Source organism: Mesorhizobium sp. WSM4837, from assembly GCF_055811435.1.
In genome coordinates this window covers 54,599-111,803 of the sequence record NZ_JBVVQE010000014.1, presented here as the reverse complement: position 1 = coordinate 111,803, position 57,205 = coordinate 54,599, and the positions used below count along the sequence as shown (strand labels likewise).

General features: G+C 62.3%; 51 protein-coding genes (2 of these 51 cut by a window edge). 18 read left to right on the top strand and 33 right to left on the bottom strand.

Annotation, left to right across the window (positions count from 1 at the left end):
* The 8 genes from AC0L3D_RS10955 to AC0L3D_RS10920 form a co-directional block, all read right to left on the bottom strand.
* Window positions 1-142, bottom strand: the 5' portion of a protein-coding gene (locus tag AC0L3D_RS10955; RefSeq protein WP_473644287.1) for an Hsp70 family protein. It extends 2,588 nt beyond the left edge of the window; 142 of the gene's 2,730 nt are visible here — the first part of the coding sequence; the start codon lies at window positions 140-142; its stop codon lies beyond the left edge, outside the window.
* Window positions 143-820: 678 nt separating this feature from the next.
* Complete coding sequence (locus AC0L3D_RS10950; protein ID WP_473644285.1) at window positions 821-1,570, bottom strand: DUF6339 family protein; 750 nt, start codon at window positions 1,568-1,570, stop codon at window positions 821-823.
* Entirely contained in the window at window positions 1,567-2,403 is an 837-nt protein-coding gene (locus AC0L3D_RS10945; protein ID WP_473644283.1) for a hypothetical protein, read from the bottom strand. Before AC0L3D_RS10945 ends, AC0L3D_RS10950 begins: the two co-directional genes overlap by 4 nt.
* Window positions 2,393-3,922, bottom strand: a complete 1,530-nt coding sequence (locus AC0L3D_RS10940; protein ID WP_473644281.1) for a hypothetical protein — start codon at window positions 3,920-3,922, stop codon at window positions 2,393-2,395. Before AC0L3D_RS10940 ends, AC0L3D_RS10945 begins: the two co-directional genes overlap by 11 nt.
* Window positions 3,922-4,320 carry a hypothetical protein gene (locus AC0L3D_RS10935; protein WP_473644279.1) on the bottom strand — a complete coding sequence of 133 codons (399 nt, stop codon included), beginning with the start codon at window positions 4,318-4,320 and terminating at the stop codon, window positions 3,922-3,924. Before AC0L3D_RS10935 ends, AC0L3D_RS10940 begins: the two co-directional genes overlap by 1 nt.
* The gene (gene dcm, locus AC0L3D_RS10930; protein WP_473644277.1) at window positions 4,286-5,302 is read right to left on the bottom strand and encodes a DNA (cytosine-5-)-methyltransferase; all 1,017 of its coding nucleotides are present in this window, start codon (window positions 5,300-5,302) and stop codon (window positions 4,286-4,288) included. The genes AC0L3D_RS10935 and dcm overlap by 35 nt, the downstream gene beginning before the upstream one ends.
* Complete coding sequence (locus AC0L3D_RS10925; RefSeq protein ID WP_292215137.1) at window positions 5,299-5,529, bottom strand: hypothetical protein; 231 nt, start codon at window positions 5,527-5,529, stop codon at window positions 5,299-5,301. Before AC0L3D_RS10925 ends, dcm begins: the two co-directional genes overlap by 4 nt.
* 238 nt (window positions 5,530-5,767) lie before the next feature.
* Window positions 5,768-6,184 carry a very short patch repair endonuclease gene (locus AC0L3D_RS10920; protein ID WP_287303321.1) on the bottom strand — a complete coding sequence of 139 codons (417 nt, stop codon included), beginning with the start codon at window positions 6,182-6,184 and terminating at the stop codon, window positions 5,768-5,770.
* Window positions 6,185-6,592: 408 nt separating this feature from the next.
* Here AC0L3D_RS10920 and AC0L3D_RS10915 point away from each other — a divergent pair, with 408 nt between their 5' ends.
* Complete coding sequence (locus AC0L3D_RS10915; protein WP_287303302.1) at window positions 6,593-6,823, top strand: hypothetical protein; 231 nt, start codon at window positions 6,593-6,595, stop codon at window positions 6,821-6,823.
* 474 nt (window positions 6,824-7,297) lie between these two features.
* Here AC0L3D_RS10915 and AC0L3D_RS10910 read toward each other — a convergent pair whose 3' ends face one another.
* Window positions 7,298-8,761, bottom strand: coding sequence for a DNA sulfur modification protein DndB (locus AC0L3D_RS10910; protein ID WP_473644275.1), 1,464 nt, complete (start codon window positions 8,759-8,761; stop codon window positions 7,298-7,300).
* Window positions 8,762-9,290: 529 nt separating this feature from the next.
* Here AC0L3D_RS10910 and AC0L3D_RS10905 point away from each other — a divergent pair.
* Window positions 9,291-9,524 (top strand): hypothetical protein, encoded by a 234-nt coding sequence (locus AC0L3D_RS10905; protein WP_473644273.1) that lies wholly within the window; start codon window positions 9,291-9,293, stop codon window positions 9,522-9,524.
* A 79-nt stretch (window positions 9,525-9,603) separates the two neighbouring features.
* Here AC0L3D_RS10905 and AC0L3D_RS10900 read toward each other — a convergent pair whose 3' ends face one another.
* Window positions 9,604-9,894: a hypothetical protein gene (locus tag AC0L3D_RS10900; RefSeq protein ID WP_473644271.1), complete on the bottom strand. Its 291-nt coding sequence runs from the start codon at window positions 9,892-9,894 to the stop codon at window positions 9,604-9,606.
* Window positions 9,895-10,019: 125 nt separating this feature from the next.
* Window positions 10,020-10,523, bottom strand: coding sequence for a MarR family winged helix-turn-helix transcriptional regulator (locus AC0L3D_RS10895; protein ID WP_473644269.1), 504 nt, complete (start codon window positions 10,521-10,523; stop codon window positions 10,020-10,022).
* A gap of 130 nt (window positions 10,524-10,653) precedes the next feature.
* On the opposite strand from AC0L3D_RS10895, the gene AC0L3D_RS10890 reads away from it, so the two are divergent.
* Entirely contained in the window at window positions 10,654-11,142 is a 489-nt protein-coding gene (locus AC0L3D_RS10890) for a methyltransferase family protein (RefSeq protein WP_473644267.1), read from the top strand.
* A 30-nt stretch (window positions 11,143-11,172) separates the two neighbouring features.
* Here the strand turns inward: AC0L3D_RS10890 and AC0L3D_RS10885 are convergent, their stop codons facing one another.
* The 10 genes from AC0L3D_RS10885 to AC0L3D_RS10840 form a co-directional block, all read right to left on the bottom strand.
* A complete protein-coding gene (locus AC0L3D_RS10885) occupies window positions 11,173-12,999 on the bottom strand; it encodes an ABC transporter ATP-binding protein (RefSeq protein WP_473644265.1) in 1,827 nt (608 codons plus the stop codon).
* Window positions 12,996-13,940 (bottom strand): acetamidase/formamidase family protein, encoded by a 945-nt coding sequence (locus tag AC0L3D_RS10880; protein WP_473644263.1) that lies wholly within the window; start codon window positions 13,938-13,940, stop codon window positions 12,996-12,998. The genes AC0L3D_RS10885 and AC0L3D_RS10880 overlap by 4 nt, the downstream gene beginning before the upstream one ends.
* Window positions 13,930-15,525 (bottom strand): ABC transporter substrate-binding protein, encoded by a 1,596-nt coding sequence (locus AC0L3D_RS10875; protein WP_473644308.1) that lies wholly within the window; start codon window positions 15,523-15,525, stop codon window positions 13,930-13,932. The genes AC0L3D_RS10880 and AC0L3D_RS10875 overlap by 11 nt, the downstream gene beginning before the upstream one ends.
* Before the next feature lie 92 nt (window positions 15,526-15,617).
* Window positions 15,618-16,538, bottom strand: coding sequence for an ABC transporter permease (locus tag AC0L3D_RS10870; RefSeq protein WP_473644261.1), 921 nt, complete (start codon window positions 16,536-16,538; stop codon window positions 15,618-15,620).
* Window positions 16,535-17,443 (bottom strand): ABC transporter permease, encoded by a 909-nt coding sequence (locus AC0L3D_RS10865; protein WP_473644259.1) that lies wholly within the window; start codon window positions 17,441-17,443, stop codon window positions 16,535-16,537. Before AC0L3D_RS10865 ends, AC0L3D_RS10870 begins: the two co-directional genes overlap by 4 nt.
* A complete protein-coding gene (locus AC0L3D_RS10860) occupies window positions 17,421-18,023 on the bottom strand; it encodes an ANTAR domain-containing response regulator (protein WP_473644257.1) in 603 nt (200 codons plus the stop codon). The genes AC0L3D_RS10865 and AC0L3D_RS10860 overlap by 23 nt, the downstream gene beginning before the upstream one ends.
* Window positions 18,020-19,147 (bottom strand): transporter substrate-binding protein, encoded by a 1,128-nt coding sequence (locus tag AC0L3D_RS10855; protein WP_473644255.1) that lies wholly within the window; start codon window positions 19,145-19,147, stop codon window positions 18,020-18,022. The genes AC0L3D_RS10860 and AC0L3D_RS10855 overlap by 4 nt, the downstream gene beginning before the upstream one ends.
* Before the next feature lie 232 nt (window positions 19,148-19,379).
* Window positions 19,380-20,156 carry an ABC transporter substrate-binding protein gene (locus tag AC0L3D_RS10850; RefSeq protein ID WP_473644253.1) on the bottom strand — a complete coding sequence of 259 codons (777 nt, stop codon included), beginning with the start codon at window positions 20,154-20,156 and terminating at the stop codon, window positions 19,380-19,382.
* Window positions 20,157-20,272: 116 nt separating this feature from the next.
* Window positions 20,273-22,018, bottom strand: coding sequence for a hydantoinase B/oxoprolinase family protein (locus AC0L3D_RS10845; RefSeq protein WP_473644251.1), 1,746 nt, complete (start codon window positions 22,016-22,018; stop codon window positions 20,273-20,275).
* A 1-nt stretch (window position 22,019) separates the two neighbouring features.
* Complete coding sequence (locus AC0L3D_RS10840; RefSeq protein WP_473644249.1) at window positions 22,020-24,107, bottom strand: hydantoinase/oxoprolinase family protein; 2,088 nt, start codon at window positions 24,105-24,107, stop codon at window positions 22,020-22,022.
* A gap of 233 nt (window positions 24,108-24,340) precedes the next feature.
* On the opposite strand from AC0L3D_RS10840, the gene AC0L3D_RS10835 reads away from it, so the two are divergent.
* The 5 genes from AC0L3D_RS10835 to AC0L3D_RS10815 all read left to right on the top strand — a co-directional run bounded on the left by AC0L3D_RS10835 (window position 24,341) and on the right by AC0L3D_RS10815 (window position 30,733).
* Window positions 24,341-25,168 carry a ferredoxin--NADP reductase gene (locus AC0L3D_RS10835; RefSeq protein ID WP_128244738.1) on the top strand — a complete coding sequence of 276 codons (828 nt, stop codon included), beginning with the start codon at window positions 24,341-24,343 and terminating at the stop codon, window positions 25,166-25,168.
* A 275-nt stretch (window positions 25,169-25,443) separates the two neighbouring features.
* Window positions 25,444-26,508 (top strand): deoxyribose-phosphate aldolase, encoded by a 1,065-nt coding sequence (deoC, locus tag AC0L3D_RS10830; protein ID WP_473644247.1) that lies wholly within the window; start codon window positions 25,444-25,446, stop codon window positions 26,506-26,508.
* Window positions 26,509-26,524: 16 nt separating this feature from the next.
* On the top strand, window positions 26,525-28,897 hold the full coding sequence (locus tag AC0L3D_RS10825; RefSeq protein WP_473644245.1) for an aldehyde dehydrogenase family protein: 2,373 nt from the start codon (window positions 26,525-26,527) through the stop codon (window positions 28,895-28,897).
* 197 nt (window positions 28,898-29,094) lie between these two features.
* Window positions 29,095-29,826 carry an SDR family oxidoreductase gene (locus AC0L3D_RS10820; protein WP_473644243.1) on the top strand — a complete coding sequence of 244 codons (732 nt, stop codon included), beginning with the start codon at window positions 29,095-29,097 and terminating at the stop codon, window positions 29,824-29,826.
* 61 nt (window positions 29,827-29,887) lie between these two features.
* On the top strand, window positions 29,888-30,733 hold the full coding sequence (locus tag AC0L3D_RS10815) for a fumarylacetoacetate hydrolase family protein (RefSeq protein ID WP_473644241.1): 846 nt from the start codon (window positions 29,888-29,890) through the stop codon (window positions 30,731-30,733).
* A 46-nt stretch (window positions 30,734-30,779) separates the two neighbouring features.
* Here AC0L3D_RS10815 and AC0L3D_RS10810 read toward each other — a convergent pair whose 3' ends face one another.
* The 6 genes from AC0L3D_RS10810 to AC0L3D_RS10785 all read right to left on the bottom strand — a co-directional run bounded on the left by AC0L3D_RS10810 (window position 30,780) and on the right by AC0L3D_RS10785 (window position 37,138).
* The gene (locus tag AC0L3D_RS10810; RefSeq protein WP_473644239.1) at window positions 30,780-31,778 is read right to left on the bottom strand and encodes an ABC transporter ATP-binding protein; all 999 of its coding nucleotides are present in this window, start codon (window positions 31,776-31,778) and stop codon (window positions 30,780-30,782) included.
* A 64-nt stretch (window positions 31,779-31,842) separates the two neighbouring features.
* A complete protein-coding gene (locus tag AC0L3D_RS10805; protein WP_473644237.1) occupies window positions 31,843-32,904 on the bottom strand; it encodes a Gfo/Idh/MocA family protein in 1,062 nt (353 codons plus the stop codon).
* Entirely contained in the window at window positions 32,901-33,740 is an 840-nt protein-coding gene (locus AC0L3D_RS10800; protein ID WP_023801468.1) for a carbohydrate ABC transporter permease, read from the bottom strand. Before AC0L3D_RS10800 ends, AC0L3D_RS10805 begins: the two co-directional genes overlap by 4 nt.
* A gap of 8 nt (window positions 33,741-33,748) precedes the next feature.
* Window positions 33,749-34,672 carry a carbohydrate ABC transporter permease gene (locus AC0L3D_RS10795; RefSeq protein WP_473626742.1) on the bottom strand — a complete coding sequence of 308 codons (924 nt, stop codon included), beginning with the start codon at window positions 34,670-34,672 and terminating at the stop codon, window positions 33,749-33,751.
* A gap of 247 nt (window positions 34,673-34,919) precedes the next feature.
* Window positions 34,920-36,179, bottom strand: coding sequence for an ABC transporter substrate-binding protein (locus AC0L3D_RS10790; protein WP_473644235.1), 1,260 nt, complete (start codon window positions 36,177-36,179; stop codon window positions 34,920-34,922).
* Window positions 36,180-36,181: 2 nt separating this feature from the next.
* Window positions 36,182-37,138 (bottom strand): N-acetylmuramic acid 6-phosphate etherase, encoded by a 957-nt coding sequence (locus AC0L3D_RS10785; protein ID WP_473644233.1) that lies wholly within the window; start codon window positions 37,136-37,138, stop codon window positions 36,182-36,184.
* 198 nt (window positions 37,139-37,336) lie between these two features.
* On the opposite strand from AC0L3D_RS10785, the gene AC0L3D_RS10780 reads away from it, so the two are divergent.
* From AC0L3D_RS10780 to nagA, 4 genes are read left to right on the top strand one after another with little or no spacing between them, the layout of a single operon-like run.
* Complete coding sequence (locus AC0L3D_RS10780) at window positions 37,337-38,218, top strand: glucosamine kinase nucleotide-binding domain-containing protein (protein ID WP_023801464.1); 882 nt, start codon at window positions 37,337-37,339, stop codon at window positions 38,216-38,218.
* A complete protein-coding gene (locus AC0L3D_RS10775; protein WP_023801463.1) occupies window positions 38,215-38,997 on the top strand; it encodes a GntR family transcriptional regulator in 783 nt (260 codons plus the stop codon). The genes AC0L3D_RS10780 and AC0L3D_RS10775 overlap by 4 nt, the downstream gene beginning before the upstream one ends.
* On the top strand, window positions 38,994-40,025 hold the full coding sequence (locus AC0L3D_RS10770) for an SIS domain-containing protein (protein ID WP_023801462.1): 1,032 nt from the start codon (window positions 38,994-38,996) through the stop codon (window positions 40,023-40,025). Before AC0L3D_RS10775 ends, AC0L3D_RS10770 begins: the two co-directional genes overlap by 4 nt.
* Entirely contained in the window at window positions 40,022-41,200 is a 1,179-nt protein-coding gene (gene nagA / locus AC0L3D_RS10765; protein WP_473644231.1) for an N-acetylglucosamine-6-phosphate deacetylase, read from the top strand. Before AC0L3D_RS10770 ends, nagA begins: the two co-directional genes overlap by 4 nt.
* Window positions 41,201-41,241: 41 nt before the next feature.
* Here nagA and AC0L3D_RS10760 read toward each other — a convergent pair whose 3' ends face one another.
* From AC0L3D_RS10760 to AC0L3D_RS10745, 4 genes are all read right to left on the bottom strand, one after another.
* Window positions 41,242-42,621, bottom strand: a complete 1,380-nt coding sequence (locus tag AC0L3D_RS10760) for a malonyl-CoA decarboxylase (RefSeq protein WP_473644229.1) — start codon at window positions 42,619-42,621, stop codon at window positions 41,242-41,244.
* A gap of 226 nt (window positions 42,622-42,847) precedes the next feature.
* On the bottom strand, window positions 42,848-43,525 hold the full coding sequence (gene rpe / locus AC0L3D_RS10755) for a ribulose-phosphate 3-epimerase (protein WP_023801459.1): 678 nt from the start codon (window positions 43,523-43,525) through the stop codon (window positions 42,848-42,850).
* 129 nt (window positions 43,526-43,654) lie between these two features.
* Window positions 43,655-45,613 carry an EB domain-containing protein gene (locus tag AC0L3D_RS10750; protein WP_473644227.1) on the bottom strand — a complete coding sequence of 653 codons (1,959 nt, stop codon included), beginning with the start codon at window positions 45,611-45,613 and terminating at the stop codon, window positions 43,655-43,657.
* 147 nt (window positions 45,614-45,760) lie between these two features.
* Entirely contained in the window at window positions 45,761-49,381 is a 3,621-nt protein-coding gene (locus tag AC0L3D_RS10745) for a hypothetical protein (RefSeq protein ID WP_473644225.1), read from the bottom strand.
* Window positions 49,382-49,939: 558 nt separating this feature from the next.
* On the opposite strand from AC0L3D_RS10745, the gene dnaK reads away from it, so the two are divergent.
* The 6 genes from dnaK (at window position 49,940) to AC0L3D_RS10715 (ending at window position 55,886) form a co-directional block, all read left to right on the top strand.
* The gene (gene dnaK / locus AC0L3D_RS10740; protein ID WP_023801456.1) at window positions 49,940-51,856 is read left to right on the top strand and encodes a molecular chaperone DnaK; all 1,917 of its coding nucleotides are present in this window, start codon (window positions 49,940-49,942) and stop codon (window positions 51,854-51,856) included.
* 310 nt (window positions 51,857-52,166) lie between these two features.
* Window positions 52,167-53,297 (top strand): molecular chaperone DnaJ, encoded by a 1,131-nt coding sequence (gene dnaJ / locus AC0L3D_RS10735; RefSeq protein ID WP_023801455.1) that lies wholly within the window; start codon window positions 52,167-52,169, stop codon window positions 53,295-53,297.
* Between the two features lie 142 nt (window positions 53,298-53,439).
* Window positions 53,440-54,045, top strand: a complete 606-nt coding sequence (gene pmtA, locus AC0L3D_RS10730) for a phospholipid N-methyltransferase PmtA (RefSeq protein ID WP_027154687.1) — start codon at window positions 53,440-53,442, stop codon at window positions 54,043-54,045.
* A gap of 235 nt (window positions 54,046-54,280) precedes the next feature.
* Window positions 54,281-54,877, top strand: coding sequence for an NADPH-dependent FMN reductase (locus tag AC0L3D_RS10725; RefSeq protein WP_128174788.1), 597 nt, complete (start codon window positions 54,281-54,283; stop codon window positions 54,875-54,877).
* 20 nt (window positions 54,878-54,897) lie between these two features.
* Window positions 54,898-55,581, top strand: a complete 684-nt coding sequence (gene pyrF, locus AC0L3D_RS10720; RefSeq protein ID WP_091592414.1) for an orotidine-5'-phosphate decarboxylase — start codon at window positions 54,898-54,900, stop codon at window positions 55,579-55,581.
* A gap of 17 nt (window positions 55,582-55,598) precedes the next feature.
* Window positions 55,599-55,886, top strand: coding sequence for a DUF1330 domain-containing protein (locus tag AC0L3D_RS10715; RefSeq protein ID WP_473644222.1), 288 nt, complete (start codon window positions 55,599-55,601; stop codon window positions 55,884-55,886).
* 48 nt (window positions 55,887-55,934) lie between these two features.
* On the opposite strand, the gene AC0L3D_RS10710 is transcribed toward AC0L3D_RS10715, so the two are convergent.
* Entirely contained in the window at window positions 55,935-56,288 is a 354-nt protein-coding gene (locus AC0L3D_RS10710) for a cupin domain-containing protein (RefSeq protein ID WP_023801450.1), read from the bottom strand.
* A gap of 25 nt (window positions 56,289-56,313) precedes the next feature.
* Window positions 56,314-57,205, bottom strand: the 3' portion of a protein-coding gene (locus AC0L3D_RS10705) for an NAD(P)/FAD-dependent oxidoreductase (RefSeq protein ID WP_128169332.1). It continues 494 nt past the right edge of the window; the window shows 892 of its 1,386 coding nt (coding positions 495-1,386); its start codon lies beyond the right edge, outside the window; it ends in the stop codon at window positions 56,314-56,316.

Genomic DNA, 57,205 nt, shown 5'->3' with positions numbered 1-57,205 from the left:
CCGGCGAAGTACATTTGTCCCGTGCATCGCGGCCGACGTGTGCTTTCTTGCCCTCGTAAAACAGTGCTGTCGGAATAACCTGACTGTCGTCTATGCGCGCCAATTGTACAGAACTAATGAAGGGAAGTTTTTTTAATGACATTTGATCACTTTCGGTATGCATCAGGGACGACAAACCACAACCCGGACGCGCCCTCAAGGGGTGGTAGGAAATTGATGACAGCCGTACACAAAAGCGGATTTATGTTCGTTAAGTTCCCAGCTGCGGGACCGCAATCCCCACACCCGAAACAGGGTACCGTACTGGGGCTAGTGGGTGACGGTCCGCACAATGCTCGAGATGTCATTGCGACACACGTGACTTCAAATGAAAGGCTGAGAGAAGGCAATTTTCTGCCTTGAACAACGTACCGCGTCGCGAAATTCCGTTTTCATGGGCGTTGGCACCATGATCATGATGACGCCCGGTGCCGCTTCAACAACTTGGCAGTGCTGGCTGCCTCCGTGGGACGGGATTGCCGACAGACAATGCCTTTACGGGAACGTGCCGCGTCCAGTCATTTGTGTCGGGACGATGGTTAAGTTCAGCCTTCTGTGGCGGATTCAGTCCCAGTGATTTGTCGCAGGAAGGGCTAAGCGTTTGATTCTATTTAGGCTGAGAGATCCAGCCTTCTGTGACGTCCAACAAATTGTAATAATCAAGCGATTGAATTTTCCTGCTTAAAGGCAGTTTCGGTAGTGCTGTAACTCGTCTTTCTGGACAAATTTGTGCATGCGCCGTGTAAAATCTGTCTGACTAGGCAACAGTCGCGAACTCACCTCAGTATCCCGTAACGCCCAGGCGGGTCTCCAACACGGAATCAAAAATCTTGCGAATTTCCGGCTCTGGCATGACATCCAGCAAGCGAAATCCGCCGATTGAGTTAAGCTCCATCATGATGGCTCGGAACGTATTGCGCTCAAAGAGCGTCTTCTTCCCTGCCGCTGACTTAACCAGTCCGCGTAGGATCACCGAAAAAACATTCGTCGACTGAGCTATCGTAGGCCTCTCGATGATATTGGCTCTCACATCGGCACGGAACAAGAAGGCTTCCAGCGCCTCTTTCTGATCGATGCCAGAAACACGTGTGCATAGGTGCGACATCCACCATAACCGCGAAGCCGCATTATCTCGTTCAATCTGGCGATTGGTCCGTGCGAAAAAGTGGGTCTCGATATGCGAGACGGCTTTCTCATCATCACTGGGTATCGGCCAACGGGCCCGGAGATAGTCAAGCAAAACTGTATGCGTGAGATGGCACCACAGACGCTCGTCGCGAGCGTCATATGGCGTCAGCTCGGGAAGGTACGCGTGAACAGCGAGGCAATTCTCGACCTCGTAGAACTCCTCTCCTACGGGAAGCTTCAACATCTCTAGCGCCTCCACTCGCGGCGAAATGGGAAGCTCGTGATACTGCGTGGCGTCAAGGTCTAAAAACGAAAAATTCCCCGATCTATAAACTTCAACATTAGCTGCGATCGTCTTTCTCAATGTTGCAACGGTCGACTCTCGCAAAATACGCAACTTCATTGCCCTACTCCATGGAATACGTAGGCTTCGATCAGCTGAAATGGGCTTCTCATAAGCTTCTCGGTTATCAGGTAATCGTCATGATCTTCTATATTTACACCCTCATTGTGGCATTTCTGCCGCATTACCTTGGCCCAACGCGAATCATTGTCTTCCGAACCGGCCCTCAAAATAGAGATACAGTGCATCACCGCCGCAAAGTATATAGAGTTCATTAAAACAGCACGATTTGCTTTGTTGTTTCGTGCTTTATCTATGAGTTCTTTCAACTCTAAGCTTACAAGAATCCGAACTTTATCGTCGGTGGTACGAACTTGCCATTCATGTCCGACGATAGAATCGTCACCAATCAGAACAAACACCGACGACAGGGGCCTGAATACGTCACGATCAATGTAGATTATCTGGGGGCGGTCCACTGCCAGTACGGAGCCAATCTCATACCTAAAGGGGCCCGGGCCAAATTCAGAATTTATCAACTTACTTTTATAGTCTGTTATAAGTTTAACCGACGCGATATACGGGAATATCTGCACCTCGCCACGCAATCTGCCAGCCGGAAAGGTGACCTTGAAACTCTCTTCTCCAGACGCGTGCACGTGACGAAAATATGTGTCCCGGCAGGCAAATACCGTCGTATATTGAGCTCTTCCGGCTTCCACCTCCTCGTGAAGCTCTTTGACGCTTAGGTGGAAGGTAACTTCTGCGATGACCTCTTGCCCGTCGGCCGATGGTTCAAACTCGACGGTTACCTGAATATCACCATCGACGTAGTCGTCTACGTCAGGCCTCAACACTGGGTATGGAAAGGCTCTTAGGCTATCAAACTGCATGAGCTTTGACCTTAATCGTGCCCTCGAACACCCTATCTAGCTCTACATCTACAGTAAGGCGTTGGTTCACGTTACACTGAATGTTCAGGTCGCCACCCAAAACAATACCGGCAGATGTGGACGTTATTTTCAAGGTCCGGTTTGTGTCTGCGCCCGAGTCTTCTAGTGTTACCTTCACCTGACCCGCAATTTCGGGAGTGAAAGAAATTCGTCTTCTCGCGGGAGACAAAATAACCGCGCGGACGTTTTGCAGGGCGAGCATGGAGACCGGATTCTTTGGAGCACTCCCGCCGCCTGCGCCGCCTTGGGTCGCGTCTCCGCCCGTTGACTCGTTTTTGCCCCCACCACCGCCTGAACCGCCACCGTCGCCGCCACTGTCGCCAGTGTCATCGCCATCACCGCCGGAGTCAGTATCACCAGCCTCCTGGGTAGCGTCGTCGTGAGTATCGGAACTGGTCGACTTTTTCTTCGGCAAAGGACGCGCCCGGATTTTCAACGCGCCTCTTGGATTTTCGTCACCATTCTTGTCCTTTGGCCCGCTACCCTCTTCATCATCGCCAAAAAATTCGGCGAGCTCATCGATTTCAGAGACCTCTGCAACGGGGTCTTGAGCGTGGCGCTGCAACATTTGCCGCACCCACTCCGCTAGTTCACGTAGCGCTACGCGACCGGCTCTCTGTTGTTGGGGCGTGGGAAGGCGATCCGGCTCAAAGTCGTTATGTGGCGGTGGCTCCATTGCTCGTAGCAACGCGTTCCCCTTGTCACTAAGACATTCCAAAACAGCGACAAACTCCTTGAACTCGCCGAAACGCCGCAAGCGAGTGAGCTCGGAGGTTATGAGCATTCCATTGCGCAAGACGGCCACGCGTTTTGGAAGCCCCTCCCCAACGAGGATGTGAAGCCGACAGTGGCCCAGCGAAGCATTTTGAGTCTCCTCGACCTTGCTCTCAGTGCTGGAAAGCGCTCTCAAAAAATGGCCACTGTTTTGAAATGTCTCCGGCTCTTCTTTCTGATCTTTGATTGCGTCTAGGGTGTCTTTGTCGGCGAAAAAACTTGGCAGGGTTCCTGCGCTAAGCGTTGGGCCTCCCTCGATCGTCAGCGTAAGCTGACCGCGACAGACTGCTCCGAAAAAGCTTTCGCCGATGCTTGCAGCAAGTATTTTTTCCCAGCCCTTGGTCGGCACAAAACCCAGGATGCTGAGAGTCGTTCCCGTATTCCCGGGACCGTCACCCTGACGATGTAGCCAGTCGGGCAACTCATCCAAGTTTCCAACCAAGGGCTGACAATTCTTTGTTATCCCCCAAAAACCAGTCCCGCGATGAGTAGCGCTCCCGCTACGATGCGACATGAGTATCGCTTTGCCCTGAACATAGTGATGCGTTGCACCACTCTCGTCACTCCACAGTGTGCTCAAGAAAATAGTCCGCAAGCCAGAGACCGTAAAAGGGGCGAACTTGCCGATGCCGAACGAGCCCGTGGCCGTGCCGGACTCCTTCTTTGATTGGCCTGTCGCCTTCATCAGGGCAAAATATGGGGAGCCCAACTCGCAGGGACCCTTAACACCAGAAGTGTTGCTGTCAGAAAATTGCAAGATTGAGATCTTCGACTTACCCAGAAGGTCAATTGCAGTGTCGAAAATTGCTTGGCCTTTTCGCCCTCAGCGTGAGATTCAGTGGCACACAACTTCACCGTGGACTGAAACTGGTCCAAGTCCGGAATGCTTGCTGTCGGAACTTCAATCAAACGAACACTTACGGCAACAGGTGAACCTATCGCAGCATCCAGCGCGTTCTGCGTTCCCTCTCGCCCTAACGAACGAAACGGCGACCCCGCGAAATGCTCCATTCCTGGCTCATTGAAGCCATCCCATTGCTGAGAATTGTCACGCGGAAATTCGAAGCCGATCTTCGCCACCATCTATCCTCCCAGTCGCCAATCGCTTGCGAACAAATTTAGCCAACTCTTCTGCAACCGGGACCGCTACCGCGTTGCCGACTTGAGTGTATCGCTTTGCCCACGGAACACTTTCCGGAAAGTGAAAATCTTTTGGAAAGCCCTGCAAAGCCAAGCATTCGTGTTCTGTCAGCTTCCTTAGACCTGACGGTCCGAACACAAAGGGCACGTTATGCCCACCCAATCCCATATTGGCAGTAAGAGTTGGGCACACGCCAGGTTCTTTTGTTCTAACAAGATACTTTCTAAGCTGATATATTTGCCGATCACCTTTCGCAGAATTGCTTATCATGTGGTAATAGCGATTGTCTTTCGGCAAATAGTACTGCTCAGCTACATCGTTGTCAAAGTCAACAAACTCTCTAAGGTCTTTTGCTTTCACCGACTTGGGTTTAGGAAATTCAAATCGCCCGCTAATAAAATGATCTGTTGAGAGCGCCACCATGAAGAGGCGCACACGTTGCTGAGGAAGGGTGGTAAACTTATATGCGTCAATCTCTTGAGCATTTTCATCCCTAAACCAGTAGCCAGCCTTCCTGATTTCGTTTTGAAGTCGCAAAAACCATGCACCACCGTCGCCGTAGCGGAAAAACGGCGCATTCTCCAAGACCAAGACGGGAGGCCTTTTGGACCCAAACTCTCGTAGCAATCTGATAATCTCAAAGAAGAGCTTGCCACGATCATCATCAAAACCGGAACGCGTCCCCGCTTGGGAGAAACTTTGACACGGGAATCCAGCATGAAGTACATCTACCGGCTCTAGGTCGTCGCCTGCGACGGACACCTCTCGGATGTCCTTCTGAATGATTCTGGGTGTAGAAACGTTGGCCCGATAAGTTTCGACTGCGTGCTGATTAAGTTCCAGTGCCCACTGGGTTTTTATCCCCTGACGCTCGAATCCTAGACAGAACCCTCCAATGCCGGAAAATAGTGCAGCAGCCTTCATCGAGGAAGCCTGAAGTCAGCCTCCCGGGTTGCGGTCATACTAGCCTTGAAGCGAAGTTCAACGTCATGCATTCTCTTGGATACAGCCTTAAAGATGGTCTTCACGTCCTCTTCTGAATAGGCGTAATTTGACCTATTTGAAAGATTTCCCAGGAGGTCCAGATCCTTTAAAACCTTCTTTGTTCTTGCTTCTGCCAAGCGGACGAAATTGTCCCGCGCACTCGCCATCTCGCTCTCCTGCCTGTAAGTTCGCTTTATCGGAAAGAGTTTGCGGCGTCAATGGGACGCGTAAATATTACGGATATACGCGTTGAAGCAGGCAGCCTGAACTCAAGGATACGTGACTGATATGCTCGCCCCCCGAGCATATCAGTCCCCGCTGAAACCGCTCGTCGTACTTGAGACGGCCTGCTGGGGGCATGCGCGACGAGGAATTGATTGCTGGCAAAGCTGCACGCCAATGCACTCAGTGATCCGACTCAAAATAGCAGCAGAGTTTTGCTTCTGCAGCAGGTAAGTTGCGAGTTTCACATTCCCAGATCTCAAACACCTGCCAGCCTGCCTCCTCCAGCTGTCGCTTGGCGCTCGCATCTCGCTGAACATTCCGAGCGAGCTTAGGCAGCCAATAGTCCTGACGCGAATTTGGGAGTTTAGCAAAGCGGCATCCTGCATGCTGGTGCCAAAAACAGCCGTGAACGAAGATCACCTTCCGGTGCTTCGGCAAGACAAGGTCAGGCGTGCCCGGTAGATCGCGACGATGAAGTCGGAAGCGAAAACCAAGGCGGTGCATGATCCGACGCACGGTCCACTCCGGAGTCGTGTTGGCCGATCGAATGCGGCTCATATTGTGGCTTCGCTGCCTTAGAGTGTGCCGATCGGCCACGGTCAAGCTACCCTTGCCCAAACGCGCAGGTCCGGTTGATGGCAATTTGTAATTAAAGTTTTCATGTTTGGGCGGGCTCAGCTAACATTCTGTGGACGGACCGGTAGATAGTCGCTTGCCTCGACCTTAAACGAATACCTGGCAACGAAAACCGGCTGATGTGCGAGAACGACGGTAATATGCACAGATGTTGGCGCCCAATCTCCCGGCGTATTGAACTCTGCCCAGGAAGCCCGTCGGGTGCGCCAAACTTGCGATCTGCCGATCCTCCTGTTTCCAGCGATATCTCGTAAAGCCGGACGTCGAATCCACACTCGCCCGCCCATATCGCGTTCGATCTCAGTTGTGCTCTGGAACCCAATCGGCCTCGAATGACTTGTTCTTGGCTACTCTCGAAGGGAGAAACCATTGTCCGTACCGAAGGAAATGGATGTCGTCCTCGAAAACCTGCCTTTGAGGATCGGCGCCTACGTACCCGACGACTTGCTGGAAGACTGGTTCGCGCCGGGAACGGGCATGAATCCGGTCAGCCCGGCGGCGCTTGCGGCCGCCAAGACTTACGGATGGCGCTTCGAATGCGAGTTCAAGCATTCCGAACGGATGGAGGGCGTGTTCTGGAAGCGGGTGCCGGCGATCTGATCTGCACAAATTTCCATCGGACCAGACTCCTTGGCGCTTCAGTGATCGAGTTTGCCGCGAGACGTGATCGCTGTCCTGATCGCCTCAGCCTATCGGCGTCTTTCCTGTTCCACCGCATTCGGGGCAGGTCCGGCCGTCGATCATGACGCAGCAAGATCGCAAACCCGATGCAGTTCCTCGCTGGACATTCCGGGCCCGGTGCTCCAGATGCAAAGCTTCTGTGCTCCACCCATGTTATAGCTCCGAATCTCGATCAGCTGAGAGCCGATAGGAGCCTGGAGCGCTGCTTCGACGGCGTTCATGAATAACTCTCGCACCATCATAGTTTTTGGACAGCGCTCGATAGTGCTCGCAACCAGGAAGTCGGCCACTCTCAATGGTGCAAGTTCCTGCAGACCTATCATCCGAGTTCCCTTTAGGTAACGCGAGGATGGATCTTGGAGGCCCTGATGCTGGGCCTCCAAGGCTAATGTCTTAAGCTGCCGCCAAAGCAACCCGAGCTTCGGCACTACGCCGAGGGGGTAATTCCAACCGCCAACGGATCATATCTCCTAGTATCGGATAGATGTCATTGTGCTTTGCACCAAAGCGCATAAATCCAAGCTGATGACTACCAAGATCACGGTTACCGCTTTCCTCCGATGGAAGATAAGCTTCCAGCCCGTCCAAACCATTGCGCATCCGTTCCTCTGGCGTGAGGGTGTAATATTGCCACATCGGATTAGAATGGCTGAAATCAACGTCAGTCAGCCGCGTTAGCAAAACGTCGGTTAGTTCATCGCCATCAGTTGGCTTGCGGTTGCTGAAGCTAAAATCAAACACGAGCTTCGCTAGAGCTTTCAAAACAACTGGCTGAGCGGCCACGGTCTTTTCGCGAGCGCGCTCCTCCCCAAATCCCGGAATTGCCTGTATAGCTGTCCAAAATCGGTACGCCAGGTCGGTCTTTCCTTCAACCATCGACGGATTAGCACCGCTAATATTTGTTCGGTTCAAGAAAAGTATAGCGTTAACACCGACGACATCTTTTCTAGGCAGCCCCCCTTCGTCGTCCTCCCAGGCTTTGACGTCATTTTCAATAACTTGAAGACCAAGGGCGTCAATAAGCCTTTCTTTTATAAACAAATTAACAGGATTTGAGTTATCGAATTGTAATGCTAGATTTGTATCAACTTTCTTTCCAAGCCGATTGAGGTCGTGAAAAAGCTGTCTCTCTTCGTCCGGCGTCAACCCGAGGTGAACCTCAATAAGAATTGTACAATATGTTCTCGCAACCTCGAAGCATTCTTCCCACACTTTCGCATCATCGGCATTGAGAGCCTCCCCATCCGAAAACCCAAGGAGGTTTCCTTTCTTGGGGTACTGGCGTGTGGCCCGTACCTGCTCAAGAAAATCAAACACGATCTGCATTGCTTTACGCCGATGCTGGCCATCGATTACCCAAAGAACATGCCTCTGTGCCAGAAAGACCTTGAACCCGGCTGTTTCCTCAGTTCGTTGATCGACCATTCGATCACCGCGAATATCCGCCCCGCGCGGATTACAATTGCGGATATTAACAACCAGCGGCTGTACGGCCATATAGGGCTGCTTACCCAATCGCCTCATCATCTCGAGGAGTGGAGCGCTCGACTCCTTTTTGAGAATTTCTCGGCGTTCAATTGCTGCCGAAACTAAGCCCTTGAGGATGTATATTGCCAGTTTATGGGCGTGCACCGGGTCCAGTTTGCGTTGCGCAACCGTATCGCCATCCCGCCCGGCATCATTCGCAACTTCTGACATCGCAAAAAATTCGTGCATTGGCATCTGCATCAAAAATGTTCGATTGCCGAGGTTGTGGCCGATGAACACCTTCATCGGTTTTTCAGAGGTATCCCCCGCTTCAAGTATGTCATCGAGTGTACCGAGAGGGGTAGGCAGGCCATTTTGCGACGGGATCATTGTTTGCTTCCTTGCTTCTGATACAAGCATAAATACACCGCTTTTCCGAAAAGACAATCTCCCTGGGAACTTTTTTTTTAGCCCTGGGGAAAATTATCTATGCCCCAGGGTTTTTTTGGTGGCAGTCAATCAGGAGCGGCTCCGATCGCTTAGATCAAGATTGGGCTGGGGTGGGTTGATCGGGCTACGATTCTGCTTCGGCTAGCCAGTCGTCGTCCCTCATGACCCCTCCGATACTTCGCCAAAGGCGGGGAACAGCATGGCGGGCGACCTGCTCGTCGTCATAGCTGACGAAGACACCCCTAGCTCGGCTGGATAGAGGGCAGCGCTCCGAAAGGCCAAGGTGGGAATCCTGTCGGGTGCGCCAAGCTTGCGATGTGCCGATCCTCCTATTTCAGCGATATCTTAAAGCCAGACCTCGAATCCAATCTTGCCCGCCCCTCACTGTCACCTTACACCTCAGCCATGCTCTGGAACCCAACCCACCTCGACGGCTTGTTGTGGGTAGATCTCTTGAAAGGAGACCCCATTGTCCGCACCTGAGGAAATGGATGTCGTCCTCGAAAAGCTGCCTTTGAGGATCGGCTGCTACATACCCGACGACTTGCTGGAAGACTGGTTCGCCCCGGGAACGGGCATGAACCCGGTCAGCAAGGAAGCGCTGGCCGCCGCTAAGGCTTACGGATGGCGCTTCGAATGCGAGTTCAAGCACTACCCCGAACGGATGGAGGGCGTGTTCTGGAAGTGGGTGCCGGCGATCTGATCCGCATAATTTTCATCGGCGCCTTGGCGCTTCGGTGATCGGATCGAAACGCGGAAACGTATTCGCAACCTTGATCGCCTTAGCCGCCGCCGATCGGCGTCGTCACCTTTCCGGTTCCGCCGCATTCGGGGCAGGTGCGGCCGTCGATCATGCCTGTCCCGGCGCAGCGGCGACAGAAATTCTCGCCGGTTCCAGGAATGCCAGCCGGGACTTCGTCGGGATTGGCTTGACCTTCGCCAAATTGCTCGGGCTTGCCCTGCAGCTGCTTTCGCAACCGGTCGACCGCGGCCTCGTCGACTTCAAGCGGCGCGCTGCTGTCATCGGGCAGGCCTTTCGAACGCCTCAGCTCCGCAGAGGTTCCGGTTGGCAATCGTTCGCCGGCGGGCCGGGCGGAAGTGGCAGCTGCCAAGCGCATCCAGGCTGAAACGGCACGCGGTCGGGAGCCGCTCAAGCTGGATTCCCTTCAATGGCGCTGCCGCAGCCTTCGCATCAGCGCTACGACAACTGCTCCGACCGCACTTTCACATCGTCGCTCAGCTGCCGCACGATAGCGGCGGTCTTGCGGATGTCGGCTTCGTCGAGAGCGACGCCCATGGTCGAGGCGATCGCCAGGAGCTGGGCGTTCAGCTCGCCGTAGCGCGCGGCGCCTTTGCGCGTCAGCTGCACAAGCTTCGAGCGCCGGTGTTTTGGATTGTCGATGAATTCGACGAGCCCCTCGGCCGCTAGCTCATCCGCCAGCCGCTGCATGCGCTGGCGGCTGGTGGGCCGCATCTGGGCGATCTGCGGCACAGTGAGCGGACCAAGCAGCGCCAGGCTTCGCATGAAGCCGAACGCACCGCCGCCCCAACTGGTGATGAGCCCGGTCTTCTGGCCGAGAGCCCGTATTCTGAAGAAGCACTGGGCCACTTCGAGCATCAGCTCGGTGATCGCCTCGGCCTTGCCGTCAGCGATGGGGTCCGCCTCGGTCCTCTGGTCATTCCCGTGTCGTGCCGACGCCATCGCTTCCTTCCTTTTGTCTTGCGAATTTCTGCGATTGACACCCTTGTTGTCAACATCTAGAGTGACACCTTAGTTGTCATTATAGGCAGCTGTGAGCTTCGTAGGCCTCCAGCATTTGCGGGAGCAAAACATGGCAATGGACCCGGCTGGGCAAACCGACAGCGGAACCGCAGGTGTCATCGCGAGACCGCCGCTGCTCTTTCTTGCTGCTCTGCTGATCGGCTTCGTCCTTGATCGCCTGCTACGCTTGCCGTTCCCCAGGTATGACCTGGTCACCTGGATCATCGGCGGCTCGCTGATCCTGGTCGGATTTGCGCTTTTCGCCGCGGGCATTCGCAACTTCACCCGCGCGACGACGCCGGTGCCGACGAATGAGCCGACGCGCGTGCTGGTGACGACCGGCATCCACGGCTGGACGCGCAATCCGATCTACCTTGGCATGTTCCTCATCTATGGCGGCATCGGCGTCGCCGCGCAGAATATCTGGATCCTTGTCTTCACGTTGCCGCTTGCGATCCTGATCCGCTACGGCGTGGTCGCCCGCGAGGAGGCCTATCTCGAGCGGCGGTTCGGCGATGCGTATCGCGGCTACAGGCAAACCGTGCGGCGCTGGCTCTGAGCGTCGCAAGAATGCCGACAGTTGCGCACGTCAGGAAACCGCAACGAGATGACCGTTGCCAAGATCCCTCAGGGCCAGTTTCGGCGGCTCTTCGCCGATTTTTCGGGTCGGGCTCGGGATCTCCTGATCGAGACGCGCGAAACGCGGCCGGCGTCTTGCCGGATCGGGCACCGGCACGGCTTCGATCAAGCGCTTGGTGTAGGGGTGGCGCGGGTGCGAAAAGACTTGGTCGCGGGTGCCCATTTCGACGATCTGGCCGAGATACATGACGGCGACACGATCGGAAATGTTCTCGACCACCGCCATGTCGTGCGAGATGAACAGATAGGCGATGCCGAATTCGCGCTGCAGTTCCTTCAGCAGGTCGAGCACGCGGGCCTGCACCGACACGTCGAGCGCCGAAACGCTTTCGTCGGCGATGATGAGCTTGGGCCTGAGCGCCAGCGCGCGCGCGATGCAGATGCGCTGGCGCTGGCCGCCCGAGAATTCGTGCGGATAAAACTCCATCTGGTCGGCCGAGAGGCCGACGCGTTCGAACAATGCCGCCACAAGCTGGCTGCGCTCTTCCTTCGAGGCGATGCCATGGATCAACAGCGGCTCGGCAACGAGGTCGCCGACGCGCATGCGCGGGTCGAGCGAGGCGTAGGGATCCTGGAAAATCATCTGCACGTCGCGGCGAACCGCCTTGCGCTGGTCACGGCCAAGGCCCGCCAGATTGCGCCCGCCGATGACGATATCGCCGTGGTAGGGCACAAGCCCGGCCAGCGCCTTGGCGGTGGTCGACTTGCCGCAGCCGGATTCGCCGACCAGCGCCAGCGTCTCGTGCGGCGCGATCGACAAGCTGACGCCTTCGACGGCGTGGACACGGCGGTTCACTTGGCCGAAGAAGCCACCGCGCAGGTCGAAATGGACATGCAGATCGTTGACCACCGCCACGCTTCCGGACATTTCCGCTTCGACGGATTTTTGTTCGGCGGATTTTTGGCGGCCGACGCCGGTACCAATGCGCGGCACGGCAGCGAGCAGCTCGCGCGTGTAGTCGGCTTGCGGGCGGGCAAAAATATCGGCGGCTGTTCCCTGCTCGACCATGCGGCCGTGCCGCATGATGACGACGCGATCGGCCATTTCGGCGACCACGCCCATGTCGTGGGTAATAAGGATGATGCTGGTACCGTGTTCGCGCTGCAGATCACGCAACAGTTCCAGCACCTCGCCTTGCACCGTGACATCGAGCGCCGTCGTCGGCTCGTCGGCGATCAGCACATCCGGTTTCAGCGCCAGCGCCATGGCGATCATCACGCGCTGGCGCATGCCGCCGGACAGTTCATGCGGAAACTGTTTTAGCCGGCTTTCGGCTTCCGGGATGCGGACGGCCTTCAGCGCCTCGACGGCGCGCTGGCGCGCCTCGGCGCGCGACAGGCCGGTATGGGCCTCGATGGACTCGACCAGCTGCCGGCCGATCGACAGCACCGGATTGAGCGAGGTCATCGGCTCCTGGAAGATCATCGCGATGCGGTCGCCGCGAATGTGGCGCATCCGACGCTCATCGAGGACTGCCAGATCGATGTCTCTCCGATCCATAAGCCGGATCGCGCCGGATTCTATCCGGGCGGCGGGCTGCGGCAGCAACTGCATGATCGCCAGCGCGGTCATCGATTTGCCGGAACCGGATTCACCGGCAATGCAAAGCGTCTCGCCGCGTGCAATCGAGAACGACAGGCCTGATACCACCGGCCGCTCGCCGTCTTCGCCGCGCACGCTGACGGTCAGGTCGGAGATCTCCAGCACCGGACCAGCCGTGACCGAAACGGCCGGAGCGGCAGCCCCGGCCCGCTTGCTGGTTGCGCCTTTGCTCATTCGAAGACGCAGCGCGGGAAATAGAACGACACCACCCAGTTCGGCATGTCGACGATCTCGCTGATCCGGAGATCGCCGCAGACCGAAACCAGCATGTAGGCCTCGACCGGATCCATTGCGTAGCGGCCGGCAAGCAGGTCGATCATCTGCGAGACCGCTTCCCTGGCGCCCGTCATCAGGTCCGGCCCGATGCCGGTCGTCACCTCATAGCCCTTGGCGTCGAGATGGCGCGTCACCGGACCCGGCGTGGTGAAGCGCGGTGTCTTCAACCGCGCATCCTTAATCAGGTCGAGCTTGAGCACGACATCCATCGGGCTTTCGATCGCCGTGCCGCACACTTCGCCGTCGCCCTGCGCGGCATGCGTGTCGCCAACCGAAAACAGCGCACCGGCCACCTCCACCGGCAGATAGAGCGTGGTGCCGGCCGCGAGATCGCGGATGTCGAGATTGCCACCGACGCGCCTTGGCGGTACCACCGAGTGGAGGCCCATTTCAGCCGGCGCGTTGCCGATGGTGCCGGCAAAGGGTTTTAGCGGCACCCGCGCATGCTTGCCGAACAGCGCCGGCTCGAGCGAGGCGGCGTCGTATTTCCAGATGTTCAGCGCCGGCTCCGGAAAATCGTCGGCGAGCAGGCCAAACCCCGGAATGTTCGCCGTCCAGCCGAAGCCGGACGGCTTGAACGCCTCAATTGTGATCTTCAGCGCGTCGCCCGGCTCGGCACCTTCTACATAGATAGGCCCGGTGACGGGGTTCACCTTGGCGAAGTCGAGCAAAGCGACGTCAGCAACGGTGCTGTCGGCCTGAAGCTGGCCACCCGACGAATCCAGGCACTGGAATTCGATGGTCGAACCGGGCGCCACCCGCTCAGTCGGGACAAAGGAATTGTCCCAGCCGAAATGATGATGGCGCCCGTGGATGGTGTAGTCGCAGTTATTGCACATCGGTCACATACACATTGTCGTAGTTGATCGGGATATGGACAGGGTCGACATAGAGATTGTCGGCGCCGCCCATCCGGGGCGATTTCATGGTGAAGCGCTGCTCGTTGAAGACCGGCACCCAGGGCGCGTCTTCCATGATCTTGCCGTAGATCGCGCTCCACATCCTGGCACGTTCGCCTGATTTGGCCGGATCGACGATCGAGTCGGCCTCCGCCGCCTTGGCGTCGAGATCCTTGTTGCAGTACCACGACCAGTTCCAGCCGCCAGGGACCGCGCCGGCGCAGCCGAGGATCGGCCCGTAGAAGTTCGACGGATCGGGGAAATCGGCGATCCAGGCCATGCCGCCGGACCAGATCATCGGCGCGCCGGCCTTGTCGCCGCCGGCGGCGATGACGTTGGCCTGCGCCAGCGACTGGATGCCGGCCTTGATACCGACCGCCGCCAGATCCTGCTGGATCGCCTGGGCGATGCGCGGGTTGGGATCGGTGTTCATGGCGAACAGCTGGGTTTCGAAACCATCGGGATGACCGGCCTCGGCAAGCAAAGCCTTGGCCTTGGCCACGTCATAGGGATAACCCTTGAATTCCTTGTCGTAGCCGGGCATCGACGGCGGCAGCGGCTGGTTGGCCGGCACCGCACGGTTGTTGATCAGCTGGACAATACGGTCCTTGTTGATCGCCATGTTGACCGCTTGCCGCACCTTCACATTGTCGAAGGGCGCCATGGTGGTGTTCATGGTGATGTAGCCGGTGTGCAATTGGCCGCCCTCGACGACGCGGGCCTTCTGCTCGGGATCGGCCATCACCTCCTGGAACTTGGCCGGCGGAATGCCGTCGCCGGGAATGTCGATCTCGCCTTTCTGCAGCCGCAGCAGCGCCACGATCGGCTCCTGGCCGATTTCGAAGCTGACCTTGTCGAGGTACGGCAGGCCCTTGTGCCAGTAATCCGGGTTGCGCTCGAAGACGACGCGCTGGCCGAGCGTCCATTCGGCGAACTTGAAAGCCCCGGTGCCGACCGGATGCTTGCCGAAATCCGCGCCGTATTTCTCGACCTCCTCCTTCGGCACGACATGCGAGAAGTTGATGGCCATGACATGCAGGAAGGTGGCGTCGGGCCGGGTCAGTTCGAACTTGATCGTGTAGGGGTCGACGACGGTGACGCCCGCCAGGCTTTCCGCCTTGCCTGCAGCGACATCCTCATGGCCCTTGATCGACCCGAAGAAGCCGGCGCCCGGGCTCTGCGTCTTCGGATTGGTGACGCGATCGAGCGAATATTTCACGTCGTCGGCAGTCATCTCGCGGCCATTGTGGAACTTCACCCCTTGGCGCAGCTTGAAGGTGAAGGTCTTGCCGTCGGGCGCGATCTCGTAGCTCTCGGCGAGGTCGGGCCGCAGATTGGTGGTGCCCGGCTCGTAGTCCATCAGCCCGTCGAACAGGCTCTTGATCATCGACCAGTTCTGCCAGTCATAGCCGATGGCCGGATCGAGCGTGGCGACGTCGTCCTTGTAGGTGATGGTGATCGCGCCGCCCGGCTTGGCGTTCGGGTCGACGGCATCTTCGGCGCGGGTGCTTGTCATGCCGAGCATCAGCGCGAGCGCCGATACCGCAACGGTGGAGGTCAAGAATTTCTTCATCTCATGTTCCCTTTCTCTGGTTGTTACCGGTCTTTTTTTGGTTTTCATCTGAGCTTGATGCGCGGATCGATAAACGGAGCGACGGTGTCGGCCAGGAGATTGCCGAGCACGATGGCGAAGGCCGAAACCAGGGTGACACCCATGATGATCGGAATGTCGACGCGCTGGATGGCCTGCCAGGCAAGCTGGCCGATGCCGGGCCAGCCGAACACGCTTTCGACCACCACGATGCCGCCCATGAAGATGCCGATGTCGATGCCGATCATGGCGATGACCGGCAGGATGGCGTTGGGCAGTGCATGGCGGAAAATGATGGCGCCGCGCGCAAGGCCCTTGGCGCGGGCGGTCCGCATATAGTCCTGGCGCAGCACGTCGATCATCGACGAGCGCATCATGCGGGCGTACCAGCCGGCGCCGAGGATCCCCATGGTCAGCGAGGGCAGCACCAGATGGCGCCAGGTGCCGTAGCCGCCGATCGGAAACCAGCCGAGCCGCACGGCGAATACATAGAGGAGCAGCAGGCCGACGACGAATTGCGGCGCCGAGACGCCGACGAAGGACGCGACCATCAGCGTCTGGTCGGTGGCGGTGCCGCGCCTGACGGCGGCAACAAGGCCCATCGTCAGTCCGATCGCCAGCTCGCAAAGGATGGCGCCGACCATCAGCAGCAGGCTTGCCGGCAGCCGCGAGACGATGAGTTCCGTGACCTCGGAACGCTGGATGTAGGAGCGTCCGAGATCGCCGCTGAGCAGGCTGGTCAGATAGTGCCAGTACTGGATGAAGAAGGGCTGATCGAGGCCGAGCTGTCGGCGGATGTTCTCGACCGTCTCGGGCGTGGCGCTGCGGCCGGCGATCTGCCGGACGGGATCGGCGGGCAGCAGGTAGAGCAGTGCAAAGGTGATCAATGAGACGCCGAGCAGGATGAGCACGGACTGGATAACGCGGCGGCCGAGATAGGCGATCATGCCCGGCCCCTTTGCGTCGGATCGAGGATGTCGCGCAGCGCATCGCCGATGAGGTTGAAGGCCAGCGCCAGCGCCAGGATCGCCGCACCAGGAAAGAAGACCAGCCAGGGCGCTGCCTGAAAATATGTCTGGTTCTCGAAAATGATGTTGCCCCAGGAGGCGGTCGGCGGCTGCACGCCGATGCCGAGATAGCTGAGCGTTGCTTCGAGCAGCACCGTGGTCGAGATGCCGAGCGTGCCCCAGACGATGATCGTCGGCAGCAGATGCGGCAGGATATGGCGAAACAGGATGCGTGGTGCGCTGGCCCCGATCGTACGCTCGGCGTCGATGAATTCGCGCTCGGCGAGCGAGCTTGTCTCGGTGTAGATGACCCGCGCGGTCTGCACCCAGTTCACCAGAGCGATCACCATGGCAACGATCCACAGGCTCGGCTGGAGCACCGCCGCCAGGCAGATGGCGAGCAGCAGCGCCGGAAAGGCCATCATCAGATCGGTGAAGCGCATCAGCGCGCTGCCGATCCAGCCGCGGAAATAGCCCGCGGTGACGCCGACCAGCGTGCCGATCAGAAGCGCCACGCCGTTGGCGACGATGCCGATGATCAGCGAGGTGCGTGCGCCGAAAAGGATGCGGGTCAGCAGATCGCGGCCGAGCAGATCCGTGCCCAGCCAGAAGCTGGCGTTCGGCGGCAAAGGCGCGCCTTCAAGCGTCAGCCCGTCAAACATCTGCTCGTTCGGATCGTAGCCCGTCAGCCACGGCGCCAGGATGGCGCCAGCCACGACGACGGCAACGATCACCAGGCCGATCAATGCCAGAGGACGCTTGACCAGGCGCCGCCAGACGCCGGCGCGTGGCTTGGCCGGCATGCGCCCGGTTGCCGGAAGATCAGGCGCGATGGGACTGGTCATCGCCGCCTTCTTCTTCCGTCATCGCCACGATCCGGCGCGCGGCCTCCTCGACGCTGATCTGCCAGCTCATCGCCAGCGACCGCAGCTGCGCATAGGCGCGGCCGTCCTCGGCACCTTTCGACAAGGCCTCCACCGCGCGCACGATGGTCTGGCGCTCCGCCACGCGCAGGCGAAGCGACGATATCTCGTTTGCCAAAAGCCTGCGCGCCTCGAAACTCTGCCGCGCGATCAACAGGGCGCTGTAGACGCCGGCATTGCCGACCGGCTTTAGCAACTGGGCGTCGGCCTTGTGCGACAACGCCCACTCGATGCGGCCCGGCGCTTCGGAGCCGATCAGCGCGACCAGCGGCATCGGCGCCTCACCCGGCGCCCATGGGAATTGTTCGTCGAAGCCGAGATCGGCATCGAAGAAGACGAAGTCCGCTACGAGCGCCTCGGCCGGCAGTTCCGGCCAGCAGCCGACCGTCTCGAGGCCGATGGCTGACAATTGCCGCGTTATCGCCTGCACCGTCGGATGCGGACGATGCAGGACAAAGGCCCTGGCCCCGCCGAGATTCGGGATGCGCGGGACCCTGCTCACGAGACCACCCTCAGGCGTGGGCGGCCGAACGTCTCGGTCCGGTCATAGCGGGACAGATAGGGATCGGGCGCGACACCATTGGTCAGCGTGACGGTCTTGAACGCGGTGCCCTCGATGCGCCCGATCTGCACCGGCAAGGTGGCGTGCTGGGTTTGCGGATCGATGGAGATGTCGCCGAGCGGGGTTCGAAACGAGGTTCCGGCAAAGGCCTGGGAAAGGTCGGGCCATTGTGCGCCGGGATTGCGGGCGAGGATTTCGGCAAGCGTCCGCACCGAGGCATAGGCCGCCGCCTCGAAGGACGAGGCAGGCATGACGGAGGGCGCCGAACCGCCCTGGCGATCCGCTGCCGAGATGTCGTGAAAGTACGGCCCGACGGAAAGGTGGCCATTGCCCGCCTCGTTGAGCGCCGGCAACTCGCATTCGGTGAGATTGCAGGACAGGATCGGACAGCGCTCCGGCCTGAAATGCGGGTCGCGTTCGGCGAGCTCGGCATAGGCAGTGATAAAGGCGTAGGACGACGAGCCGATCAGGTTGTTCAGGACGAAATCCGGCCGGGTCGCATGGATCTCGGCGATCAGCCTGGAGACATCGGCCTCGCCGAGCGGCAGATAACGTTCGCCCAAAACCTTGCCGCCGGCGTCGGCGATCAGGTCGCGGGCGACACGGTTGGTCTCCCAGCCCCAGATGTAGTTCGAGCCGAGCAGGAAACCGTTGGCGCCGAAGCGCGGCACGATATGGGCCAGCAGCGGAACGAGATGCTGGTTTGGGCAAGCGTGCATGTAGACGATATGCTCGTTTGCTTCGAAACCCTCATAGGGACAGGCATACCAAAGCGTGCCGCCGGCGCGCTCGAGGATCGGAATGACCTCCTTGCGGCTCCACGACGTGATGCAGCCAATGATGTGACGCGCACCGCTGTTGGCGAGAATGTCGGCGCAGCCCGTCGCGTAGCCATCGATGTTGCCTTGCGGGTCGCGCTCGACCGGAACGAATTCGATCGGGATGGCGGGATCGGCATTGATGTCGGCGATTGCCGTCATCGCACCGGAACGGCAGGATTCGGACAGCAGGCGGTAGTTGCCCGACCGCGAGTAAAGGATGCCGATTTCGATACGCCGTCCCAAGCAAATCCCCAAAATAACAATGCCCCGCAGCCGCCGCCGCGGAAGGCGAGGCATACGAGGCATTTTTGCCGCCCGGCGGTCGGAGCCGGTATTTTCTCCAATAGCGTATTCGGTACGGCGGGTCAGTCAAGCGGGAAAGTGAGGGCCGGCCCGACGATGCTGCTGTAGAAGGGGGAGCGCCGTTCGGGCATACTTCACCAATTGTCGACGTCGGCGCTCGGTGCGCCTCCGCCTACTCGCCGTAGACGTCGAAGGCAAAATACTTGTCGTTGATTTCCTTGTATTTGCCGTTGGCGCGCAGCGCGTCGATCGCCGCGTCGAGTTTTTGGGCCAGCGCCTTATTGCCCTTCTGCAGCGCGATGCCGACGCCTGGGCCGTGGATGGCCGGGTCTGGGGCCAAGGTGCCGAGCAGTTTGCAGCAGACGCCCTCGGGCTTCTCCAGCCATTCGGTCAGCAGGATAGAGCCGTCCATCACTGCGTCGAGGCGACCATTGACCATGTCGGTGCGGGCGTCGTCGCCGGTCGGATAGGGTCTTATGGTCGAGCCTGCGTATTTCTGCTCGGCGAAATTCTGGTGAATCGTGGCGCTCTGCACGCCAAGCGCCTTGCCTTTCAGGTCCTCGGGCGAGGTGCCGGTGACGGTCGAATCCTTCGGCACGGCGATGGCCGGCGGCGTCTGGTAGTATTTGTGGGTGAAGTCGACCTTCTCGGCGCGTTCCGGCGTGATGGTGATGTTGATGATGGCGTCGAACTTGCCGGCCTGCAGCGCCGGGATCGAGCCGTCGAAATCCTGCACGACGAACTCGCACTCGGTCTTCATCTCGGCGCACAGCGCCTTGCCGAGATCGATGTCGAAGCCGCCCAGCGTGCCGTCGGCATTGGCATAGTTGAAAGGCGGGTAGGCGCCCTCGGTGCCAAGCCTGAGTTTCTTGTCCTGGGCGGAGGCAGCGCCGGTGGCGAGCGCCAGGGCGACGGACGCGGCAGCCAAGAAACGACCGAAAAGGCGCATAATCCAGATCTCCGTTGATGGGCCTGAGTCACGGGGTTTTGTGGGCGCGGCGAAGACGGAAACGATATGCGCTGCGGCGATCACGGCGCGGCAAGGCCGATTGAAGGCTTCGGCGGTCAGCCGGCTGCTCGTGCCCGCTCGGTGGCGGCTCGGTCGATTGCCGACCCGTCCGCGGAAAGGGTGACGCCAAATTTCGCGCTGGCCTGTTCGGGCGTGTAATAGCCCAGGGCGACATCCCGCAGCACCAGTTCCGGATCGCGCTTCAGGGGATCGCCATAGCCGCCGCCGCCCGGCGTGCCGACGCGCACGCGATCGCCGGCCTTCAGCGCGATGTCCTGCTCCTTGGAGAGATGCGGCGGCACATGCTGCTGGCCGTCGCGAAAAACGGTCACCGTGTTGACCGCGCCGTCCTTGCCGCCGAGCGCGCCCTGCGGGCCAAAACGGCCATGGTCCATGACGAAGGAGGCGCGGGCGTCGCCGCGCAGGATCTCGACCTCATAGGCGAGGCCGAAACCGCCGCGATGCCTGCCGGCGCCGCCCGAGCCTTCGCGCAGGGCATAGTGGCGATAGAGCACCGGAAACGCCTGCTCCATAATCTCGACCGGCGGCGATTTGGAAATGCCGATGGTCGAGCAGCCATTGCTCAGGCCGTCATGACCGGCATTGCCGCCATAGCCGCCGCCGGAGATCTGGTACATGACGTAGTCGCGGCCGCGCGCCGGATCATTGCCGCCAAGTGCGAAATTGCCGCTGGACCCGGCCGGAGCCGCCGTCACCTTGTGTGGCAGCGCCTGCACCATCGCCGCGAACACCGCCTCGGCGATGCGCTGCGAGACCTCGGCGGCGCAGCCCGAGACCGGGCGCGGATATCTGGCGTCGAGGAAAGTGCCTTCCGGCCGCTTGACGATCAGTGGCTCGAAGGCGCCGGCGCTGATCGGCACGTCGGGGAAAATGTGGCGCATGGCGAGATAGACCGACGACAAGGTCGTCGCCAGCACGCTGTTCATCGGCCCGGCGCAAGGCTTTGACGAGCCGGAAAAATCGAAGCTGAGCGTGTCGCCTTGTTTCTCCACCGCCAGCGCAATCGTCAGCGGCTCGTTCACCACCCCGTCGGAATCGACGAAAGCCTGCGAGCGATAGATGCCGTCGGGAATGCCTGATATGTTGGCGCGCATCTGTTCGGCGGCGCGGCGGCGCAGTTCGGCGATCGCCTCGACGACTGTTTCATCTCCGTAACGATCCAGGATTCCATTGAGACGGTCCTGGCCGATCAGCAGTGCCGCCGCCTGCGCACGGATGTCGCCGATGCGCTGGTCGGCAACCCGGATGTTCGAGCAGATGATGGCGTAGATCTCGCGGTCGAGCACGCCCTGCTTGAACAGTTTCACCGGCGGCAGCCGCAGGCCTTCCTGTTCGACCGCCGTTGCCGAGGCGGAAAAACCGCCCGGCACCGAGCCGCCTATATCGGGCCAGTGGCCGGTGTTCGACAGCCAGCAGAAAATTTTTCCGTCCCTGTAGACCGGCATGGCGAAGCGCACATCCATCAGATGGGTGCCGCCGAGATAGGGGTCGTTGACGATGTAGATGTCGCCAGGTTCGGGCGGCAGGCAGCGTCCGTCGGCGATCATTTCGATCACCGTTTTGGTCGAATACTGCATGACGCCGACGAATACCGGCAGGCCCTGGCTGCCTTGTGCGATCAGCGATCCATCTACGGCCGAATAGATGCCGTCGGAGCGATCATTGGCCTCGGCGATAACGGGCGAAAACGCAGCGCGCGAAAAGGTCAGGTCCATCTCGTCGCAGACCTGCTGCAGCGCCGCCTGGATGACCGAAAGCGTAATGGCGTCGAGCTTTTCCATCTCAGGCCTCAATGCCGATGTCGATGATGATGTTGCCGTCGGCGTCCGAGCGCGCGCGGTCGCCGGGCTCGAGCACGGTGGTGGCGTCCATCTGTTCGAGGATCGCCGGCCCTTCGATGACGGCGTCGAGCGGCAGCTTTTCCCTGCTATAGACCGGCGTGTCGTGCCAGCGCCCGCCATACCAGACCGGCCGAATTTCGCGGCGCGCCTCATCGAGCGTTCTGGCGCGGCCAGCCGGGTCGATCAGCCGCGACAGATCGATCGCCGGCCGCACGCCGGTCACCGAAGTGTTGAGGTTGGCCAGATTGGCGCGGATTTCCGGCAGCTCGACCTTGAAGCGGGCGAAATAGGCTTTTTCGAACAGTTGCTGCAGGACGGCGCGCGTCACCGAAGACGACGGCAGCGGCACGTTGATGATGTGGGTCTGGCCGACGAACTGCATGTCGGCGGAATGGGTGACGCGGATCGTCTCCGGCTTTATCGCCTCCTTGCCGATCAGCTCTTCACCTTCGTTTCGGTGCCGTTCCAATATCGCGTGAAGCTGGGCTTCGTCGAGGCTGGCCACCGGCTGGTTGACGGTGTTGACGAAATCGTGCCTGAGATCGGCGACGACGCAGCCGAGCGCATTGGTGATGCCCGGCCGCGCCGGCACCAGCACTTTGGGCAGGCCGAGCTCGCGCGCCAGTGCTGTCGCATGCAGCGGCCCGGCGCCGCCAAAAGCGAACAGCGCGAAATCGCGCGGGTCGTGGCCGCGCGACACCGAAACCATGCGGATGGCGCCGGCCATCTTGATGTTGCCGAGCCGCAGCACCGCGCCCGCCGCCTCGACGCCGGACAGGCCGGTGGGGCGGCCGATCCTGTCTTCAAAAATGCCGGTGACGTGCTCTGATGTGACCGGATTTTCGACGGCAAGCAGCTTTTTCGGCGCCAGCCGGCCGAGCACCAGATTGGCATCGGTGATGGTCGGTTCAACGCCGCCGCGCCCGTAGCAGATCGGGCCGGGATTGGCGCCGGCGCTTTCCGGGCCGATCTGGATCAGGCCGGCCGCATCGACGCGAGCGATCGAGCCGCCGCCGGCGCCGACCGTGTGCACCGCCACCATCGGCACGTGGATCGGCATTGCATATTCGATCTCGATTTCGTTCGACACCGCCGGTTCGGCATTGCGGATCAGCGCCACGTCGGTCGAGGTGCCGCCCATGTCGTAGGTGACCAGGTTTTCGAAGCCGGCGCGTTTTCCCGTATAGGCGGCGGCGATGACGCCGGAGGCCGGGCCGGACATCACGGTCTTGGCCGATTCACGGGTGACAAAGCGGGCCGAGATCATGCCGCCATTGCCGTTCATGATCAGGAAGTCGCGGGCGTAGCCTTTCGACCCCAATTCCTTGCGCAGCCGCTCGACATAGCGTTCGAGGATCGGCTGCACCGAGGCGTTGACCGAGGCGGTGACGCCCCGCTCGAATTCGCGCGCTTCCGACAGCAGCGCATGGCCTGTCGTGATGTAGCTGTTCGGCCAAAGCGCGGCGGCGATCGCGGCGGCGCGCCGCTCATGCGCCGGATTGGCGTAGGAATGCAGGAAATGGACGACGAGGGATTCGCAGCCGGCCGCGATCAATTGTGAAACCGCCGCGCGCATCTCGGCTTCGTCGAGCGGAATGCGCACCGCGCCCGAGGCTTCGACGCGCTCCGACACTTCGAGCCGCAGGTTGCGCGGAATGATCGGGACGAAGCTGCCGGTCATGCCATAGGGCTGCGGCCGCGTCCGCCGGCCAAGCTCGATGACGTCGCGAAAGCCGCGCGTGGTGATCATGCCGGTTCTGGCCAGCCGGCGTTCGAGGACTGCGTTGGTGGTGGTGGTCGTGCCGTGCACGATGAGGTCGATGCCGCGGATGGGAAAACCGGTGGCGTCGAGCGCGGAAACGACGCCGAAGGCCTGGTTGTCGATGGTGGTCGGGGTCTTGGCGATATGCACCTTGCCACCGTGACGGCCGTCGATCAGAAGCAGGTCGGTAAAGGTTCCGCCGACATCGATGCCGGCGACGACGCTGCCCGAGGAATCCAGCGTCTGCGCCGAAAAATTCTCTTCCATTGTCGAAACCCGAAATGTCAGGACTACAGATATGTCTCAGTTTGGAAAGGTGTTTCAGCCTGGCGTCTTGACGCAAATATCATTTGTATACTAATAAATTCCGGACACAAGAGCTTACCGCTTGGCAGTGTGCAAACGGCACGCCGGAACCTGATCGGTTCGGGCGCGCAGGAGAAAGTTTGGCGTCAGCGCCCTCGGGTTGGCCAGAAGGTTAGGCCAGAAGGTTAGGTTTGATGAACACCACATCCGCGCTCAACACCGCCGGCGCCCGGCCGCTGCAGTTCCCGATTCCGGCCAATGTCTATGCCGAAACCGTCGTCTCGGTGAAGCACTATACCGACCGGCTGTTTTCGTTCCGCATCACCCGGCCGCAGTCGCTGCGCTTCCGCTCCGGCGAGTTCGTCATGATCGGCCTGCCCAATGCCGAAAAGCCGGTGTTCCGCGCCTATTCGATCGCCAGCCCCGCCTGGGACGACGAGCTGGAATTTTTTTCGATCAAGGTGCCGGACGGCCCGCTGACGTCTGAGCTGCAAAAAATCGAGATCGGCGACACCGTCATCATGCGGCAAAAATCGACCGGCACGCTGGTGGTCGACGCGTTGACCCCGGCCAAGCGCCTGTTCATGATCTCGACCGGCACCGGCATCGCGCCCTTCGCCAGCCTGCTGCGCGACCCCGACACTTTTGAGAAATTCGAGCAGGTCGTGCTGACCCACACCTGCCGCGACAATGCCGAACTGACCTACGGCCAGGAGCTGGTTGCAGAGCTGGAGAACGACCCGCTGATCGGCGAGCTGACCGGCGGCCGCGTCACGCTCTACAATTCGACGACGCGCGAAACCTCCGAGCGCATGGGCCGCATCACCGCGCTGATCGGCTCGGGACAATTCTACGCCGATCTCGGCATCGACAAGCTCGATCCGGAGACCGACCGCATCATGATCTGCGGCTCGATGCACATGCTCAGGGATGTCAAGGAACTGGCCGAAAGCCTTGGCTTCGAGGAAGGCTCGCTGCACCATCCGGCGAGCTTCGTCGTCGAGCGGGCGTTTGTCGGATAGGTTCTTTCCTTCTCCCCTTGTGGGAGAAGGTGGATTGGCGCGCAGCGCCAAGACGGTTGAGGGGTGCTGGACGGAGTGCGGCGGTGCCAAGCTGGAACACCCCTCATCCGGCCGCTTCGCGGCCACCTTCTCCCACAAGGGGAGAAGGGAGAGCGCCGCAGCGCTGTTCGGCTGATGTCACAGCAGGCTTTTTCCGTTATGACCGCCTGAAGGACTCGTGAAGCGCTGCTTCACGGGCTATCTTCGGCACAAGTCGTCGAACGAAAGGGCAGGAGATGAGCAGCACCAGCCGCGAAGCCGAGCTTAGTGCCGACAGATTGGGACCTTCGAAGATCATGCCGCTGCCGGCGCGCGCCGCCGCCAATGCGCCGGCGCCGCAAGCGCACGGCATTGCCCGCAACCCCGGCATGAAGCTCGATCTCGGCTTCATGGAATCGATGCGCAGCGTCAACCGCTCGGCGCTGGAACGGCGTGTCGCCAGCCTGACCAAGCGGCGCTCGATCAAGGCGGACAACCAGGCAGCCTGGCTGCTGCGTGCCGTCGCCTGCATGGACCTGACGACGCTGAACTCGAACGACACCGACGAGCGCGTGCGCCGGCTCTGCGCCAAGGCGATCAATCCGTTCCGCCGCGACATCGTCGAAGGCCTCGGCATTGCGGGTGAAAAGATCCGCCCGGCGGCGGTCTGCGTCTATCATCCCTTCGTCGCCACCGCCGTCGATGCGCTGCGCGGCAGCGGCATCCATGTCGCCGCCGTTTCCACCGCGTTCCCGCACGGCCTCACGCCGCTGTCGACGCGGCTGCAGGAGATCGAAGCGTCGGTCAGCGACGGCGCCGACGAGATCGACGTCGTCATTCCGCGCGGCCTGGTCTTTGCCGCGAAATGGCAGGAACTCTACAACGAAATCGTCTCGATGCGCGCCGCCTGCGGCGAGGCGCATCTGAAGGTCATTCTCGGCACCGGCGACCTCGCCACGCTGCGCAACGTCATGCTGGCGTCGATGGTGGCGATGATGGCCGGCGCCGATTTCATAAAGACGTCGACCGGCAAGGAAAGCGTCAACGCGACGCTGCCGGTCGGCCTTGCCATGGTGCGCGCCATCCGCGCCTATTTCGAGGAGACCGGCTATCTCATCGGCTTCAAGCCGGCCGGCGGCATTTCAACGGCAAAAGCGTCGCTAGACTGGCTGGTGCTGATGAAGGAAGAGCTTGGCCGGCGATGGCTGGAGCCAGACCTGTTCCGCTTCGGCGCGTCCAGCCTTCTGACCGACATCGAGCGCCAGCTCGAACACCATCTGACCGGTCACTATTCGGCCAATCATCGCCACGCAATGGCGTGACTATCTGGAGCGCTCCATGAACATTCTCGAACGCTATCATGCCATGGACTACGGCCCGGCGCCGGAGGCCCGCAACGAGGCCGATGCCTGGCTTGCCGCGCGTGATTTTTCCAAAGCGCTGTTCATCGGCGGCGAGTGGAAGGCGGCCGCCAGCGGCAAGACTTTTGATACCAGCGACCCGTCTTCGGGAAAATTGCTGGCCAAGGTGTCGGATGCCGGAGCTGCCGATATCGATGCGGCGGTTTCGGCCGCGACAAAAGCGCTGCCGAAATGGGCCGCAGCCACCGGCTACCAACGCGCCAAAGTGCTCTATGCCATCGGCCGCGCCATGCAGCGCCACCAGCGGCTGTTTGCGGTGCTGGAATCGATCGACAACGGCAAGCCGATCCGCGAAAGCCGCGACATCGATGTGCCGCTGGCCATCCGCCATTTCATCCACCATGCCGGCTGGGCGCAGGCGCTGGACAGGGATTTTCCGGATCAGAAGGGCGTCGGCGTCGTCGGCCAGATCATCCCGTGGAACTTTCCGCTGTTGATGCTGGCCTGGAAGATCGCGCCGGCACTGGCCGCCGGCTGCACGGTGGTGCTGAAGCCGGCCGAGTTCACGCCGCTTACCGCCATCCTGTTCGCCGAGATTTGTGAGCGCGCCGGCGTGCCGAAGGGCGTCGTCAACATCGTCCAGGGCGGGCCGGAGGCAGGCGCGGCAATCGTCAATCATCCCGGCGTCCAGAAGATCGCCTTCACCGGCTCGTCCGAGGTCGGCAAGATCATCCGCAAAGCCACTGCCGGGTCGGGGAAAAAACTATCGCTGGAACTTGGCGGCAAATCGGCCTTCGTCGTCTTCGAGGATGCCGACCTCGACAGCGCCGTCGAGGGACTGGTCGACGGCATCTGGTTCAACCAGGGCCAGGTCTGCTGTGCCGGCTCGCGCCTTTTGGTGCAGGAAGGCATCACTGAAGCCTTCATCGCCAAGGTCAAGACGCGGATGAGCCGGCTGCGCGTCGGCAGCCCGCTCGACAAGAACACCGATATCGGCCCGCTGGTCGACCTGACCCAGCTCGATCGCGTCAAGGGCCTGGTCGCCGAAGGCGCCAAGCAGGGCGCCGTCTGCTGGCAGCCGGACGTGGCGCTGCCGTCCTCCGGCTATTACCATTTGCCGACGCTGGCGACAGGCGTTTCGCCGGCCAACATCCTGGCGCAGGAAGAAGTATTCGGGCCGGTGCTGGCGACCATGACCTTCCGCAACACCGAGGAAGCGATCGAGCTGGCCAACAACACGCGCTACGGGCTGGCCGCCTCGGTGTGGAGCGACAACGTCAACCTTGCGCTGCACGTCGCGCCGCAATTGAAGGCCGGCGTCGTCTGGGTCAACGGCACCAACATGTTCGATGCCGCCTGCGGCTTTGGCGGTTATCGCGAGAGCGGCTTTGGCCGCGAAGGCGGGCGCGAGGGCATGCTCGAATATTTTTCGGCAAAGCTGCCGCTCGGCCCGGTCGTCAAGCCGGCAGCGGCTACGGCCCAATTGGTCGAGCGGTCGGAAAGCGACGCCATAGACCGCACGGCAAAGCTGTTCATCGGCGGCAAGCAGGTCAGGCCGGACGGCAATTATTCGTTTGCCGTCGCCACCGCCAAGGGCAAGCTTGCCGGTGAGGTCGGGCTTGGCAGCCGCAAGGATGTTCGCGATGCCGTCGCGGCTGCACGTGCCTGCAAGGCCTGGCCGGAGGCGACCGCCTACAACCGCAGCCAGGTGCTGTATTATCTGGCCGAGAACCTGTCCGGCCGTGTCGATGAATTTGGCGCGCGCCTCACGGAGCTTACCGGCGCCACCGCCAAGGCGGCTCGCGACGAGGTCGACCAATCGATCGAGCGGCTGTTCCTCTATGCCGGCCTGGCCGACAAGTTCGAGGGCCGCGTCCACCAGCCGCCGGCCCGCGCCGTCACTTTGGCGCTGCATGAGCCGGTCGGCGTCGTCGGCATGGTGGCGCCCGACAATGCGCCGCTGCTCGGCCTGATCTCGCTGGTGGCGCCGGCGCTGGCCATGGGCAACACCGTCGTGGCGGTGCCGTCGGAAAAATATCCGCTGCTGGCCACCGATCTCTACCAGGTCATCGAATATTCCGACGTTCCGGCCGGCGCCATCAACATCGTCACCGGCCGCAGCGCCGAGCTCGCCGGCGTGCTGGCCAGGCATGACGATGTCGACGGGCTCTGGCTGTTCGCCGATGCCGAGACCTGCGCCAGGGCCGAAGCCGACTCCGTCGGCAATCTCAAGCGCGTCTGGACCGGCAACGGCCGCAGCCTCGACTGGGCGTCGGCCGAGGCCGCCGGCGATGCCTTGCTGCGCCGCGCCGTCGAGGTCAAGAACGTCTGGGTGCCCTACGGCGACTGAGCGTGCATCGATTGCAATTGTCGACGTCGGCGCCGCCCCTCATTGCCCTGCGGGGCATTTCTCCCCGTATAGTGACGGGGACAAAGACGCTGCGTCGGCGCCGGGCTTGACGGGCTAAAAGATGTTCTTTACCGAGAAAAAACATTTGCCGCCCCTAGGCGAATAGCACCCGGGCGGCGACAGAGGGAGAAAAAAGCATGGCGGATCTGGCAGGCAAGATCGTTGTCGTCACGGCGGCGGCGCAAGGCATCGGCCGGGCGAGCGCGCTGGCTTTCGCCAGGGCAGGCGCTGTCGTCCACGCCACCGACATCAACGAGGTGCTGCTCGCCGAACTCGGCAAGACGGCAGATATCAAAACGCGCAAGCTCGACGTGCTGAACGACGAGGCGGTCGAGAACGCCTTCGCCGAGATCGGCGCTGTCGACGTGCTGTTCAACTGCGCCGGCTTCGTCCACTCCGGCTCGATCCTCGAGATGAGGGACGCCGATCTCGACTTTGCCTATGATCTCAACGTTCGCGCGATGATCCGCACCATCCGCGCCGTGCTGCCCGGCATGCTGGAGCGCGGCGACGGCTCGATCATCAACATGGCGTCGCTGGCCGGCTCGACCAAGGGCGTGCCCAACCGCTTCGTCTATGGGCTTACCAAGGCGGCCGTCATCGGCCTGACCAAATCGGTCGCCGCCGACTACGTCGGCAAGGGCATACGCTGCAACGCCATCTGCCCGGGCACGGTCGAAAGCCCGTCGCTGGAGGACCGCATGCATGCGCAGGGCGACTACGAGGCTGCCCGCGCCGCCTTCATCGCCCGCCAGCCAATGGGCCGCCTTGGCACGCCAGAGGAAATCGCCGATCTCGCCGTCTATCTGGCTGGAGCCACCTATACGTCGGGGCAGGCTTATAATATCGACGGTGGCTGGTCGATCTAAGAGGCCATTTGAAAACTCTGAGTTTGCAAACGGCCTCTGCGCCGCAATCAGGAGAAAAAGAATGAAACTGCTGCGCTATGGCGAAGCGGGGAGCGAACGCCCCGGCCTGCTCGATGCGGATGGAACGATCCGCGACCTTTCCGCCCATGTCACCGACATTGCCGGCAAGGCGCTCGACCCGGCATCGCTCGAAACATTGTCGAAGCTCGATCCGAAATCGCTGCCGGCGGTCTCCGGCAATCCCCGCATCGGCGCCTGCGTCGCCGGCACCGGCAAATTCATCTGCATCGGCCTGAACTATTCCGACCATGCCGCCGAGACCGGCGCCACCGTGCCGCCGGAGCCGATCATCTTCATGAAGGCAAGCTCGGCCATCGTCGGGCCTGACGACGACGTGCTGATCCCGCGCGGCTCGGTCAAGACCGACTGGGAAGTCGAGCTTGGCGTGGTCATCGGCAAAACCGCGAAATACGTCACCGAGGCCGAGGCGCTGAATTATGTCGCCGGCTACTGCGTCGCGCATGACGTGTCCGAGCGCGCCTTCCAGGCCGAGCGCCAGGGCCAGTGGACCAAGGGCAAGTCCTGCGACACCTTTGGGCCGATCGGCCCGTGGCTGGTGACCAAGGACGAGATCCAGGACCCGCAGAACATCCCGATGTGGCTGAAGGTCAACGGCAAGACGATGCAGAACGGCTCGACCAGGACCATGGTCTATGGCGTCGCCTACCTGGTTTCCTATCTCAGCCAGTTCATGTCGCTGCATCCGGGCGACATCATCTCGACCGGCACGCCGCCAGGCGTCGGGCTGGGCATGAAGCCGCCGGTGTTCCTGAAGCCCGGCGACGTCGTCGAGCTCGGCATCGAAGGGCTGGGCATGCAGAAGCAGACGTTCAAGGCGGACGAGTAGCGGCGCTCTGCCTTCTCCCCTTGTGGGAGAAGGAGAAAGGGGCGCGCTAGTTCAGCACCTTGCCATCCGCTCCAAACCGATAAGTCTTCGCCGGATCCGGCGTCGCGTAGAGCGTGGCGCCCGGTTCGGCGTTGTAGACGCCAAAAATGCGCACGGTGATCAGCCCGGCCTTTTCGCAGTCGAGATAGAGGTTGGTGTCGGCGCCGAGGTGCTCGGCATGGACGACGGTGCCTTTCCAGGCGCCGGATTTCGCATCGACGGTCAGGTGCTCGGGACGGACGCCGATGGTCTTGGCCGTCTCGCCAAGCCTGGCGCCGTCGACGAAATTCATCTTCGGCGAGCCGATGAAGCCGGCGACAAACTCATTCGCCGGCGCATTGTAGAGCTCCATCGGTCCGCCGATCTGCTCGATCTTGCCCGCATTGAGCACGACGATCTTGTCGGCCAGCGTCATCGCCTCGACCTGGTCGTGGGTGACATAGATCATCGTCGCCTTCAGCCGGCGATGCAGCTGCGCGATCTCCAGCCTAGTGTTGACGCGCAGTGCGGCATCGAGGTTGGACAAAGGCTCGTCGAACAGGAAAAGCTTGGGCTCACGCACCACGGCGCGGCCGATGGCGACGCGCTGGCGCTGGCCGCCGGACAGCTCGGCCGGACGCCTGGCGAGATAGGGCTCCAGCGACAGCATCGACGAGGCGATGCCGATGCGGCGGTCGATCTCGGCCGCCGGCGTGCCTGCCTGCTTGAGGCCGAGGCCCATATTGTTCTTCACCGTCAGATGCGGGTAGAGCGCATAGGTCTGGAACACCATGGCGATGCCGCGTTTGGCCGGTGGGGTTGCGGAGACGTCCGCGCCATCGATGACAACCCGCCCCGAGGTCGAATCCTCCAGCCCGGCGATGACCCTGAGCAGCGTCGATTTTCCGCAACCGGAAGGGCCGACGAAGACGACGAATTCGCCATCGGTCACTTCGAGGTTGATGCCCTTCAGCACCTCGACCGGCCCAAACGCCTTCTTCACATTCTCGATGTTCAGCGAGCCCACGGCGTTCCTCCGGATTGGAATATGGGCGCGCCGTAGAGCGCTATCCCTGACGAAAATTCCCGTCTCAAAGTCGCACCGCCTTCCCGCTGCGGACGCTTTCGTCGGCGGCAAGGCAGACGGCGAGCGACTTCACCGCGTCGTCCATGTGGCGGGAGAGGTCGAGATCCTCGCGGATCGCCTTGAGCAGAAAAGCCTGTTCGCGGTCGCAGAGATCCTGATGGCCGGGCTCGCCTTCCATCGACAGCAGCTCATCCGGCTTGGCGAATTTTCCGTCCGCGCCGGTCGCCGCGCTGTGCAGGCGGATGGTCGAGGTCCTGGTGTGGGTGTCGATGTCGTCGGATCTGACGCCCTCCTTCATGACGATCGACACGCAGCCATGGGGCGAGATCACGTCCTTCACGAAGAAGGCGGTTTCCGAGATCATCGGCCCCCAGCCGGCCTCGTACCAGCCGACCGAACCGTCGTCGAACAGCACCTGCAGGTGCCCGTAATTGTACATTTTTGGCGCAACCTCGTCGCTCAGCCGCAGCCCCATGCCGCGCACCTCGACCGGCCTGGCGTCGGTGATCTGCAGCATCACGTCGAGATAGTGCACGCCGCAATCGACGATCGGCGACGTCGTCTGCATCAACTGCTTGTGCGTCTGCCAGCTATGGCCGGAGGATTGCTGGTTGAGGTTCATGCGGAACACGTAAGGACCGCCGAGCTTGCGCGCCTCGGCGATCAGCCTGATCCAGGACGGGTGATGGCGCAGGATGTAGCCGATCACCAGTTTTCTGCCATTGGCCTTGGCTGCCGCAACGACGCGTTTGGCATCGGCCACCGTCGTCGCCAGCGGCTTTTCGACAAAGACATGGCAGCCGGCCTCGAACGCCTTGACCGCATAGTCGGCATGGCTGTCGGAATAGGTGGCGATGCAGGCGATATCGGGCCTTTCGTCGCGCAGCGCCTCGTCGAAGGAGCGCCTGATGCCATAGAAGGAAAGCCCGGCCGGCAGCGGCACGTCCGAACGGTTGACCAGCGCCGCAATCTGGAACCCCGGGTTGGTGTGATAGGCCAGCGCATGGCTGCGGCCCATGTTGCCGAGGCCGGCGACGACGACGCGAAGGGGTTTTTCTGAGCTCACTTGACCGCTCCCGAGGTGATGCCGCGGATCAGCTGCCGCGAGAAGATGACGTAGAGGATCAGCACCGGCATGATCGCCAGCGACAGTGCGGCCAGGATCGCGTTCCAGTTGGTGACGAACTGGCCGAGGAACAGCTGCGCGCCGAGCGTCACAGTCTTGGTTTCCTCCGACGGCGCTAGGATCAGCGGAAACCACAGATCGTTCCAGATCGGGATCATGGTGAAGACGGCGACAGTCGCCATCGACGGCCGCACCAACGGCAGCACCAGCCGGAAGAAGATGGTGTATTCGGACAGGCCGTCGATGCGTCCGGCATTCTTCAGATCGTCGGAGACCTGCTTCATGAATTCCGACAGGATGAAGACGGCGAGCGGCAGGCCTTGCGCCGTATAAACCAGGATCAGCGCCGTCAGCGTGTTGACCAGCCCGCTCGCCACCATCAATTGCAGGATGGCGACGGTGCCGAGGCGGATCGGGATCATGATGCCGAGGGCGAGATAAAGCCCCATCAGCGAATTGCCACGAAAACGGTATTCCGACAGCGCAAAGGCGGCCATCGCGCCAAACAGCAGCACGAAGAACAGCGAGGCGACGGTGACGACAAGGCTGTTCTGGAAATAGTGGATGAAATCGCCCTGGCCGATGACGGTGGTGTAGCCGATCAGGTCGAAGGTTTTCGGGGTCGGCGGCGTCAACGGCGCGCCGAAGATGCCGGCGCGGGATTTAAACGAATTCATGATGACGATGATCACCGGAAACAGCGCGATCACCGTATAGGTCAACAGCACCGCATGGGCGCCGATGGTGCGGGGCAGCGAGTGGGTTGCCGTGCTCATCTTACGCCTCAGAACTGATAGCGACGCAGGCGCGTCTGGACGAGGAACAGGTAGACGCAGACGCCGCCAAGGATGATCAGGAACATCATCGTGGCGATCGCCGCGCCCATGTTGGGATCGCCGACCTGCAGCTGGAAACCGAAGAAGGCCCGGTAGAGGAAGGTGCCGAGGATATCGGTCGAATAATTCGGGCCGGCCAGCGCGCCTTGCGCGGTGTAGATCAGGTCGAAGGCGTTGAAATTGCCGACGAAGGTGAGGATCGAGATGATGCCGATCGACGGCAGGATCAGCGGCAGCTTGATCTTCCAGAACTGCGACATGCCGGTGATGCCGTCGCATTCGGCGGCTTCGATCACCTCCTCTGGGATCGACAGCAACGCCGCATAGATCAGCATCATCGGGATGCCGACGAACTGCCACACCGAGATCAGGCTGAGCGTGGTCAGCGCATATTCTTCTTTGCCGAGCCACGGCGTGAACAGGCTTTTGAGGCCGACAAGATCCATCAGGTTCGGCGCCACGCCCCACAGCGGCGACAGGATCAGCTTCCAGGCGAAGCCGACGATGACGAAGGACAGGATCGTCGGCACGAAGATCGCCGTGCGGTAGAAGGCGGAGAATCTCAGCCGCGGGCTGGACAGCAGTGCGGCCAAAAGCACCCCGATCGGATTCTGCACGATCATATGGATGATGAAGAACCAGACATTGTTCCGGAGAGCGTTCCAGAAGCCCACGGACCAGTTAGGATCGCCGAACAGCGTGCGGAAGTTTGCCAGCCCCACGAAGATTTGGGACTGGTCTATGTTGCGGAACAGCGAGAGCCGTAGCGTGCCGGCCAGCGGCAGGATCATGATCGCGGAATAGACCAGCACCGCCGGCGCCAGGAAGACGACGATATGCCAGCGGAACGGTCGTTTCGGTGCTGCGGCCATGCGTTCGGTCCCCGCCGATCAGGTTCTTGCGATGCTTTCGACGGCAGCGCTGCCCCTCACCCTTACCCTCTCCCCGTGAAAGACAGGGAGAGGGGGGCGTCAGCGCCGGAGCTTCTCCCTTCTCCCCGTCACTATACGGGGAGAAGGTGCCGGCAGGCGGATGAGGGGCGGCGCCGTCGGTTGCAGTCGATGCTATCGAAAAAAGCAGAGCCGTCCACTTGCGACGGCCTTGCTTCTATCTGCGCTCTTACTTCGCCGGCTTATACCAGCTGTCGAGGCCGTCCTGCAGCTTCTTGGCGGCAGCTTCCGGCGTATCGGTGCCATTGATGACGTTAGCCGATTCAACCCATGTCTCGTTTTCGAGGTTCGGCGTACCGCGGCCCAGGATCTGGTAAGTCGAGCGGATCGTCGACTTGCACTTGTCGCGCCAGGAGACGAATTCCTGGGCCAGCGGGTCTTCCATCTTCACCGGCGTCTTGTTCAGGCTGAAGAAGCCCGGCAGCGCGTTGGCGTAGATGGTGGCGAAATCCGGCGAGGCGACCCAGGTCAGGAAGGTCTTGGCTGCATCCGCATTCTTCGACGCTGCATTGAGGCCCATGCCGATGTCGGTGTGGTCTGAGATGTAGCAGGTGTCGCCGGCCTTCTGCACCGGCGGCGGGAACGCGCCCATCTTGAACTGCGCCTGGGTGTTGAACAGGCCGATCTCCCACGAGCCGGCCGGGTAGATGGCGGCGCGGCCGAGGGTGAACAGGTTCTGGCTGTCCGGATAGGTCTGCGCCTCGAAGCCGTCGCCGAGATAGGGCTTCCATTTGGCGAGTTCGGCAAACGGCGCGACCCACTGCGGGTCGGTCAGTTTTTGCTCGCCCTTGATCAGCGCGGTGCGGCCTTCCTCGCCCTTCCAGTAGTTCGGGCCGATGTTCTGGTAGCCCATTGTCGCGGCTTCCCAGAGGTCCTTGGTGCCCATCGCCATCGGGATGTAGGTGCCGTCGGCCTTGATCTTGTCGAGCGCGGCGTAGAACTCCTCATTGGTCGTCGGCACCTTGATGCCGAGCTGGTCGAAGGCGTCCTTGTTGTAGATGAAGCCGTGGATGACGGAAGCCATCGGCACGCAGAAGCTCGACTTGCCGTCGTCGGTCTGCCAGGCGGCCTTGGCGACGTCGGAAAAATTCTCCATGCCAGGCAGCGTCGAGATATCGGCGAGATTGCCCTTCTTGAACAATTCCAGCGACTTGTCGAACGGGCGGCAGGTGATCAGGTCGCCGGCCGAGCCGGCGGCGAGCTTGGCGCCGAGTGCTGCATCATATTCGGTCGGCGCCGACGGCGCGAACACCACCTTGATGCCCGGGTTCTTGGCCTCAAAAGCCGGGATCAGCTTGTCCTTCCAGATGGCAAGGTCGTCGCCGCGCCAGCTTTCGATGTTGAGCGTTACGTCCTGGGCATAGGCCATCCCGGCCGAGCCGAGAATGCTGGTGCCGAGAAGCAGTGCCGTCAGTAGTTTGGTTGTCATGCTCAGTCTCCCTGTTGACCTTTTTCAGGTTCGGTTTTGAGAACAGAGGCTTTCCGCCCCATGCTCCCCTCGATCGCGGAAAGCGCCGGGCGCAGCTTCTGGCCGGTGCCTTCCAGTAACTTCTGCGCCGCATCGGCGCTGGCGGCGCCGGCGGCGAGCAGAATGGCGGTCTTGACGGCGCCGCCGCTGTTCTCGAGCAGGCGCGCCGCATCGTCCCTGTCGCGTCCGCTGATGGCGGCGACGATGCGGGCGGCGCGGTCGCGCAGCTTGATGTTGTCGGCCATGAGGTTGACCATGTAGCCGTCATGGACATGGCCAAGATGGATGGCGGCCAGCGTCGACAGCATGTTGAGCGCGATCTTCTGGGCGGTGCCGGCACCCATGCGCGTCGAGCCGGCGATCAGCTCCGGCGGCGTTTCGAGCAATATGGCGATGTCGGCCAGCCGAAGCAGCGGCGCATGCTTGTTGTTGGCGATGGCGATGGTCGCCGCCCCCCGGGTTCGGGCTTCCTCGATCGCCCTGACCGCATAGGGCGTCGAGCCGCTGGCCGAGACCGCGATCAGGCAGTCGCCCTCGCCGATGCCGGCAGCGGCAACCGCCGCCGAGGCTTCGTCGGTGTCGTCCTCCGGCCCGCCGGCCAGCGCCTTGAAGGCATCGTCGCCGCCGGCGATCAGGATGGCGATGCGGTCGCGCTGAATGCCGAAGGTGCCCGGCAGCTCCAGCGCATCGGCCAGCGCCATCAGGCCCGAGCTGCCGGCCGCTGCGTAAGCGAGCTTGCCGCCGCTGTTCAGCCGGCTGGCGATGATCTCGGCTGCTTTGGCAATGGCGGGAATGGCGCCGCGCACCGCCTTGGCAGCCTCGATCTGCGCGTTGGCCAAACAGGAAAGGATGGCGTCCGGAGCCTGGATGTCCAGCCCCTCGGCATTCTGGTGAAGCGCTTCGGTGCGCGTTTCGGCCATCCGCTTTCCTCCAATCCGCAAAACAATACCAAAAAAATACCACTTGTCCACACGCATTAGCGATTTCCCTGCCTCGGAACTGGCCTTTCGTCAAAATGCGTAAGTTTTTCAATAAAATACGCCTTAATCTTTTTGAAACGAAAATTAATCCTTGGCTATTGGTATTTTATTGGTATTATCTGCCGGAGGAGACATCGCGTGAAATTCGTGCTTGGCATCGATGGCGGCGGCACCAGCTGCAGGGCGGCCCTTGCAACAGCGGACGGCACTGTCGTCGGCCGCGCCAAGAGCGGTGCCGCCAACATCCGCACCGACCTCACCGGCGCCAGGGCCAACATCGTCGAGGCGGCAAGGCAGGCCTTTGTCGCCGCCGGGCAGGACCCCGAACTGATCCCGCAGACCCCGGCCATCCTCGGCCTCGCCGGCGCCAATGTCGGCACCTACAGGCAGCAGCTCGAAGCGATCCTGCCGTTCAGCCAAAACCGTGTCGAGACCGACGCCGAGATCGCGCTGGAAGGCGCGGTCGGCTCCGGTGACGGCGCCATGGCCATCCTCGGCACCGGCACCGCCTATATGGCGCGCAAAAACGGCAAGTCACGCGCCATCGGCGGCTGGGGATTCCAGGTCGGCGACCAGGGCAGCGGCGCCCGCATCGGCCGCGACCTGCTCGAGCAGACGCTGCTCGCCTATGACGGCATCCGCCAGGGATCGCCGCTGACGCAGGCCATGCTCGCCGTCTTCCGCGACAATCCTGAGGATTTGGTCGAGTTCACCACCAACGCAAAACCCGGCGATTTCGGCGGCTTCGCGCCAAAGGTCTTCGACCATGCCGAAAAGGGCGACATCGTCGCCAACTGGATCCTCGACAAGGCAATCGCCGATGTCGAGGCAGCACTTGGCGTGCTCGATCTCGGCGACGACGATCCGCTCTGCCTGCTTGGCGGGCTGGCGCCGCTCTATGCACCACGCCTGTCGGCGCGCTACCGGGCGCTGCTGAAGCCGCCGCTCGACGATGCGCTGGGCGGCGCAGTGCAGATGGCGGTGCGCGTTTTCTCGGGTGCGACGGAGGCGGCGCGATGAGCGAGGCCGCCGATCAGATCTTCGCCACGCTGAAGCAGTCGGCGCAAAGCGGCACGCCGCTCTATCTGCAGCTCAGGAAGAGCATCGAGGACGCGGTCAATCGCGGCCTGATCGGGCCGGGCGACGCGCTGCCGTCCGAGCGCGACATCGCCAGCAAGGCCGACATTTCGCGGGTCACCGTGCGCAAGGCGGTGCAGGATCTGGTCAAGGGCGGCATCCTTGTCCAGCGCCACGGCTCCGGCACCTTCGTCGCGCCGCGGATGGAGCGCGTCGAGCAGTCGCTGTCGCGGCTGACGTCTTTCACCGAGGACATGGCGCGGCGCGGCATGGCGGTGCGTTCGGCATGGCTCGACCGCGGCCTCTATGCGCCGTCGCCGGACGAGATGATGGTGCTCGGTCTGTCATCGAACGAACTGGTGGCGCGGGTGGCGCGCCTGCGCATCGCCAACGATACGCCGCTGGCGATCGAGCGCGCGGCACTGTCTGCCAGCGTGCTGCCCGACCCGGCGGCGATCGGTTCGTCGCTCTACGCGGCGCTTGAAACGACCGGCCATCGGCCGGTGCGGGCGGTGCAGCGCATCTCCGCCGCCAATCTCGGCGACGACGACGCGCGCCTGCTCGAAGTGCCGCCTGGCATTGCCGGCCTGCACATCGAGCGTATTTCCTATCTGGCGAGCGGCAAGGTGATCGAATTCACCCGCTCGATCTACAGGGGCGACGCCTATGATTTCGTCGCCGAGCTCCGGCTGAGCGGGCCGGGCGAAGAGGGCCGGCCATGAGCGCGACAATTACCCATATGCGGCGCGAGATCGAGGAGATCCCGGAGGCGACCGCGCGCCTGCTCGACGGCTCGGCAGCGGTGCTGACCGAGGCCGGGCGCGGCATTCGCGAGCGCGACCCAAACTTCGTCGTCACCGTGGCGCGCGGCTCCTCCGACCATGCCGCCACGTTCATGAAGTATGCGGTGGAACTGACCGCCGGCCTTGCCGTCGCGTCGGTCGGCCCGTCGATCGCTTCGATCTATGGCGCCAGGCTCAGGCTGGCCGGCTCGGCCTGCCTGGCGATCTCGCAGTCGGGCAAGAGCCCGGACATCGTCGCCATGGCGCAAGCCGCGAGAGCTGGCGGTTCGCTGACCGTCGCCATCACCAACACCGCCGATTCGCCGCTGGCGCGGGCCTGCGACTACGCGATCGACATCCTGGCCGGCCCGGAGCGCAGCGTCGCGGCGACGAAGACCTTCGTCAATTCAGCCGTCGCCGGCCTCGCCTTGATGGCGCATAGCACCGGCGACGACAAGTTGCTGGCAGCACTTGCCCGTTTGCCGGGACATTTCCGCAAGGCGATCGCCTGCGACTGGATGGCGCTGGCCAGCGCCCTTGAGACGCAGAAGTCTCTGTTCATCCTTGGTCGTGGTCCGTCCGCGGCGATCGCCAATGAGGCGGCGCTGAAATTCAAGGAAACCTGCGCCATGCATGCCGAGGCCTATAGCGCTGCCGAAGTCATGCATGGCCCGCTGGCGCTGGTCGGGCCTGATTTTCCGGTGCTGGCGCTCGCCGCCCGCGATGCTTCCGAGCCGTCGGTCGCAGCGGCCGCCGACAGCCTGGCGGGCAAGGGCGCGGCCGTCTTCGTGACTTCGGACAAGGCGACAAGCGCTCAGCACCTGCCGCATGTCGCCACCGGCCATCCGTTGACCGACCCGCTGGCGCTGATTGTGTCGTTCTATGGCTTCGTCGAGGCCTTTGCCCGCCATCGCGGTCTCGATCCGGACACGCCGCCCAATCTGCGCAAGGTGACGGAAACCATATGAGCGACCGTTTTGCCCTGACTGGCGCCCGGATTTTTGACGGCGACGACTGGCACGACGACGCTGCCCTTGTCGTGCGAGACGGTCTCGTCGAGGCCATCGTCGCCGCCGGAGCCGTTCCGTCCGGCGTCGAGCGTATCGAAACCGGCGGCGCCATGCTGGCACCGGGCTTCGTCGACCTGCAGGTCAATGGCGGCGGCGGCATCATGCTCAACGACCATCCCAATGTCGCTTCGATCGAAACCATCTGCCGGGCGCACGCGCCGTTCGGCACGACCGCGCTGCTGCCGACGCTGATCACCGACTCGCCTGAGATCACCGCGTCGGCGGTTGCCGCCGGGGCCGAGGCCGCACGGCAAAAGGTGCCGGGCTTTTTGGGCCTGCATCTCGAAGGCCCGCATCTATCGGTCGCCCGCAAGGGTGCGCATGACCCGGCACTGATCCGGCCGATGCTGGATGCCGACCAGGCGATGCTGATTGCGGCGCGGAAAACCCTGCCGGTGCTGCTGACGACTGTAGCGCCGGAATCCGTCGACCCGGCACGTGTTTCGGCGCTGGTCGAGGCCGGCCTCGTCGTCAGCCTCGGCCATTCCGACACCTCCTATGCCAAGGCGCGCGCGTTTGCCGACGCCGGCGCAACAATGGTCACCCATCTGTTCAACGCCATGAGCCAGATCGGCAACCGCGAGCCGGGTCTGGCGGGTGCCGCCATCGATACCGGCACATTGTTTGCCGGGATCATCGCCGACGGCATCCATGTCGATCCCGCCGCCATGGCCATCGCTTTGCGCGCCAAGCAGGGCCCGGCAAGGATTTTCCTGGTCACCGACGCGATGGCGACGATCGGCACCGACATGACCTCGTTCACACTGAACGGCCGCGCCGTCTACCGCAGGGACGGCAGCCTGCGGCTTGCCGACGGGACGCTGGCGGGCGCCGACCTCGACATGATCTCCGCCGTCCGCTTCGTCCACCGTGTCGTCGGACTGGACTTGTCGGAGGCGCTGCGCATGGCTTCGCTCTATCCGGCGCAGGCGATTGGCCAATCACACCGGCTCGGGCGCTTCGCCAACGGCACCGCCGCCGATATCGTTGCGCTGTCGGACGAATTGGGCGTCAAGGGCGTCTGGATAGAAGGCAAGAGGGTTTTCGAGGTCGGTGTCGCGAAGGGCGCCTAAGATATCAGCCGTTTGGCCCGCAGCCTGAAGCGGCTGGTTGCTCAACTGTCCCTCTTGTCCCCAATCACCTGGGCTGGCGCCGGAAGCCGCGGTGCAGACGGTCTCGTCGGTTTCGGCAGCAGGCGGCGCACGGCGGGCGCGGCCGCCACATCGTTCCTGGCGGCGAACAGCTCGTGGTTCTTCTCGATGTCGTCGAGCTTGTAGCGATAATTGACCATCAGGCCATGCGCCTGACGCAAGGCGCGGGGCGACAGATCGCCGAAAAGGTCGATGCGCTCCAGCCGCGCGCCATTGCCAAGATGGAAGCGGGCGACCGGGTCGATCACCTTGCCGGAGGCGGTGCGAGCTTCGAGGAAATACTGTGCCGCAAGCGGAAGCAGGACTTGGCCTGCGCGGTCGCGCACGGCAGCATCTGCATGCCAGCCCTCGTCGGCGACGAGATCCAGCGCCTCAGTGGCGGAGGGGATGGTTTCGGCCTGCTCGGCCAGCCAGCGGGCAAAGCCCGGCACTGGCGACAAGGTGACGAAATCGGTCAGGCCGGGAAGGTCGCGGCGCAGGTCCTCGACCACCTGCTTGATCAGAAAATTGCCGAAGGAGATGCCGCGCAGGCCCTCCTGGCAGTTGGAGATGGAATAGAACACCGCCGTCGTAGCCTGCCGCGGCGGCACCAGCGGCCGCTCGTCGGCGAGCAGCTCGGCGATCGTCGTCGGCATCGCCCGGGTGAGCGCGACTTCGACGAAGATCAGCGGCTCGTCGCCGAGCTGCGGATGAAAGAACGCATAGCAGAGCCGGTCGGCGGGCTCGATCCGGCGGCGCAGATCGTCCCAGGTGTGGATGGCATGCACCGCCTCGTAGCGGATGATTTTCTCCAGGATGTTGGCCGGCGTCGACCAGTCGATCCGCCGCAGCACCAGGAAGCCGCGGTTGAACCATGACGACAGCAGGTGCGTGAAGTCGGCATCGACGATGGCGAGATCGGGCAATGTGGGCAGCCGGGCAAGCAGATCCTCGCGCATGCGCACCAGCGTCTCGATGCCGCCGGGCGCCAGGTTCAGGCGGCGCAAAAGCTCCTGCCTGGCCGGCTCGGCGGCGTCGTGCAGGGCAAGTGCCGAACGATCGTCCGGCGCGGCGCGATAGGCATCCACCGCGGCGGCAAGCCTGGTGTGATCGGTGCCGAAACGATCGCGCAGTACATGCAGGAAAGCCAGCCTGCCATCGGCGCCGAGAGTTCGCCAGCGATCGAGTATTTCTCTTGCATAGGCGACGCCCGATGCCTCCCCCTGGCTGGAAAGCAGACGGACGCACAAACGTGCCAGGCTGTCGGCCGAAACCGGCTCGTCACCGCGCACGAGGTTCAGCATCATCCGGCCGCGGTCGGCGATGGTGTTCAGCAGGTCAGCGAAGAAGGGGCTGCGATTCATCGATCCGACCGTCGAAGGGGAGCCTGCGGGAGGGTCCGGAGAGGCATCAGGGTGAGACAGAGAATATGGATGGTAGTTTTGGATATGCCAATAAAATCGCCAAAAATGGACAAGGCCATTTTGGCTGGGGATCGCATGTCACGAGCGCAGGCGCACCGGCGTCGGCCAACGAATTCCTGACCGGCTGGGGAGAACAGCGCGTGCCGATGACGTCGCGCCGGCAGCGTCAGCCGGCCACCTGGTCGGCCGCTGTCCTGATCGCCTCGATGTTCGCCCGATAGGCTTCGACGCTGCCGCCCTTGAAAATAGCCGCACCGGCGACCAGCACGCTGGCGCCGGCGGCGGTGACCAGTGGCGCGGTTTCGGGCGAGACGCCGCCGTCGATCTCGATCCGGATCGGCCGATTGCCGATCAGCGCCTTCACCCGCTTCACCTTGTCGACGACCTCCGGGATGAAGGCCTGGCCGCCAAAACCCGGATTGACGGTCATGATCAGGATCAGATCGAGCCGATCGAGCACGTATTCGATCGCCGTTTCCGGCGTCGCCGGGTTTAGCGACACGCCGGCCTTCTTGCCCAAGTTCCTGATCGTCTGCAGCGAACGGTCGAGATGCGGCCCGGCCTCGGCATGCACCGTCATGCCGTCGCAGCCGGCTTCGGCGAACGCCTGCAGATAGGGATCGGCCGGCGCGATCATCAGATGGCAGTCGAAAAAGGTTTTGGTGCGGTTGCGGATCGCCTTGATCACCGGCGGGCCGAAGGTGATGTTGGGCACGAAATGCCCGTCCATGACGTCGAGATGGATCCAGTCGGCGCCGGCCGCCACCACCGCCTCGACCTCGTCGCCGAGCTTCGAAAAATCCGACGCCAGCACCGATGGCGCGATCAGGGTCTTTTGAGCCATGTTCGCTTCCCTTTCTCGAGCCCGCCTTCGCCGTAATCGTCTCAGCGCTGCTTGTCGACAGGAATCCGGTGCCCGCGAAAGGAGAGAGGCAGCATCGGCCACCTCTCTCCCTGTTCAAGCGTCGCGATTTCAGTTCACGGGATGCCGCGGCCTGGCCGGTCGTGGCGGCAACACCTTGCCGCTGCCTTGCTTCACTTTCTGCAGGTTGAGCTTCTTCACAGGGTGCTTGGGCACGCAGTGTCCACGCAGCAGTTTTTCGGTTGCCCGGCAGGCGGTGACGATCACCGGCTTCTTGACGCATGCATTGCCGACCAGATGATAGCCGCGCTTGCAATCGACAATGATGGAGGGCTTGTGCAAGCATCTCCCATCGATGCGCTGTTCGTCGCGCTTGCACCTGTCGGCGATCACTGCATTGCGCACGCATTTCAGGCCGACCTGATGGTGACCGGGCAGGCAGTGGATGCTGACCCCAACGCATTTGCCGTCGACACGCTTTTCGGTGCTGCGGCAGGCAGCCACGACCGGCCTGTCGACGCATTTGCCACGGATCAGCCTTTGGCTCGGCAGGCATGTGCGGCCGGCATCGATGACGACCGGCGGAAGTTGCGGTTTGCCGGGATTGGGTCGCGTATCGACCGCCAGACCATCGACATTCGGATCAAAATTGCGCTTGATGCAGGTAAAATCCTCCGTGCTGTTGTCGACGGTGGCGATCGAACCGTTCTGCTTGATCTCCTGCAGGGTGCACTGGATCGAGCGGGTTCTGACGATGCTGAGTTCGTGTGCGGCACTCGCCTTGAACACACCGCCATTGTTAAAGGCGGCTGTCGTGCCGGTGAAGAATGCGCCGTTCGAGCAACTGATGCGGTAGTGAAACGCACCCGGCGCATCGCGCTCGACCTCGAACGCCACCTGGCCTTTGCGCGGGCAGAGTTTTTTGAAGCCAGCGCTGTCCGAGACGGTGACCTCGCCTTGCCAGTCCGAATGCGCCGGCGGGTTTTCGGGGTTATCCTGAGGTGCGTCGGTGAAGCCGCCCCCACCCGCGCCGGTGCAATGGACGGTGATGTCCTTCCAGCCGTCGAAAGGTTCGAACGGGCCGTTGCCGATGATCTCGGTCTTGTACTGGAAATAGGCGGTGGCGCCGACGTCCTCCCATTTCTCATAGGTGGCGAAATAGCCATTCTTGGTCGCGTCGTATGACGCCCACGCCTGCTGCACCTCGGAGGTGATCGGCCCGTCGTTCTTCTGGCGCCAGATGCGCATCGACACCGGCCCGGCCTGGTTGGCCTGCGCCCGGCTCGTGACCTTCAACGACGGGCAGACCGTACCGGGCGTCGAGCCGGCCTGGTTCGACTGGTAGGTGGTCAGGAACAGCTTGACGTTTTCGACGTCGAATTTGCCGAAATCATTGGCGACGTCCTGAACCGGCGGCTTGATGACGGGGTCGCAGACGATTTGGACGTCGAACGAGCCATGCTCGGCATAGTGCGAGTCGTACAGCGGATGGGGCCAGCTGCCGCCCTGGGCCTCGCTGACCGCATTGTCCATGTCGAGCGCCGTGTCGGTGAGTGCCGAGAAGCTCGCATGAAAACTGTGCGTGAACGAGTAGGATTTTGTCGGCCCATCGGGCTGGAGGTGCTGGTTGCACCTGGCGATGATCTGGTCGCCGTAAGGCACGACGGCGATACCGCTATCTGAGGACAGCGGCATGATTGAGGGGTCGAAGGAGAAATTTTGCTGGTGATCGTAGTCGCGGCTGACAGGCGAGGCGCTCCAGATCTGAGGAAACGCGCCGCACTGGCCCGGTCCACAAACGCCGAGCGCCACGCCGACGTCCTGCACATAGCCTGGCCACCGTGTGTTGAGCTTCATGTGGCCCCAGAACTGGACGTTGCCGCTTTTCAGCGTGTCCCATTTTTGCTTGTCGCTCGAGCCGACATGGATTGTCGTGTTGGCGCTTTCGGTGTTGAACGACATTGACTTGATGTTCGCCTGCTTGGCGAAGGCCGGCGTGGTGGCGAGCGCAGCTGCGATCAGGGCAGCGGCCGCTGCCGTGTTGCGGAAAGCATGTTTGGCTGAAGACATTTTCTCTCTCCCTGAAATGTTGCTTCGGGGAGTTTGTCGCCGACTGCGGCGATAAGGTTCACGCAGCGGCTGAAACACGTCCGACGGACGAAAAAACCCCGCCGGATTGCTCGGGCGAGGTCTTGGTGCTGGGCTGAGCCCGGGACCCTACTGGAGAGCCCGCGGCCTGCGCCTCGGCTGCTGCAGGATGCTCGGGTTCAGCAGCAGGTTCGGATTAATCTGCAGCGTCGGCGCCCTGCGGATCGGAGTGCAGTCTGGGTACCGTCCGACTGTCCCGACCGGGCAGCGCCGCCTGATGATCGGCTGACACCGGCCGTTGATCAGCCCGGAGCCAGGCGCGCACTCCAGCTGTGCCCGGCGGCATGCGCCTCTGATCACCTCGGTCCCGCGCGGGCAGACACAGGCGCCACGTTTGTTGTGAACTTGGCCGCGGATGGTGCACTGTTCAACGGTCGGCTTCGTGACGATCGGCATGCAGGCCCTGCCCCTCAGTTCCGTCCGTCTCGGACAGACGCAATCGCCGCTCTTGGTGCGGATCTGGCCAGGCAGCAGCTTGCACAGGCGTGCCGGCGGCTCGTCGGTCGACACGCACCTGCGGTTATCCAGCTCGGTTCCGCGCGGGCAGACACAACGCCCGTCGGAGGTACGGGTCTGGCCCTTGAGCAGCACGCAGCGCTCCTTCGGCTTCGGTATGATGACCGTGCCGCCAGCCGACGAGCACTGGCCGTTGCGGAAAGTAGTGCCTTGCGGGCAGACGCAGCGGCCGGCGTCGTTCATGACGAGGCCCTGCGAGCACACCTTCTTCACCTGTTTCTTGATGGTGAAGGCATGGCAGGCATAGGCCTTGCCGCGATCGCCCTGCACATTGGCCGACTCGCGGGAGAGCATTTTGCCGGCACCTCGCACCGGCGTATCGGGCGACAGCACGCCGACACAGTTCTGGCCGCTGACGGTGCCCTGCAGATTGGCCAGGCGGCCGTCGTCGGGAATGATCACAGTCACTTGGTGAACGTGGCTTTCCCCGGCGCCGAGCGTCAGGTTGGCGATGCAGGATGCAGGCAAGGTCGCCGGTTCCGGCGCACAGCCGAAGGGCGGGTCGATCGAGGTGATCGCAACGCCTTCCAGCCGGCCAAGGCCTTCGACACCGATCGCATCACCAATGCGAACCGGACCGGAGAAGGCGTTTTTCCCATCATTCGCGATGGTGATCTCGAACGAGCAGGGCTGGCCGACCCGGCACTCGGCATCGCCGGTTTTCTCGACACGGATGGTCGAGGCGCCGCCGCCCTTGGCGCAGGCCCTGCTGATCAGATGGACGACGTCGTCTCCTGGCGCCGGGCCGTAGGAACCGCGTGCGCAGTTCTCGAACACGCCATTCGCCGCAAGCGCCACATCGAAGTGGCGGCTGGTACCGGGCGTCATGACGGCGCCGGGAATCTGGCACGACAACGCATTGGCCGGAACCGGTCCGCACGTCCATTCCGCGCCGTCGGGAGTGACGGCCTGGATCTGGACGGGCGCGCCGCCAGCCACCAGCGTGGCGGCATCGTTGACCCAAACCGGACCGGTAGGGGCACTGGTGCCGGTGCTGATGACGGTGATGCGGCAGGTGACGGGCGCAGCACCGGCCAGCGCACCGCTGCACAGTTTGGTGAGGCGCATGGCCGGCTTGCCGCTGTCGGAATGACGGATGCGTTGCCTGACGCATGCCCTGTTGTTGGTGAGGTCGTTCTCGCCGGGGATGGCTTTCACCTCGGCGCAGTTCTCGACCGTGTTTGGCCGGTAGCCGGCCGGCATCACCGCCTTGACGAAGATTGGCGTGGAAGCGCCCGGCGAGAGCATGATGCCGGCATTGTCGCAACGGAACTGGCCGGGGCCGTTCGGTCCGCATGTCCATGGCGGGATCGGGCCGAAGCTCGACGATGCCGGCACGCCACCCGGATAGGTGTCGGTAACCGTCAGCGGCCCGTCGTAGCGGACGTTGCCGTCGTTGATGATATCGATCACGAAGGTGCAGACACCATCTGCCGTGCAGACCGGGGTGCGGGCACGCTTCTTCAGGATCAGATCGACTTTCTTTTCCACCGGCGGCCGGCAGTCGCGGCCCCGGTCGCCACGCCGGCAGATCGGGATCGAGGCGCAGTCGCGGTCGTTGTCGAGGCAAGGAGGCACGCCACCGGGGGGCAGGAAGTCGGGCGGATAGAAAGGCGGCAGGTAACCGCCGCCCGGTATCTGCTCATTGTAGCCGGCACGGCCTTCGCAGGGATGCCAGACTTCGACGTCGCCGACATGCCCTTCTGCCTCAGGGCCTTCTACCTCGGGGTCTTCGAAATAGCCGTCAAAGTCGACGAACCACGCGCCGAAAGGCGGCACGTTGGCTGGCTTGACCAGCGCCGTCGGCGTGATCTGCACACCTCGCACGGCGAGCGGCCCGCCGCCGGCAAGCCGTTCGGCAAGCGCGGGGTTGTCGCGCAACTTGTCTGCGGTCTTGACCAGCGTCTCGGTGCAGATGCTCGCGTCGAGATTGCCGTCGGCGTCATAGCCATATTGCAGGTCGAGGCCGCCAGCCGACTGCCGGTTGTCTTGCGGGAAGCCGACCGCATAGTCCTGCGGCATTTCCACCCAGATTGATTCCGTCGCCGGATCGTCCGGGTTTTCGCGCCCATAGCGGAAGACCTCACCCGTGCCGGTATCGGCGAACTGGCTGTAGTCGTAGCGGTTTTCCACCGGGCCGCGCTGGGCCAGGTACATGAAGCCGCTGATGTCGAAAGCGATGTCGGTGACGGCGTGGCCGTTGTCGGCCTTGACCGTCAATTCCCAGCGCGGGTCGCCAGCAAAGCTGCCGTCGCGGGCAACGCCCACCGACCAGAGCTCGGCCTTTTCACCGACGGAATAATAGAGGCGGCCGCCGTGATAGGCGACGGACCAGACGCGACGCTCATCCTGCGTATAACCCCAGCTGTCGGGGTCCTCGCTGTCGAAGACAGCGCCCTCGATGTCCATCACCAGGCCATCGTCGGCAAGCGGGGCCAGCCCGTACGCCGGGCGCCCGGCAACGCCGTGGTCGAACCTGTCGAGCAGTACGCCGTTGGCGTCGATGCGGTGGATGAGACCGGTGTCGAGGTCGCTGGCGAAGAACTGGCGGCGGATAGTGTCGAAGGTGACGTCGCCGATGCCAGGGCCGCTGTTGGTGTCGAGGTCGGCGAATTTGCTGACCTGGCCGGTGATGCCGTCGATCTTCCAGATCGTGCCCGGTCCGCCACCGTTCTCGGTGCCGAACTGGCCGTCCATGAAGGTGGCGCCGGCAGCACCGCGACGCTGCCGCTCGGGACGACCGTCCGCATCTTCGTCCGACGTGACGATGCTGACGCCATGCAGCGAGGTGGCGCCGGCATAGAGGTTCGCAATGCCCGAGGGAGAACCGTCGCGTACGCCGTCGTCATAGGTGATGCCGAACACCTGGCCGATCTGCCCGGCCGTCACTTCGAAGGGCGGCGGCGTGAAGACGAGTTGGCCGGAGGCCCGCCCGCCCAGCCTTGAAACGTCAAAGACGCGCAAGGTTGCGCGCGTCGTGTCGATAAAGGTCTCGTCGACCGGGTCGACGCTGGGCGGCAGGCCCTCCTCAGGATCACGAATGACGGTACCGGAAAATCCGGTCACCGCCATCGAGCCTGGATAGATGATCTGCGTTTCCTGCGCCTGCACGGCACCGCCAAGCCACAGGATGGTGGCGAGCGCCAACGCCGGAAAGCCGCTGGCTGTTTGCATCGCACGGCGCAAACGGCCAGCACGAGAGCGTACGAACGCGCCGTGGTCGCAAGACATGGAATTCCCCCGCGGGCGACGGGAGAAACATCCGGTGTTTCCGCGCAAACCAGGGCAAGGCGCGACGTTCCGGCACGTTTTCCCTGATCGAATTTGTCTGCTTTCCTCGTGACCACGATATGCCCGCTCTTAAGCATGGTCAACGGAACCAGCGGAACGCCTGGCATAGCGACCCCACCCCGAAAGCGGTGGTCGCGCTGAGACTGGATTTCCAGTCATGGCCTTTCCTTTCCAGGGGCGCACCACGCAGCGCATCTGGGTGTCAGTCGCGAACCGACGCTGAAAGGTTCATGGGCCGGAGAACACTGGCCGGGCCGAGAAAAGGATGTGTTGGATGCCTTGCGCAGAATGCTTGCGCGCCGCGCAGCCTGTTCTTATATACGCGCCAAGCCGTTCGGCGCCGGAATGCCGGTTGCCGAAGCGGAATTTCTTGTGAACAGGGGCTTTCGTCGGAACGCCTGTACGGGTCCTGAGAGCCTGCTTAGCGGAGAGATTAGAAAAATGGCAAAAGTAATCGGTATCGATCTGGGGACCACCAACTCCTGCGTCGCCATCATGGACGGCAAGGAATCGAAGGTCATTGAGAATGCGGAAGGCGCGCGCACGACCCCTTCCATCGTCGCCATCAACAGCGACGGCGAGCGCCTCGTCGGCCAGCCGGCCAAGCGCCAGGCGGTCACCAACCCTGAAAACACCATCTTCGCGGTCAAGCGCCTGATCGGCCGCCGCTATGACGATCCGGTTACGGAAAAGGACAAGAAGCTTGTCCCCTACCAGATCGTCAAGGGCGACAATGGCGACGCCTGGGTCGAGGCCGGCGGCAAGAAGCAGTCGCCCAGCCAGATCTCGGCAATGATCCTGCAGAAGATGAAGGAAACGGCGGAAGCCTATCTCGGCGAGAAGGTCGAGAAGGCGGTCATCACCGTTCCGGCCTATTTCAACGACGCCCAGCGCCAGGCAACCAAGGATGCCGGCAAGATCGCCGGCCTGGAAGTGCTGCGCATCATCAACGAGCCGACCGCGGCCGCACTTGCCTACGGCCTCGACAAGAAGGAAGGCAAGACCATTGCCGTCTATGACCTTGGCGGCGGCACGTTCGACATTTCGGTGCTCGAAATCGGCGACGGCGTGTTCGAGGTGAAGTCGACCAATGGCGACACCTTCCTCGGCGGCGAGGATTTCGACATGCGTCTGGTCGAATATCTGGCGGCCGAGTTCAAGAAGGAACAGGGCATCGACCTGCGCAGCGACAAGCTCGCGCTTCAGCGCCTCAAGGAAGCGGCCGAAAAGGCCAAGATCGAGCTGTCGTCGACGACGCAGACCGAGATCAACCTGCCCTTCATCACCGCCGATGCCACCGGCCCCAAGCACCTGACGCTGAAGCTGACGCGGGCGAAGTTCGAGAGCCTGGTCGAGGATCTCGTCCAGCGCACGATCGAACCCTGCAAGGCGGCGCTCAAGGATGCCGGCCTGAAGGCCGGCGAAATCGACGAGGTCGTCCTGGTCGGCGGCATGACCCGCATGCCCAAGATCCAGGAGATCGTGAAGCAGTTCTTCGGCAAGGAGCCGCACAAGGGCGTCAATCCGGATGAGGTCGTCGCATTGGGCGCCGCCATCCAGGCCGGCGTGCTGCAGGGCGACGTCAAGGACGTGCTGTTGCTTGACGTGACGCCGCTGTCGCTCGGCATCGAGACGCTGGGTGGTGTGTTCACGCGGCTGATCGAGCGCAATACGACGATCCCGACCAAGAAGAGCCAGGTGTTCTCGACTGCCGAGGATTCACAATCGGCCGTGACCATCCGCGTCTTCCAGGGCGAGCGTGAAATGGCCGCCGACAACAAGGCGCTCGGCCAGTTCGACCTGGTCGGCATTCCGCCGGCGCCGCGTGGCGTGCCGCAGATCGAGGTCACTTTCGACATCGACGCCAACGGTATCGTCAACGTCTCGGCCAAGGACAAGGGCACCGGCAAGGAGCACCAGATCCGCATTCAGGCGTCTGGCGGCCTTTCGGACGCCGACATCGAGAAGATGGTGAAGGACGCCGAAGCCAATGCCGAGGCCGACAAGAAGCGGCGCGCGTTGGTCGAGGCTCGCAACCAGGCCGAGGCGCTGGTGCATTCCTCGGAGAAGTCGCTGAAGGAATATGGCGAGAAGGTTTCCGAGGCCGACCGCACGGCGATCGCCGATGCGATCGCGGCGCTGAAGACCGCTGCCGAAGGCGACGACGCGGCCGAGATCGAAGCCAAGACGCAGGCGCTCGCCGAAACCTCGATGAAGCTCGGCCAGGCCATGTACGAGGCTTCGCAGAAGGAAGCCGCGGAAGCTGACGCCAAGGCGGACGCGGCCAAGGACAGCGACGTGGTCGATGCCGACTTCGAGGAAATCAACGAGGACGACGACACGAAGAAGTCGGCCTAAGCGGCTGCCGGCAGGTTTAGGCGCATGACCCCGAAATCGGAATCGATTTCCGGAAAGGATCATGCGCAAAAATCAAAGTGCTATAACGTCCTTTGCGTGTCCAACAGGACGCGCGGCGCTGTAGTAAAGCCCGGCGTAAAGCCGGGCTTTTTTGCCACTCTGGCCGAAAAAGTGCGTGCCTGATCGAAAAAGTGCGGGCAAGCCCGTGTCAACACTGGCATCCCGGCTCCATCGCACCTAAATCGGAACAGCGTGCCGGCGAACGACGCAAAGTGCTTCAAGACGTTGAATATCCGGACTGCGGGAAAAGATGAAAGCTGATTTCTACGAAACGCTGGGCGTGCAAAAGGGGGCCGACGAGAAGGAGCTCAAGAGCGCTTTCCGCAAGCTGGCCATGCAGTTCCACCCCGATCGCAATCCCGGCGATCATGCCTGCGAGCACAAGTTCAAGGAAATCAACGAAGCCTACGAGACGTTGAAGGATCCTCAGAAGCGGGCGGCCTACGACCGTTTCGGCCACGCCGCCTTCGAACAGGGCGGCATGAACGGCGGCGCACACGGCTTCGGCGCCGGCGGTTTCGCCGACATCTTCGAGGATATTTTCGGCGACATGATGGGCGGGCGCCAGCGCCGCTCGTCAGGCGGACGCGAGCGCGGTGCAGACCTGCGCTACAATATGGAAATCACGCTGGAGGAGGCGTTTGCCGGCAAGACGGCGCAGATCCACGTGCCGGCCTCGATCTCCTGCATGGAATGCTCCGGCAGCGGCGCCAAGCCCGGCACCCAGCCCGTCACCTGCTCGATGTGCAACGGCCACGGCAAGGTGCGCGCCACGCAAGGCTTCTTCTCGATCGAGCGCACCTGCCCGCAATGCCAGGGACGTGGCCAGACCATCAAGGAGCCGTGCGCGAAATGCGCCGGCCAGGGCCGCGTCACCGAGGAGCGCTCGCTGTCGGTCAACATCCCGGCCGGCATTGAGGACGGCACCCGCATCCGCCTTGCCAATGAGGGCGAGGCCGGCCTGCGCGGCGGCCCGTCGGGCGATCTTTATATTTTCCTGGCGGTCAAGCCGCACGAATTCTTCCAGCGCGACGGCGCCGATCTCTACTGCAAGGTGCCGATCTCAATGACGACGGCTGCCCTTGGCGGTTCCTTCGAGGTGACGACGCTGGACGGCACCCAGACGAAGGTCAAGGTGCCGGAAGGCACCCAGAACGGCCGCCAGTTCCGCCTCAAGGGCAAGGGCATGCCGGTGCTGCGCCAGCACAATGTCGGCGATCTCTACATCCAGACCGCGGTCGAGACGCCGCAGAACCTATCCCGCCGCCAGCGCGAGCTGCTGGAGGAGTTCGAGCAGCTTTCCTCGAAGGATAATTCGCCGCAGTCGAGCGGCTTTTTCGCCCGCATGAAGGACTTTTTCGAGACCTTCAGCGAGCGCTAATGGCGACTCTCGCCAATCGGATGTAGAATACAACCGAGCGGAAGCTCCCCTAGCGTCATCAACACCTTATACCGGCGTCCGCCTTGCCTTGAAGCCGGTAGCTGCTAAGTAGCCACTCGGGGGACCGTTCAGGAGAACTTGCATGGCACATGGTCCCGGACTGCGAAAGACGCTGGCAGAGAAGTTCGACGACGAACTGAAGTTCTTCAAGGGCTGGATCGACAAGCCGAAGGCGGTCGGTTCGATCGTGCCGACCAGTTCCATCACGGCCCGCAAGATGGCCTCCGTCGTCAACCCGATGTCGGGCCTGCCGGTGCTCGAAGTCGGGCCCGGCACCGGTGTCATCACCCGAGCCATCCTCGCCCACGGCGTAAAGCCTGAAAATCTCTACGCAGTCGAATACTCCCCCGATTTCGTGCGCCATCTGCGCCAGCTCTATCCCGGCGTCAACGTCATCGAGGGCGATGCCTTCAATCTCGATGCGACGCTCGGCGACAAGAGCGGCCTGACCTTCGATTCGGTCATCTCCGGCGTGCCATTGCTCAATTTCCCGGTCGAACAGCGCGTCGCCTACGTCGAAAGCCTTCTCGACCGCATCCCGACAGGCCGCCCGGTCGTGCAGCTGACCTACGGCCCGCTGTCGCCGATCCCGCCCGGCCGCGGCGACTACACGGTCGAGCATTTCCATTTCGTCATCCGCAACATCCCACCTACGCAGCTTTGGATCTACCGGCGCGGGGCGCATTAGGGTGTGCCGATATTCAGGTGAGACCGGCCTGCAAATGGCAGCTTCCTGCGCTTCCGGTGCTCACGTACTTCAAGTACGCTCCGCTCCGGTTCTCGGAACCAACCATTTTCGGCTCGGCCTGACTTGAATCTCAACACACCCTTCACTCATGTGCCCCCAAGATCCCTTTTCGATTTTTGCGCCGGTGCGTTGATTTGACAGATCCCTGGCTGTACCTGTCCGGGAACAAGGGGCCATGGCAGTGATCGCGAAAATTCTCGTCTTCGCCGGTTCGAATCGCTCTGGCGCCTACAGCGGCAGGACCGCCGATGTGGCGCAGAAGGAACTCGCCCTGCACGGCGCCGAGGTGACCCGCATCTCGCTTGCCGACTATCCGCTGCCGATCCTCGACGAGGACCTGGAAAAGGAGAAAGGCATTCCCGAGAACGCCATCAAGCTTGCCCGGCAAATTGCGGCCCATGACGGGCTGCTGATCGCGACGCCCGAATATAACGGCTCGATCCCGCCGCTGCTCAAGAATACCATCGATTGGGTGAGCCGGGTGCGCACGGATGACGGGCGGTCGTTCAGGCCGTTCACCGGCAAGCCCGCTGGCCTTTGTTCGTCTTCCAAAGGACATTTCGCCGGGGTACGCTGCATCAACCATCTGCGCGCCGTGCTGGTGCGCTGCCAGATGGAGGTGGTGACGCCGGAGTGCTCTGTCCCGGAGGGCGGCAACGCCTTCGATGAGGACGGGAATTTCAGGGACGAGCGACTGCACAGATCGATGGAGCACCTATGCCGCACGCTGATCGAAACCTCGCGCCTGCTGTCGACGCGGATCGAGGCGTGATCCAGGAGCGCGCCAGCACCATGCAAGACAGGCTGATCGTCGGCCTCGACGTGCCGACGCTGAAGGACGCCGAGACGGTGGTGCGCGAGCTCGACGGGGTCGTCTCCTTCTACAAGATCGGCTATCAGCTCGCCTTCGCCGGCGGCCTCGACTTCGCCCGCGAGCTCGCCAGCGGCGGCACCAGGATCTTCCTCGACATGAAGCTGCTCGACATCGACAACACGGTAGCCAAGGGCGTCGAGGCCATTGCCAGGATGGGCATGACCATGCTGACGCTGCACGCCTATCCGAAGACGATGAAGGCAGCGGTCGCGGCCGCCAGGGGCAGCGATCTCTGCCTGCTTGGCGTCACCGTGCTGACCTCGATGGACGAGCAGGACGTGATCGACGCCGGTTATGAGCATGACCCGCATACGCTGGTGCTGAGGCGCTCCGAGCAGGCGCTGCATGCCGGCATGGGCGGCATCGTCTGCTCGGCCGAGGAAGCGGAAGCGGTGCGCCGAATCGTCGGCCCCAACATGGCCGTCGTCACGCCGGGGATACGGCCCAAGGGCAGCGACCATGGCGACCAGAAACGCGTCGTCACGCCGGCGCAGGCGATCCGCAACGGCTCCAGCCATCTCGTCGTCGGCCGGCCGATCGTCAGCGCCGCCGACAGGCGAGCGGTCGCGGAAGCAATTCTTGACGAAATGCGCTCGGCCTAACAATTCGGAGAACAAGCATGCCGAAGGGATACTGGATCGCCCGCGTCGATGTGCGCGATGCGGAAGGTTACAAGGGCTATGTTACTGCCGCCAAACCGGCTTTCGATCGTTTCGGCGCCGTTTTCCTGGCACGAGGCGGTGCGCATGAAAAAGCAGAAGGGCCGGGCCGCGACCGCAACGTGATCATCGAGTTTCCGTCATTGGCTGCGGCGCACGATTGCTATCACTCGCCCGAATACCAGCGCGCCGTCGCGATCCGGCAGAAGGTGGCCGACGGCGAGATCGTGCTGGTCGAAGGGGTCTAGTTTAGTTCAGCGGCCACTGCCGTACCGTCGCGAACGTGCCCGCGGCGTTCAGATCGAATGCAGGATGTAAAGCTTGCGCGTTTTCTCATGGATGGTCCATTCGCCCTCCCAGCCAAGCGGCAGGACGAGCAATTCGCCGGGTCCGACATCTTTGGCTGCGCCACCAGGACCGTGCAGCGTCACGCGGCCGGACACGATGTGGCAAATCTCGGAATTCGTGTCACGGCGCGCGGTGAACCGGCCTTGCGAACATTCCCAGACACCGACTTCGATCTTGCCATCCTCGGAAGTCCAAAGCGTGTTGGCTGCTTCCATCTGATCGCCTTCCAGCGAGGTGGGCTTCGGCTGGGGCTCACCGAGGTCGATATGCGCCAGGTGGGCGAAGGTCTTGAAGTCGATCATTGCTAAATTCCTGAAGTGATGCGGTTCAGTGCCCGGTGATGCGATCGGCCAGGGCGGCCAGCCGCGACGTGCGCGGCAGCCCCTTTGCTTCCCGCTCGTCGGCAATTCGATAGAGCTGATACATCGAATGGACGCCAAGCCAGCGCAGCGGCTCTGGCTCCCACTTGCGCACGGTTCGATTGACCCAGGGAAGCCGCGTCAACTCGGTGTCGTTGCCCAGCAGCAGATCGCGCAGAGTGCGCCCCGAGAGGTTCGAGGTGGAAACGCCGAGGCCGACATAACCGCCGGCCCAGCCTATTCCGGTCTGCCTGTCAAAGCCCACCGTCGTGCACCAGTCGCGCGGCACGCCCAGCGTTCCACACCACGCATGGTCGAGCTTGAGCCCCTTGGTCTGCGGCAGAAGCGTCGTCAGGATTTTATGCAGCTTGTCGATCGTCGCCTGCTGGGTGACGCCTCGAACGTCGGTCTTCGAGCCGAACCGATAGGGCACCCCGCGCCCGCCCATGGCAATGCGTCCTTCCCGGGTGCGCTGGGCGTAGCAGTAAGTGTGCGCGGCGTCGCCGAGCACCTCGTAGCCATCCCAGCCGATTTCGCTCCACAGCTTGTCGGAAAGCGGCTCGGTGACCACGATGGCGCTGTTGAGCGCCAACCACAGTCTTTCGTGGCCGGCGATTCCCGCGGTAAAACCCTCGGTCGCCCGCACGATCTTTTCGGCCCGCACCACGCCCCGGTTGGTTGCGACCTTGCCGCTCTCGATCGACAGCACGGTCGTCTGTTCGTAGATCGGGATGCCGAGCCGCTCCACTGCCCTGGCGAGCCCCTGCACCAGCTTTGCGGGCTGAATCCGCGCAACCTTCTTGATGACGAAGGCGCCGCGGGCGTTGTGTACCGCTATGCGCCGACGCATCTCGGCTGCA

What these genes read in the sequence shown, in the direction of transcription:
- AC0L3D_RS10950 (WP_473644285.1), bottom strand. Translation starts at nt 1,570, where the DNA reads ATGAAGTTGCGTATTTTGCGAGAGTCGACCGTTGCAACATTGAGAAAG.
- AC0L3D_RS10945 (WP_473644283.1), bottom strand. Translation starts at nt 2,403, where the DNA reads ATGCAGTTTGATAGCCTAAGAGCCTTTCCATACCCAGTGTTGAGGCCT.
- AC0L3D_RS10940 (WP_473644281.1), bottom strand. Translation starts at nt 3,922, where the DNA reads ATGAAGGCGACAGGCCAATCAAAGAAGGAGTCCGGCACGGCCACGGGC.
- AC0L3D_RS10935 (WP_473644279.1), bottom strand. Translation starts at nt 4,320, where the DNA reads ATGGTGGCGAAGATCGGCTTCGAATTTCCGCGTGACAATTCTCAGCAA.
- dcm (WP_473644277.1), bottom strand. Translation starts at nt 5,302, where the DNA reads ATGAAGGCTGCTGCACTATTTTCCGGCATTGGAGGGTTCTGTCTAGGA.
- AC0L3D_RS10925 (WP_292215137.1), bottom strand. Translation starts at nt 5,529, where the DNA reads ATGGCGAGTGCGCGGGACAATTTCGTCCGCTTGGCAGAAGCAAGAACA.
- AC0L3D_RS10910 (WP_473644275.1), bottom strand. Translation starts at nt 8,761, where the DNA reads ATGATCCCGTCGCAAAATGGCCTGCCTACCCCTCTCGGTACACTCGAT.
- AC0L3D_RS10895 (WP_473644269.1), bottom strand. Translation starts at nt 10,523, where the DNA reads ATGGCGTCGGCACGACACGGGAATGACCAGAGGACCGAGGCGGACCCC.
- AC0L3D_RS10890 (WP_473644267.1), top strand. Translation starts at nt 10,654, where the DNA reads ATGGCAATGGACCCGGCTGGGCAAACCGACAGCGGAACCGCAGGTGTC.
- AC0L3D_RS10885 (WP_473644265.1), bottom strand. Translation starts at nt 12,999, where the DNA reads ATGAGCAAAGGCGCAACCAGCAAGCGGGCCGGGGCTGCCGCTCCGGCC.
- AC0L3D_RS10880 (WP_473644263.1), bottom strand. Translation starts at nt 13,940, where the DNA reads ATGTGCAATAACTGCGACTACACCATCCACGGGCGCCATCATCATTTC.
- AC0L3D_RS10875 (WP_473644308.1), bottom strand. Translation starts at nt 15,525, where the DNA reads ATGCTCGGCATGACAAGCACCCGCGCCGAAGATGCCGTCGACCCGAAC.
- AC0L3D_RS10870 (WP_473644261.1), bottom strand. Translation starts at nt 16,538, where the DNA reads ATGATCGCCTATCTCGGCCGCCGCGTTATCCAGTCCGTGCTCATCCTG.
- AC0L3D_RS10865 (WP_473644259.1), bottom strand. Translation starts at nt 17,443, where the DNA reads ATGACCAGTCCCATCGCGCCTGATCTTCCGGCAACCGGGCGCATGCCG.
- AC0L3D_RS10850 (WP_473644253.1), bottom strand. Translation starts at nt 20,156, where the DNA reads ATGCGCCTTTTCGGTCGTTTCTTGGCTGCCGCGTCCGTCGCCCTGGCG.
- AC0L3D_RS10845 (WP_473644251.1), bottom strand. Translation starts at nt 22,018, where the DNA reads ATGGAAAAGCTCGACGCCATTACGCTTTCGGTCATCCAGGCGGCGCTG.
- AC0L3D_RS10840 (WP_473644249.1), bottom strand. Translation starts at nt 24,107, where the DNA reads ATGGAAGAGAATTTTTCGGCGCAGACGCTGGATTCCTCGGGCAGCGTC.
- AC0L3D_RS10835 (WP_128244738.1), top strand. Translation starts at nt 24,341, where the DNA reads ATGAACACCACATCCGCGCTCAACACCGCCGGCGCCCGGCCGCTGCAG.
- deoC (WP_473644247.1), top strand. Translation starts at nt 25,444, where the DNA reads ATGAGCAGCACCAGCCGCGAAGCCGAGCTTAGTGCCGACAGATTGGGA.
- AC0L3D_RS10825 (WP_473644245.1), top strand. Translation starts at nt 26,525, where the DNA reads ATGAACATTCTCGAACGCTATCATGCCATGGACTACGGCCCGGCGCCG.
- AC0L3D_RS10820 (WP_473644243.1), top strand. Translation starts at nt 29,095, where the DNA reads ATGGCGGATCTGGCAGGCAAGATCGTTGTCGTCACGGCGGCGGCGCAA.
- AC0L3D_RS10815 (WP_473644241.1), top strand. Translation starts at nt 29,888, where the DNA reads ATGAAACTGCTGCGCTATGGCGAAGCGGGGAGCGAACGCCCCGGCCTG.
- AC0L3D_RS10800 (WP_023801468.1), bottom strand. Translation starts at nt 33,740, where the DNA reads ATGAGCACGGCAACCCACTCGCTGCCCCGCACCATCGGCGCCCATGCG.
- AC0L3D_RS10795 (WP_473626742.1), bottom strand. Translation starts at nt 34,672, where the DNA reads ATGGCCGCAGCACCGAAACGACCGTTCCGCTGGCATATCGTCGTCTTC.
- AC0L3D_RS10790 (WP_473644235.1), bottom strand. Translation starts at nt 36,179, where the DNA reads ATGACAACCAAACTACTGACGGCACTGCTTCTCGGCACCAGCATTCTC.
- AC0L3D_RS10785 (WP_473644233.1), bottom strand. Translation starts at nt 37,138, where the DNA reads ATGGCCGAAACGCGCACCGAAGCGCTTCACCAGAATGCCGAGGGGCTG.
- AC0L3D_RS10775 (WP_023801463.1), top strand. Translation starts at nt 38,215, where the DNA reads ATGAGCGAGGCCGCCGATCAGATCTTCGCCACGCTGAAGCAGTCGGCG.
- AC0L3D_RS10770 (WP_023801462.1), top strand. Translation starts at nt 38,994, where the DNA reads ATGAGCGCGACAATTACCCATATGCGGCGCGAGATCGAGGAGATCCCG.
- nagA (WP_473644231.1), top strand. Translation starts at nt 40,022, where the DNA reads ATGAGCGACCGTTTTGCCCTGACTGGCGCCCGGATTTTTGACGGCGAC.
- AC0L3D_RS10760 (WP_473644229.1), bottom strand. Translation starts at nt 42,621, where the DNA reads ATGAATCGCAGCCCCTTCTTCGCTGACCTGCTGAACACCATCGCCGAC.
- rpe (WP_023801459.1), bottom strand. Translation starts at nt 43,525, where the DNA reads ATGGCTCAAAAGACCCTGATCGCGCCATCGGTGCTGGCGTCGGATTTT.
- AC0L3D_RS10750 (WP_473644227.1), bottom strand. Translation starts at nt 45,613, where the DNA reads ATGTCTTCAGCCAAACATGCTTTCCGCAACACGGCAGCGGCCGCTGCC.
- AC0L3D_RS10745 (WP_473644225.1), bottom strand. Translation starts at nt 49,381, where the DNA reads ATGCAAACAGCCAGCGGCTTTCCGGCGTTGGCGCTCGCCACCATCCTG.
- dnaK (WP_023801456.1), top strand. Translation starts at nt 49,940, where the DNA reads ATGGCAAAAGTAATCGGTATCGATCTGGGGACCACCAACTCCTGCGTC.
- dnaJ (WP_023801455.1), top strand. Translation starts at nt 52,167, where the DNA reads ATGAAAGCTGATTTCTACGAAACGCTGGGCGTGCAAAAGGGGGCCGAC.
- pmtA (WP_027154687.1), top strand. Translation starts at nt 53,440, where the DNA reads ATGGCACATGGTCCCGGACTGCGAAAGACGCTGGCAGAGAAGTTCGAC.
- AC0L3D_RS10725 (WP_128174788.1), top strand. Translation starts at nt 54,281, where the DNA reads ATGGCAGTGATCGCGAAAATTCTCGTCTTCGCCGGTTCGAATCGCTCT.
- pyrF (WP_091592414.1), top strand. Translation starts at nt 54,898, where the DNA reads ATGCAAGACAGGCTGATCGTCGGCCTCGACGTGCCGACGCTGAAGGAC.
- AC0L3D_RS10715 (WP_473644222.1), top strand. Translation starts at nt 55,599, where the DNA reads ATGCCGAAGGGATACTGGATCGCCCGCGTCGATGTGCGCGATGCGGAA.
- AC0L3D_RS10710 (WP_023801450.1), bottom strand. Translation starts at nt 56,288, where the DNA reads ATGATCGACTTCAAGACCTTCGCCCACCTGGCGCATATCGACCTCGGT.